This is a genomic window from Roseibium sp., from assembly GCF_048260565.1.
In the GTDB taxonomy this organism is placed as follows: Bacteria; Pseudomonadota; Alphaproteobacteria; order Rhizobiales; family Stappiaceae; genus Roseibium.
The window spans coordinates 571437-627657 of the sequence record NZ_JBLXGP010000002.1; the positions used below are offsets into that span (position 1 = coordinate 571437).

Genomic DNA, 56221 nt, shown 5'->3' on the forward strand with positions numbered 1-56221 from the left:
GCTGCCGTATTTCTCCAGGGCCAGTTCCACGATCTGGATGGCCCGGTCGACACCTGCGCAAAAGCCGCGCGGCGCGCACAGAAGCACGGTCAATTCTGGCTTTGCGGCAGTTTGTTCGCTCATCATGTCCTGGCCCGGTTTCTCACACAATATGGGTCCATACCCTAAGGCCTGCATTCCGGTTCGGCGAGCCGGTATCGGATGACAGACCCGTAGAGCATAGCCGCCGCAATGGTCAAGCGGCTTTCGCCCCCGGTCAATGACAGAACCACGGGCCTTCTAGCGGTCTGAAACCGGTGTGGCCCATGGGGCCTGTACCGGCCTGTTGGCGGTGCGCAACAGGAAGCGGAACCCGAATCGAACGCCGCATGCACGCCTCAGTCTCGCCAATGTTTCACTCTCCTGCTATGAAGCAACGCCAAAAGGCAGCTAATTAGACAGGTGATCAATGAAAATGGGCGTCAATGCCTCCTGGCTCAAAGCCGTAATGGCCGGCACGCTATGCGCCGGTGTCCTGAGTGGGTGCATGGGTGGCGGTTCGGACGAACTCGCCGGCAGCGGTGCCGCAGGGCAGGCGCAAACCGGCAAGACACGCGGAACCTTCGCGACGATCGTGGCCGGCGGTCAGCAGCCGATCCAGGTCGATCCGGACTCGTTCGCGACGCAGATCTATTGTCCGCCGATCCAGCTCAAGCCCGACACTTACCTCATCTCGAAATATGCCCGCGGCAAGGAGAACGAGCCGGAAGGCCTGCTCTATCAGGCGGCAATCGAGGAATGGGCCAGAAGCTGCACCCGGGAGGGAACCGACCAGACGCGCATCAAGATCGGCTTTTCCGGTCACGTGACGCCCGGACCGGCCTGGAAGGGCGGAGAGGTCGGCCTGCCGATCCGTGTCGCGATTCTTCCGCCCGAAGAGGGCGAAGCGCCGATCGTCTCGGATCTGCTGGCCGTCCCGGTCACGATCGGGGAGGGGCAGCCGAGCGAAGCCTGGACCCTGGTCGAGAACAAGTTCCTTGTCCCGCAGAACAAGCAAATGAAGATTGTCTTCGGCTTCGATGAAGGCCGCAAGAAAGGCCGGTAAAACCCGGACATAGTCCGAATGTATAAGGTCGGGTTATTGACAATAAGCAGGCCTCAGTGAACAATCCCGGCACTGGCTCGGGTCGTTAGCGAGCCGCCGGAACGGGCTGAGGTATACCTTCAGGAGGGAAACTCGCCAGCCGTTTCAAAAGCCCAAGCGGGAGAGACCGGGTGAAACAGACCGGAGCCGAAGGAGCAACCGCCCCGGAAACTCTCAGGCAAAAGGACCGCTTGGACATCGACGCTCTGGAAAGCAGTTTTCCGCCCCGTGTCAAAAAGGGACGGAACGGCTCACCGAAGGAGTAACCGTTTTTGCCGGCGGACAGGCCGGCAGGGCGCGGGAAATCTCTCAGGTACTCGGACAGAGGGGGTGCAGAAGACGATGGCAATCGTCATTTGCGCACTCTTGAACCCGAGGAGTTCACATGGCTGAACCGGACGTCCCAGGCGATTTGAAAAAAACGCCGCTTTACGATCTTCACATAGAACTCGGTGCGCGCATGGTGCCTTTCGCCGGCTACGAAATGCCGGTGCAGTACCCGAGCGGCATCATGAACGAGCATCTGCATACCCGTGCGGAGGCCGGCCTGTTCGATGTGTCCCACATGGGCCAGGCGATCCTGCACGGTCCGGATCACGAGACCACGGCGCGCGCGCTGGAAGCGCTGGTGCCTTCCAACATGCTGGAACTCGGCCGCGGCAGGCAACGTTACACGGTTCTGCTCAACGGCGAAGGCGGCATCGTCGACGATTTGATGGTCACCCGGCCCCTCGCCGAGGCGCGTGACGGCCAACTGCTGCTCGTGGTCAACGCCTCCCGCAAGGACATCGATTATCCGTTATTAAAGGCCGGGCTACCGGAGAACGTCCGTCTGGAGATCCTGGAGGACAGGGCCCTGATCGCGGTGCAGGGGCCGTCGGCCGTGGAGGTCGTTGCGGCCCATGCGCCCGCTGCTGCGGATCTCGCCTTCATGACCGGCGATTTCATGGAATTCGACGGCATTTCCTGCCACATCGCCCGCGCCGGTTACACCGGCGAGGACGGAGTGGAGATGTCCGTGCCGGCCGGCGCGGCCGAGCCGATTGCCCGCGCGCTGCTGGCCGATGAGCGGGTGAAGCCGATCGGTCTTGGTGCCCGCGACAGCCTGCGCCTGGAAGCCGGTCTCTGTCTCTACGGCCACGACCTCGATGAAACCACGTCGCCGGTCGAAGGAGCAATCACCTTCGCCATGCAGAAACGCCGGCGCGAGGAAGGCGGCTTTCCTGGCGCCGAGCGCATCCAGGCGGAGCTGCGCGACGGACCGGGGCGCCTGCGCATCGGCCTCAAGCTGGAAGGCAGGGCGCCGGCCCGCGAGGGCGCGGAAATCCGCCTGCCCGATGGCCCGACCGTTGGCACCGTCACCTCGGGCGGTTTTGCCCCGAGCCTCGGTGCGCCGATTGCCATGGGCTATGTGGCCGCCGAGCATGCCGCCGTTGGAACGAAGCTTAATCTGGTGGTACGCGGCAAGGACTTGCCGGCGGAAGTCGTCGACATGCCCTTCGTGCCGCACCGCTATTACCGCAAACCGAAAACCTCATAATCCACTTCCAGAACTCCGGGACAAAACATGACCACCTATTACTCCAAAGACCACGAATGGATTTCCGTCGACGGCGACACCGCCACCATCGGCATCACCGGCTATGCCCAGGAACAGCTTGGCGACGTCGTCTACGTAGAACTTCCCGAAGTCGGCAAGTCCCTGTCGAAGGGCGACGAAGCCGCCGTCGTGGAATCGGTCAAGGCCGCCAGTGAAGTCTATGCCGCCGTCGGAGGCGATGTCGTCGAGGCGAACGACGCCCTGGTCGACGAGCCGGCCAAGGTCAACGACGACCCGGAAGGCGCCGCCTGGTTCATCAAGGTGAAGCTCGCCGATGCCGGCGAACTGGAAGGCCTGATGGATGCTGCCGCCTACAAGGCCTACGTGGACACGCTCTGATCATGGCAGGACACCTCTACACCGCTGAAGTGGTCTGGCGCTGCGAGGGAGACTTCGCCAAGGGACAATATTCCCGCGGTCACCTGTGGCGTTTCGACGGCGGGGTGGAGGTGCCAGCCTCGGCATCGCCCTCCGTGGTACCGCTGCCCTATTCGAAGGAAGCCGCCGTCGATCCGGAAGAGGCCTTCGTGGCCGCGCTTTCGTCCTGCCACATGATGACCTTCATCGACCTGGCCCGCCACGCCAAATACGTCATCGAGAGCTACACGGACAAGGCGGAAGGCGTCATGACCCGGATCGGCCGAGGCCAAATGGCGGTCACCAAGGTGACGCTCCGGCCCCAGGTCACCCTTCGGGCCGATAAGATGCCCGATCCGACCTGGTTCGAAGACCTCCACGAAAAGGCGCATGAAATCTGTTTCATCGCCAATTCCGTCAAGACGGAGATCGTGATCGCGCCCGAACCCCTGCGTCTCGTTTCTCCCTAACTCAAAGAGCTGCACCATGCGCTATCTGCCCCTGAGCGATACGGACCGCGGCGACATGCTGGCACGTATCGGCGTCGACACCATCGACGACCTGTTTGCCGATGTTCCCGAAAAGGCCCGCCTGAACGGACTTCTCGACCTGCCGCGCCGTGCCGGCGAGCTTCAGGTCGAACGGCAACTGTCGGCCCTGGCGGCGAAAAACGTCGCCGCCGGATCGGTCCCCTTCTTCGTCGGTGCAGGTGCCTACAAGCACCACGTTCCGGCAACCGTCGATCACCTGATCCAGCGGTCCGAGTTCCTGACCTCCTACACGCCGTACCAGCCGGAGATCACCCAAGGCACGCTGCAATACCTGTTCGAGTTCCAGACCCAGGTCGCGCGGCTGACGGGCATGGATGTGGCCAATGCCTCCATGTACGACGGCTCGACCGGCACCGGCGAGGCGGTGCTGATGGCCCACCGGGTGACGAGGCGCAACAAGGCGGTGCTGTCCGGCGGACTGCATCCGCAATATCGCGACGTGGTCGAGGACATCTCCGGCATGGCCGACGATAAGGTCGTGTCCCTTCCGGCGGACCCGACCGGCACGGAGGATATTCTGAGCCAAATCGACGACGAGACCTCCTGCGTCGTCGTCCAGTCGCCGTCCTTCTACGGCCAGTTGATCGATCTGAAGCCGATTGCCGAAAAGGCCCATGCTCATGGGGCCTTGCTGATCGCCGTCTTCACCGAGGTCGTGTCCCTCGGCCTGATCGAACCGCCGGGCGCGCAAGGAGCCGATATCGTCGTCGGCGAAGGCCAGTCCATCGGCAACGGGCTCAACTTCGGCGGGCCTTACGTGGGTCTCTTCGCCACCAACCAGAAATTCATCCGCCAGATGCCCGGACGCCTGTGCGGCGAGACGGTCGATGCGGAAGGCCGGCGCGGGTTCGTGCTGACGCTTTCGACCCGCGAGCAGCATATCCGCCGCGAAAAGGCGACGTCGAACATCTGCACCAACTCCGGCCTCTGCTGTCTCGCCTTCACCATCCACATGTCGCTGCTCGGCGGCGGGGGGCTGAAGAAGCTGGCGCGGATCAACCACGCCAATGCGGTGAAGCTGAAGAAGGACCTGTCGGCGGTGCCGGGCGTGGAGGTTCTGAACACCGCCTATTTCAACGAGTTCACCGTCAGGCTGTCCAAACCGGCCCACGGCGTGGTCGAGGCGCTCGCCGAAAAGGGCATTCTCGGCGGCGTGCCGGTGTCGCGGCTCGAGCCGGGCAAGCCGGAGCTTGAAAACCTGCTGGTGGTCGCTTCCACGGAGGTGAACACTGACGAGGACCGCGCAGCCTTTGCAGACGCGCTCAAGGAGGTGCTGGCATGAGCATGAACACGCAAGGACGTCCGACGGCTCCGGGCGAAGCGGAAAGCGGCTACCGCCCGAAGACCTTCACCGGCAACCGCGGTCTCGACATGGAAGAGCCGCTGATCTTCGAATTCGGCCATTTCGAAACCATGGGTGTCGATCTGGATGAACCGGAAGACTTCGCGCCCGAGCTTGGGCACCATGCCCGCGCGGCGGAGCTGGAATTGCCCGGTCTCGCCGAGCCGGAAGCCATGCGCCATTACGTGCGCCTGTCGCGCAACAACTACGCGATCGACAGCGGGCTTTATCCGCTCGGCTCCTGCACCATGAAGCACAATCCGCGCCTCAACGAAAAGATGGCGCGGCTGCCCGGTTTCGGCGACATCCATCCGCTGCAGCCGCTATCCACGGTCAAGGGCGCGGTCGAACTGATCGACGAGCTGGCCCGCTGGCTGATGGTCTCCACCGGCACATCGGCTGTCGCCATGAGCCCCAAGGCCGGCGCCCACGGCGAGCTGTGCGGGATGATGGCGATCAAGGCGGCGCACAAGGCGGCCGGCCGCGATCCTAAGATGGTGCTGGTGCCCGAAAGCGCCCATGGCACCAACCCGGCAACGGCGGCGCTGCTGGGCTACAAGGTCGTCTCCATCGATGCACAGGACGACGGCACGGTGGATCTGGCCGCCCTCAAGGCGACCATTGCCGAACATGAAGGCAACGTGGCGGCGATCATGCTGACCAACCCGAACACCTGCGGGCTGTTCGAGCGCGAGATCATCGAGATCGCAGAGGAAATCCACAAGGCGGACGCTTACTTTTATTGCGACGGCGCCAACTTCAACGCCATCGTCGGCAAGGCGCGCCCCGGCGATCTCGGCGTCGACGCCATGCACATCAACCTGCACAAGACCTTTTCCACGCCCCACGGCGGCGGCGGTCCGGGCTCCGGCCCGGTGGTCCTGTCGGACCGCCTGGCTCCCTTCGCGCCGCTGCCCTTCATCCGCCAGACGGACAACGGGCCGGTGCTGGTCGAAACCGAAGCGGACACGCTCGAAGGCGAACAGCCCTTCGGCCGCATGACCGCCTTCCACGGCCAGATGGGCATGTTCGTGCGTGCGCTTGCCTACATGATGAGCCATGGCTCCGACGGGCTGAAACAGGCTTCCGAGGATGCGGTGCTCAATGCGAATTACGTCCGCGTCGGCCTGCAGGACCTGATGAGCCTGCCCTTCGGCGAACGGCCCTGCATGCACGAGGTCCTGTTCGACGACAGCTTCCTCAAGGACACCGGCGTCACCACTCTCGACTTCGCCAAGGCGATGATCGACGAGGGCTACCACCCGATGACCATGTACTTCCCGCTGGTCGTCCATGGCGCCATGCTGATCGAGCCGACGGAATCGGAAAGCCGGGCGGCCCTCGACCTCTTCATCGCCACCATGCGCGATCTGGTCATGAGTGCGCAGCGCAAGGAAACCAACCGCTTCTCCGGCGCCCCCTACCTGGCGCCGCGCCGCCGTCTCGACGAAACGACGGCAGCCCGCAAGCCGGTCCTCAAATGGACCCCGCCCGCCCCGGCGGAGGTCACCCCGGCCGCTGCGGAGTAGGGACGTCGCGAACGAAAGTGAGAAAGCCCGGTCAGCCGACCGGGCTTTTTTGTTGCGAAGAAGCCAACACCACCCTCTCGAAGTCATCCCGGAAAAGCCGTCAGGCTTTATCCGGGACCGGCGAGCCCCTGCGCTATCGGTCTGGTTCCGATCTCAAAGGACAGACCTCGGCTCCCCGGTCCCGGCTCTCCGCTTACGCTCCGGCCGGGATGACGATGGAAGGGGCAGGTATTGTCTGCAGTTTGTAGGCTTGTGGTCAGTCGACCTGGCTTTCTATTGTGTCCTGTCAAAGTCTGCCGATACGTTGACCGTTTTTGGCAACGAAAGGGTTTTCGGAGCCGACGGCATTGTACCAATCAACATGGACATCCCGGCATGGATGGTTTTCATCCAGCGCTCTGAACAGTTGGTCCGACTTTTTCCGATAACGTTCCACCATTTTGGCAATCGCGGCATCCGGATCATCCAGATCGCGTTTCTTCAGGGAGGACGGCGGCGTCCCCCAGAGCCATACTCCGCCCAGACTGAGGTTGTATATGTCACAAGGGTATCTGAATACGGCATCTGTCCAGTCTCCCGCATCGCATCCGGACTTTAAAAGAGTTACCAATTCCGGGGTGCTTCTGGATCTCTTTACATTGAAGAAAAAAGTCCTTCTGTGGGGCCAGTAGGAGATATCGAACTGGTCGACGTACTTCGACGTATCCTCGCGGATGAGGTGTTTAATATGCCACTGGTTATTAGGGTCCCAGCCGGTCTTATAGATCGGATGGTTCACAAAGCCTCGCGATGCTTCCATCTCAGCGATCTGTTCGGCGACACCCTGGAAGACCTGCTTATGCGGGCTTTTTCTTTTCTTCGATTGCGACATGCGTGTCGGTTCGGCCTTTTATTTGCCTGAGTCTGGCACCTTGGTCGGAGCAGTTGTATATCGCCTGGAGCTCTCGTATTCCGCATTTCTAACAAGCCATTCGTTCGTTGGAAACAAAGGAACTCCGTCCGCGTGAGCATATTTTCATGAGGCGGGCGATCAGACGGTCAGACCCCACCAGAAAGTCCTTGCATTCAGGCCGCCTCCCGGACAATAGTTTACAAGGAAAGTAAATCGAGGCGCGCCGGGGGGAGCCGGAGCGTCCGGGAGGAGAATTAAATGAGCACCTGGTCCGGAAGGCGGGGCGAACCTTTGTTCGCGCCGCCAAGTGTCGTGAAATCCGTTCAAGCCTCGGGCGCGATCCTGCTGGAAAGCAGCATTCCGCTGCCGGCCTACGAACGCTGCGTCGGAGAATGGCTGGTGCGCTGGGCGGAGGAGCGCCCCGACACCACCTTCCTGGCCGAACGGGATGCGGACGGTGGCTGGCGCAAGGTCAGCTATTCTGAGGCTCTCACCCGCGTGCTCGGGCTGGCCGGCTGGCTGCTGTCCACCAGCGCCTCGCCGGAGCACCCGGTTTTGGTCTTGTCCGAAAACACCGTCGACCATGCGCTGCTGGCACTGTCCGCCATGCATGTCGGCGTGCCCGTCGCCACCGTTTCGACCGCCTATTCCCTGCTGTCGCAGGATCACGCCAAGCTGAAGGCCATGGTCGAGCTGATCGATCCGTCCGTCATCCACGTCTCCGATCCGGATGCCTATGCGGGCGCCCTGGATGCGATCGACGATCTGCACGACGCGGTTATTCTGGCCGGTAAGGCGCCTGAAAAGACAGGCCGCAAGGTCCAGCTTCTGGACGAGGCCGATCTGCCGGAAGCCTCTTCCGCCGTTTCCTCCGCATTCCATGCCATCGGTCCCGATACGGTCGCCAGGCTGCTGTTCACTTCCGGCTCGACGGGAACGCCGAAGGCGGTGATCAATACCCACCGGATGCTGACGTCGAACCAGGCGGCAAACGCGGCCGTCTGGACCTTTCTGGAAAAGAACCCGCCCGTGATCGTGGACTGGCTGCCGTGGTCGCATACCTTCGGCGCCAATTTCACCTCCAACACGGTTCTGAGGAACGGCGGCTCGCTCTATATCGATACGGGCAAGCCGGCGCCGGGCCTGATCGAGCGGACCATCGCCAATTTGAAGGACGTGAAGCCGACCATCAGCTTCAACGTTCCGCGCGGCTACGATCTTCTGGCGCAGGCGCTGGAAAAGGATGCGGAGTTGCGCGGGGTCTTTTTCGACATGGACCTCGTCATGAACGCGGCCGCCGCCCTGCCGACCACAGTCTGGGAAAATCTCAAGCGGCTCAGCCGGGAAACAATTGGGCGCGAGATCCCGATCGTCGGCTCCTGGGGCTCCACGGAGACTGCGCCGCTTGCCACCCATTGCCATTTCCAGGTGGAAAACATCGCCAATATCGGCCTGCCCGTGCCCGGCGTGGTCCTGAAGCTGATCCCGAACGGCGACAAGTTGGAGGTCCGCGTCAAGGGGCCGGGCGTGACGCCCGGCTATTACCGGCATCCCGAACTCACCGCCTCGGCCTTCGACGCGGAGGGCTTCTACATCATCGGCGACGCGGTGCGCTTTGCCGATCCGGACGACCCGTCCAAAGGCCTCTTCTTCGACGGCCGGGTGAGCGAGGACTTCAAGCTCGCGTCGGGAACCTGGGTCAGCGTCGGCGAACTGCGCGTCGCCGGCATCGATGCCCTCGTTCCCCTCGCGCAGGACGTTGTCGTCTCCGGCCATGGCCGGGACGAAATCGGCTTCCTGCTCATTCCCAACGAAGCGGCGTGCCGCGCCTGTGCGGGCCTGCCCGACGATGCGCCCCTGGCCGAGGTTCTGGCGTCCGGTGCGGTCCGGGACAAGATCGCGGCAGGCCTGCGAAGCCTCAAGGCCCAGGGCGGCGGCTCGTCCCGGTATGCCACGCGGGCAAGGTTCCTGCTGGCCCCGCCCAACCCGGATGCCGGGGAAATCACCGACAAGGCCTATCTGAACCAGCGCCAGATGATTGCCAACCGCGCCAGTGACGTGGAGGCGTTGTTCGGCGACCGGCCGGAAGACTTCATCGACCTCAAGCAGGCCGAGGTGCCCGCCTGATGAATGCCTACATTCCCTATGGCGCTTACTGGAGCACGCCCTTTGCCCGCTGGCAGGGCGAGTTCGCCCATCTGCATTCCATGGAATTCGCCGCCCATGTGGCGCGCGAGGAACTGGAAAAGCGCAAGCTGCCCCTGAGCGCGTTCGACTTTGCCGCCTATGGCATCACCGTGATGCAGAACCGCAGCTTCTACGGTCTGCCGTGGTTCACCGGGCTATTAGGCGCCGAACACCTGCCCGGTCCGACCGTAAACCAGGCCTGCGCCACCGGCGCCCGTCTGGTGGCAACGGCCGCCGGCGAATTCGCCATGGGAACGGCGTCGACCGCCCTCCTGGTGTCCGGCGACCGGACTTCCAACGGGCCCCATGTCTATTATCCGGCACCCGAAGCGCCCGGCGGAACGGGCATCAGTGAAAACGTGGTGCTCGACAGTTTCAACGTCGATCCCTTCGCCCGCTGCGCCATGGTGGACACGGCCGACAACGTCGCCCGGCGTGAAGGCATCGACACCGCCGAACAGCACGAGCTGACGCTTTATCGCAATACCCAATATGCCGAAGCACTGAAGGACGGCCGGGCTTTCCAGACGCGCTACATGCCGGCGGAATTTGCCGTACCGGACGCCCGCTTCCGCAAGACGGTGAAGACCGTGACCGGCGACTGCGGCGTCTATCCGGCATCGGCAGAAAAAATGGCCGCCCTGAAACCGGTGCGCGACGGCGGCAGTGTCACCTTCGCCGCCCAGACCCATCCGGCGGACGGCAACGCCGGCCTCGTCATGACAGCCGATCCGGGTCGTGCCCGCGAGCTGTCACCGGTTTCCGGCGGTCCGCAAGTGCAAGTGATTGCCGTCGGACAGGCGCGGGTGGAAAAGGCCCATATGCCGGCCGCCCCCGTCGATGCCGCCCGCAAGGCGCTGGAATTCGCCGGACTGACGATCGCCGACATGACGGCGGTCAAGTCGCACAATCCCTTCGCGGTCAACGACATCGCCTTCGCCCGCGCCTTCGGCATCGACTGGAAGACCATGAACAACTACGGCTGTTCCCTGATCTGGGGCCACCCGCAAGGCCCGACCGGCCTGCGGGCGATGATCGAGATGATCGAGGAACTGGAGATCAAAGGCGGCGGCTACGGCCTCTTCCAGGGCTGCGCCGCCGGCGATTCCGCCATGGCCGTCATCCTGCGGGTGGGGTGAGATGGACCGGATAGGGCGAAGTACACCGTTTCTGCTTTAGCCTAAAATTCCGAGTTCCGGCGTTTTCCTCCCATTTACCTCTCCCATGGGGAGAGGTCGGGCCAACGGCCCGGGTGAGGGGATCCAGCCTATCGTATCCCTGAGAGTTTTGTTCCCCTCACCCCAACCCTCTCCCCATGGGAGAGGGGGCGAACTCGGCAAAATCTAAACATAAAAAAGGGCGGCCGTCGTAACGGCCGCCCTTGTTGTTTTGATCGGTCTGTCAAAGTCCGTAAGTCGAATAGTCGACCTTCGACCAGACTTCTTCCTGGACCTTGGCCGCGATGGCTTCGGCATCGGGACCGGTTTCGGCGACGATCCCGTTCCACTTGTCGACGAGTGTCAGGAACCGCTTCACCATGGCGTCGGCTTCCTCGATGCCGTCACGCTCGGCGTAGAGTTTGGCGACGGCTTCCGCATCCTTGGCGGCATAGGCCTTGACGGCCTCGGCCATGTCTGCCGGCGGGTCGATAAACTTGATTCCGGCCTTTTCCGCAGCGGCCGTTGCGGCTGCCGTCAGTTCATGCGCCCAGCGAAGCGTCGTATCCGCATTCGCCCTGTTCGCCGCCCGTGCCAGGGCCGCGCGGTCTTCCGGTTTCAGGCCAGCCCAGGTCTGGCCGTTCACCGTGAAATAGGACGTGGCGTGATAGGTGCCCAGGTTGATCGTGTTGATGTCCTTGGTGACTTCGACCAGCCGGAACGACAACAGGTCGCCGTAGGATGTGGCGGTGCCGTCGATGGCCCCCTGTGACATGGCCTCGAACGTTTCGCCTACAGGCATGCTTACCGGCACCGCGCCGAAGGCTTCCGCAAATCGGGACCAGGGCGCTCCGCCCGAGCGCAGCCGAAGGCCCTTCAGGTCCTCCAGGCTCGTGACCGGCTTGGTCGTCAGCAGGTGATAGATATCCGTCGATCCCGATCCCAGGAATACGGCGCCGAAGGCCTTCAATTCCTTCTGGCAGGGTTCGCAGGTCACGACGAACTCGGTCATTGCCGCCCCCATCGCGTCCGGAGAGGTTCCGACCAGCGCAACTTCCGACGGAATGCTCAGGTAAGGGAAATCCGCCGGGAAATAGAGCGGCAGCAGCAGCCCGACCTGGGTGACGCCGGCCTGCAGCGCTTCCTTCATCTGGCCGAGGCTGACGACTTCCGGTCCGATCAGGGTCGCGGTCAGCGCGCCGTTCGATTCTTCCGGCAGATATTTGAGCAGATGTGCGTAGCCGTGGCTGTAGGCGGGGTGTGCGGACGGAACGCCCGGCGATACCCGAAGATCTTCCGCTTGAGCCGAGACCGCAAGACAAGCAGCGGCGACGGCGCCGATCATTAGCCGTTTCATATGTTTCCTCCCTGTTTTCGTCTCTGGCCGCAAGGTTGGTTTCTGATGAATGCGGTCGCAAAGTCCATGGGAGCGTAATCTTAAAAACTTCACACGTAAACTTAATTCGATGCTAGAAAGCTATCCTGGTGAACTAAATAACCGGCCGGTGTTGCTCGGCACGGACAGGGGCGGTAGACACTAACGAATAGCGGCTTCAAGGTCGCGGATTGAGGAACCGGTCCGGCATCGGCTCCGGATACGCGGTCAGTCTCGTGCGTCCGTCAGTTGACCTTCGGCCGGGACGGTAATCGAGACGGAGAGCATGCAAGACAATCTCAAATCCGACGCGCCCTGCGAAGACCGGTCCTATGGCGGACTGGAGAACATGTCCGGTTTCCTGATCTCGCTGGCCCAGGCCCATGTGTATAACCATTTCGGCGAGGAATTGACGCCGAAAGGTATGCGTCCCGCCCAGATTTCCGCCCTGATCCTGATCCGCGAAAACCCCGGCATCCGCCATGGCGAGCTGGCGGAGATGCTGAAGCTCAAGCTGGCCTATACCACCAAGCTGATCAAGTCGTTCGAGGCCGACGGCTGGGTCCGCAGGGAGCAGTCGGAGGAAGACCGGCGCGCGATCCAGCTTTACCTGACCCCGGAAGGGGCCGCCTTCGTCGATGCGATGAAGCCAGTGCTGACGGAAAGCGACGCGGCGCGTCCGAGCGGTCTGACTGCACGCGAGACCCAGCAGCTCATGCGTCTTCTGAGGAAATATCTCGGAATGGACATTGCCGGATCTTCCGCTGAGTGAGACGGTCGTTTTTCGGACCGTTCTGATATAATCTGAGTGTCCCGGTATCGAGGGTGGGTGTGGCTCAATCGGCGACGCGCCCTAGGTAGTCTTTCGAGAGAGAAGATCCGGACACAATCCGCCCGGAGGCGGAGAACACCATGAACGAAAAAGCAGTCAGCCCGGCGGAAGGCCCGTCAGATCTGTCCATGCGGACCGGTCTGCCGGACGAATGGCTTTATCTCCTGAAATCCCATCCGCGCGAGGGCTGGCAGGCGCATCACAACCTCGGGCCGCTGACCGAGTTCTGGCTGGCCCGCCACAACGGCTTTCGCGAGATGGGCGGCGTCCTGGATGTTGCATTGACGAAGTTTCGGGAAGGCGAGGTGGAGGCAAAGCCCTTCGCCCACCATTTCACCAGCAACCTGCAGCACTTCCTCACCGGGCTTCACCATCATCATATCATTGAGGACAATCACTATTTTCCGGTGTTCGCGGAAGCCGAAACGCGGCTTCTGCCCGGGTTCCAGCTTCTGGAAAACGACCACGAATGGCTGGATCACCGCATCGGGAACATGGTCGAGAGCGCGAACGCCTTTTTCAAGGCGCTGGGCGACGGCGATCGGGATGAGATCCTGAGAGCGGCGGACATATTCGGCATGGCCAGCGACCGTCTGCTCGGCGGCCTGATGCGCCACCTGGACGACGAGGAAGACCTCGTCGTGCCACTAATTTTGGACCGGGGTGAGGAAGAGCTCGGTATTTCCTAGATCAGTTCGGAGATCCACGAATTCCGCCGTTTCAGGAAGCCGGTCAGGTTCGCCGGATAGTCTACCGTGACCGCCTCCTTGACTGACGTCCGCGTCGCCAGATTTTCGCGCCAGCGCCCGACCTTCTCCAGTCCGTCCAGAATTCCGAACCGGCCCAGCCGGTCGAAGACGTCGAAATACCGGAACACGGGCCCGAAGGTCGCGTCAACGAGACTGAAATCGGGCCCGCTGAAGAAAGGCCCATCCGCATCGAGCTCCCGCTCCAGGTGGAGAAACTTCTCGCACAGGGCGGCTGCCTTTTCTTCGAAACCCTGCCGGTCCGCGGCATTATAGAGCGCGCCGATGCCGTTGAGCACCTGCGAGCCGAATTCGATATGTGCCCGGTGGCGGGCGCGTTCGACCGGGTCGCGCGGATGAAGCGGCATAGGCTGGCTGTCCTCCAGATATTCCAGGATCGGCGCGGATTCGAACAGATAGGTGTCGCCGGTCTTGAGAAGCGGAACCTTGCCGAGCGGCGACACCTTCCGGAACCAGTCCGGCTTGTCCGACAGGTCGATCGTGACCCGTTCGAAGGCAACGCCCTTTTCGGCAAGCGCAATGGCGGCCCTTTGCACATAGGGGCAAAGCGAATGGCTGACGAGGGTGAGATCGGATGTCATCGGAAACTCCATTTGAATGCAACTGCATGAAAATATATGCAAGTGCATTTAAAAATCAAGATTGATGCATCTGCATGAAAATGGTAGCGGGAAGCATGTCCGGAAAACCGAATGAAACCGAGACCGCCGCCTGGGCGCGTTTGATCCGCGCCAGCACCCATGTGCTTGCGGCGGTAGAGGCAGACCTGAAGACGCAAGGGTTCCCGCCCCTTGGCTGGTACGACGTTCTTCTGGAACTGAAACGGGAACGGGACGGGGCTCTGAGCCCGTCGGACATCGAGAACCGGACCCTGCTTGCCCAGTACAACATCTCCCGCCTGCTGGCGCGGCTGGAGACCGCCGGCTACGTGTCAAAGGAGAAATCCGAGACCGACGGCCGCTCGGTGCTCGTGCGGCTGACCGGGGAGGGAGCGGATCTTCTGAAGCGCATGTGGCCGGCCTATGCGGCCGCGATCCACCGTCATTTTGCCTCGCGGCTGGAAAAGGGCGAGGCGGAGCAACTGGGGTCCATCCTTGCGCGGCTCCTGCCGGACAGGGCCGCCGACTGACGCTCAGATAGAATGTCCGCTTGACTTATGCGCCGCCGTCGCGCATCTAACTTCCATGAGCAACGAGATCTTCGCCCTCACCGGATTTTATTACTACGTCTCCGACATATCGGCGGCTGCGTAGGATCTTGTCTCACTGAACGAACCCGAAAAAGCCGCCGCGTCAGGCGGCTTTTTGGTTTGAAAAAGGCACCTGGCGGGCCGATCCCCAGGAAGCCGAACATGACCACTCACATGATTGAAGCCGGAAAGCCGGCAACGAAGCTCAAGTCGGAAGCAGCCCAGGTGCTCTTCGAACGCGGCCTGATCAACCAGTGCACCGACCTGGAGGCGCTGGACGAGGCCCTCGCTCTTGGGCCCGTGACCGCCTACGCCGGTTTCGACGCCACGGCGGCAAGCCTTCACGTCGGCCATCTGATGCCGCTCATGACCCTGCGCTGGCTGCAGAAACTCGGCCACCGGCCGATCATCGTTCTTGGCGGCGGCACCAGCCAGGTCGGCGATCCGAGCTTTCGCAACGACGCCCGCCCGCTCCTGGACCGGGACCAGATCGGCGCCAACATCGCCGGCATCCGCCGCTCGGTAGAACGCCTCGTCGACATGCGCGGGCCCGACGGCGCGCTTCTGGTCGACAACGCGGAATGGCTCACCGAATTCCGCTTCCTGGAGTTCCTGCGCGACTACGGCAGCCAGTTCACCGTCAACCGCATGCTCACCTTCGACAGCGTGAAGTCCCGCATCGAGGCCCAGCAGCCGCTGACTGTGCTGGAATTCTGCTACATGATGCTGCAGGCGGTGGATTTCCTGGAACTGGCCCGCCGCCACGACTGCACGCTCCAGATCGGCGGCTCCGACCAGTGGGGCAACATCGTCAACGGCATCGAGCTCGGCCGCCGTTGCGACGCCCGCCGCCTGTTCGGCCTGACCGTGCCGCTCTTGACGACGGCGGCCGGCACCAAGATGGGCAAGACCGCTGACGGCGCTGTCTGGCTTCATCCCGAGCACCTGTCGTCCTTCGGTTTCTGGCAGTTCTGGCGCAACACGGCGGACGCCGACGTGCCCCGCTTCCTGCGCCTCTTCACCGAACTGCCGATCAGCGAGGTGATCCGCCTGTCGGAACTGGAAGGCGCGGAACTCAACGAGGCCAAGAAGATCCTGGCGACCCAGGTCACTGCCATCGTCCATGGGGCCGACGCGGCCCGTGCGGCCCTGGAACAGGGGGATGCGCTGTTCTCCGGAACCGGAGACATTGCCGAGCCGACCCACCGGATGGATTTGCAAAGGGTCGCCGACGGCCTCGGTCTCCTTGAACTGATCGTCGGTGTCGGCTTCGCCACCTCCAACGGCGAGGCCCGCCGCCTGGTCGAAGCCGGCGGCGTCCGTCTCAACGGTCAGATCGCCGACGATCCCCGCCGCCGGATTTCAAGTGGGGATCTGGGCAGCGGTGAGCGATTGTCCCTGGCCGTTGGCAAGAGGCGCAAGGCGCTGGTGGCATTCGAATAGATGCCGCGCGGCCGCACTCGGAATATCCGCGGGCGGCCGGTTGGAAAGGCGTTAAATGCAGACGCCGCCTAGAGTTTACGGAACAGAACCCCGGCGGCCAGCACCGCATAAGCGATGATGAGAATCATGAACGACGAAATCCCGACATGGGGAACCGCCACGCCAAGGAGGGGGAGGATCGCGAAGACGGCGAGAGCGAGGGAGATGATAAAGACAAGGGTTGTCGGGGGGGAGAGTCTCATGACGTCCTCATAGGTTGTGGGCTTGCGAAAAGCGGGTGACTTAGAGCATCGGGCGATAACTTTGAACCATTTGATGTCTGAAAGCAGTTCACTCGGCCAGGCGCGTCGCGAAGCGCGATGCGGTGCATCGTGCAAGCGGCGCAACGCAGCCGATGGGCTGCTTTCTGACACCCAAAGGGCCGGGCTCTTTTGCCCGCTGACCGCGTTGGCTCGCGCTTGTGGTGGGAAACACCACCGCGCGCAATCCGCCTTGTCACCAGACAAAAGCGCTCCGGTCAAATGGTACAAAGTTATCGCCCGATGCTCTGATCTCATTGGCACGGTGGCCGGAAGGAAAATGTGATCCCTGTCACACTACATGTTGTTCGCCGCTTTGAGTGAACAGTTTTCGACAAGTATCTGGTGCCAAGCAGCTTGCGGCATTGCCCGGCCTTCAAGGCCGCGTGTTCACTGTGGTTATATTTAACCCGGACCACCGTCCGATACGGTCTTGCTCGGCATCAGCCGACCCTCGTATTCCAGAACCGTGCCGATCAACGGGAAATTCACTTTGACGGAAAAACTGTATTTGCCGTCGATCACCCGCTCGCGTCCGTATGCCTTCGGTGCAAGGAAACCGGGAAGCCGAAGAGGCCCCAAGTGGATACTCTCCGGATCCAGGTCCAATCCGTCGGGGTGGACAGTCACGCGCATCTTGAACAGGAAGGGACCCAGTCGCTCGCGCATACAGGGATAAGGTTCCTCCGTGCCGGCGATCATGTCAGTCTGAAAAGGATCTTCGGCAAACCGTCGCGTCCAGCGTTCGCCATTCTCAAGCGGAGCAAAACTGGTGCGTACCGGAACAGCGACCGCGGTTTCGGGAAGGGCGGCAAGTGTACCGATGAGCCTCGCCGCCCAGGAGGTTCCGCGTCTGACATTCGCCGTCCCCGTGGCTTCCCGCGCATAGGTGTGCATGTAGCGGATTTCCTCGGGGAGCTGAGCGAAGGCGTCGCCCAGAATTGATTGATACAATTTCCGCTGCATTTCTGTCGAACGCCTTATTGGGAAATCTTCAGATCATCAAACGTGTAGCTGCCCTTGCCGAATGCGCCCAAACCGACGCCGTCAAGTTTACCCTTCCAGTTTTTCATCGGAACCTGAATGATTTCGACGTCGTTTGCCAAAAAAACAATTTTATCTTCCTGACGTTCAAGGGCTACACGGTTCGCCTTGTCGGGATGAATGGCTGCATGAGATCCGCTGAAAGCGGTCTTCACTTTTCGCCCGGATTTATTCAGCACAAAATAATGACCGTTTCCGTCGATGCAGAACATCCAGTACCGGCCACGCTGACCGGAGCCGACAAAAACGCCTGCTCCACCTCGTCCTCGATCATCCGAAGTGACAGTCACCGAAATGTTTGCGAGATTGGTCGATACAAGGTTATCCGAACCGTCATATCGCACCCACTCGATGTCCTTGTAGAATGCGCTTTTGGGAGCGGATCTGTTCTCCAGCACAAACCTTCCGTCGGAAACGGAAAAATCCCATTCTAATGCTTCCTTGACCGCCAAATCGACTGGGCCGGCAAGGATGAGGTCCGGGTCGTCGCCGTCAAAGGTCTCGGTAACGGTCTGCCTGAAAGAGAAAAGGGATTCTCGGTCCCAGATGAGGACACATGCGGATAAGATAATGGTGAAAAGGATGAGTTTCGAAGCGGGTGTCCAGCCGTTCATTCAAATATTCCTCAGGCATGCAATCAAAACGTGTATATGCAGGAAGACTTGCAATGAGTAGTGGGACTTGAAAACAGAGTTAACCCCGATGACGCTCTGGCCTGTCGGCAGCACGGCAGGGCCCCTAAAAACAAAAACGCCCTCGGCCGGAGCCGGAGGCGCTGGTGCGGTTCATATAGAGGTGTCGGCTCGGGAACCCTGGTCGTTCAGCAGACCGGGAAAGATCGTCGCTTCAGGACTTACCCTTGCGGCCGGCGGCTTCCCGGTTCTTGATTGCTTCAACCTGAGAACCGAAGGCGACGGGCGCTGCCTCGACCTTTTTCGGTTGCTTGGGTTTTCTCTTTTCGCGGTTTCCGCGTAGCTGGCTCTTGGCCATGGGATAGTTCCTTCAGGAGTTATCGCGCGGTTTTCCAGAACGACGCTGCGTCCGCGTTTTCAAGATTGTCTTCGGTCGTGACCCGTTCGTGGCGCTCGTTGTCGCTGCGAATACGGTACTGAAGCAGGTCGTTGCGCTCAGGCAGGGTCGCCACGACGCGGAAGGTTTCGGCCGAATCGGCCGATTGCCGTTGCCAGCCGGTCATTCGGACATTTTGTCCGATCGAGAATCGATGAAGTGCCATTTTAGATTTTCCTTTGCGGGATGAAGCCGCGGCCTCGGCAGACCATGCAGCGCACAATTGGGGTATGCGCTAGGTATGCGGCCCGAAGGCCCGCAGCGACGGTCGCTGCGATGGGGTGTACCGGGCGGCGGCGCAGTGTCGCTGCCTGCCGCCCGATAAGATCGTGGATTGGATCCTGTCACGCCTCTTGCGGGGCGTGCCGGAGATCGGCCGGTTGGGTCAGGCAGCCTGGACGCCGACCGCGTTGAAGCGACCGCGGGCATCCTGCTCGACATTGAAAGCCAGCTGCTGGCCTTCGACCACTGTCTCGATGCCGGCGCTCTGCAGGGCGCTGATGTGGACGAACACGTCCTTTGCACCGTCGTCAGGCGTGATGAAACCAAAGCCGCGCTGGCTGTCGAAGAATTTTACTGTTCCGTTTTTCATGATATTTTCCGAATTAACGCACTTGCGGAGAAAAGGTTTTCCCCGCTTCCATTGCGATAAATTTTATGGAGTTGTACAGATAATTCGATATTTTACGTCGAAGTAAACGTCCGTCCAAAATAATTTATAAAGAATACATAGGCGCTCTCAGATAAATAATCCATCTTTATTTTTCAAAGAAAAAGTAATTTTGAGATTTTTTACGCGAAAGCGCTTTGATTTCAGTGCTGTGGCGGTCGGAAAATAAAAAAAGAATTTGGAAATAAAGACGCCTCCGGCTTTCACCGGAGGCGTGAGGTTCGCGGGGAAGTCGCGAAAGCCGTCGTGCTTATGCCTGCAGACGGGATCTGATTTGCTTGCGCAGTTCGTCGATCGGCGAACGCGCGCGGCCTTTCTTCACGTGCCAGAAGGTCCAGCCGTTGCAGGCTTCCTGACCCTGCACCAGCGCGCCCACCTTGTGGATCGAGCCGGTGTGGTCGCCGGACTTCAATGAACCGTCGGCGCGCACGATCGCCAGATGCCGGCCCTTGGCGCAGGTGAGTTCGGTACCCGGTTCCAGAAGACCGGATTCGAGCAGGGTGCCGAAGGGAATGCGCTTTTCCGCGCGCTTGCCCTTCTGCATTTCCAGCGACACGCCGGAGCCGGCCTCGATGGCCGTAATCCGCGCGGTGGCGGCATCTATATACGCCTGCTCCCGCTCCACACCGACGAAATGCCGGCCGAGTTTCTTGGCAACGGCCCCGGTGGTGCCGGTGCCGAAGAACGGGTCGAGCACGATATCGCCCGGCTGGGAGGAGGCGGTCAGCACCCGGTAGAGCAGGGATTCCGGCTTCTGGGTCGGGTGGACCTTCTGGCCTTCCTCGTCCTTCAGCCGTTCGGAACCGGTGCACAGCGGCAGGTGCCAGTCGGAACGCATTTGCAGATCGTCGTTGAACACCTTCAGCGCGTCATAGTTGAAGGTCGGCTTGGACTCTTTCGACTTCGTCGCCCAGATGATCGTCTCATGGGCGTTGGTGAAGCGCTTGCCGCGGAAGTTCGGCATCGGGTTCGACTTCAGCCAGACGATGTCGTTCATGATCCAGAAGCCGAGATCCTGCAGGATCGCGCCGACGCGGAAGATGTTGTGATAGGAGCCGATCACATAGATCGAGCCGTCGTCCTTCATCACGCGGCGCACGGCAAGCAGCCAGGCGCGGGTGAAGGCGTCATAGGCCTCGAAGCTTTCGAACTGATCCCAGTGATCGTCGCAGGCGTCGACCTTGGACTGGTCGGGCCGGTGCAGATCGCCGCCGAGCTGAAGATTGTAGGGCGGATCGGCAAAGACCAGGTCCACCGACTTCGCAGGCAGCTTCTCAAGGGCGGCAACGCAGTCGCCCTTCAGGATCGTGTCGAGCCAGGCGGCTTCGCCGGCCGGCCGATGGGATGGGTGGGGTGCCACGGAGGACACCCCGGTACGCAGTACTCTCATTGCGACGCAATACCTCACGCAATTTCGAGTGTCATGGTTACCGGGTTTGGTAAATCAGCGGTTAAACTGTGAAAAAGAAAAATGCCTAAATTTCAATAGTTTGTTTACACTGGTAAAAGCTTTACGAGAAGTTAATCGACTGTCCCGACCGAAAAGGCCAGAATTCGGCTGATTTCGTTCAGGTTGTAGCCGGAAGCGGCTTTCCATTCGTTAAATGCAGTCTGGATCGCGGCCAGATTTTTTTTCGACAAGGCCTCGTTTTCGATCACGCCTTCGCGGATCAGGGCATTAACCACGTCCTTCGACAGGATGAAACTCTCCTTGCCCATGAAGCGGAGCGCATATTGGCCGGTGTTGCCGCCGAGCCGGCTGCCGCGTTTTTTCAACAGCTCCATCAGCCCGGTCTGGTCGGTCACGGGATAATCGGCGAAGAAGGCGGCCGCACTGCCGTGCTCCTTGGCAAGGTCGCAGATGAACCGGGCGTTCTCCGCAACGGAGCGGATCTTGCCGCCGTTGCGCACGATGCGGGTGTCCGCCGTCAGCTGTTCGTAGAACTCGTCCGGCTGGAAGGCGAGGAAGGCCGGGTCGAAGTTATGGAAGGCTTCCTCGAACCCGACCCACTTGGCATCGATCACCTTCCAGTTGAACCCCGCCTGGAAGATGCAGCGGGTGAACATGGACAGCCAGCGGTCGTCGCCGGTCTTGCGCAACTCGTCCGGTGTTTTCGGCTGATGACCGGAAAGCAACTCGGCAAGACCCTCGGCGCCGCCCTTGCGGGCGCTGGCGAGTTCCTCGATCCGGCTGAATGAACGCATGTGACCCCTCCCTGAAAAGATAAGAATAGCAGCCTGCGAGGTTTATCATCCAGAGGGTTTCCGGGTGGCGACGTGGATTGGATCACCCGGACTTCGCCGTGTGATGACGCCGGGCAGTGTGGGAAGGCCGTGCCACTCCTCCGCTTGTCATCCCGGTTTGACGCGCCAGCGGCAAGGCCGGGTTCCGGTACTCCGTGTCGCCTGTGATTGGAAAAGCAGGCTGGCGCACCAGATTACTGGACCCCAGCCTTCGCAGGGATGACAACGAAAAGTGTGGCAAGGCAGCGCCGCAAGTCACCTCTCCCATTGGGAGAGGTCGGGCCGAATGGCCCGGGTGAGGGGATCTGGCCTATCCGTATCCCTGAGAGTTTTGTTCCCCTCACCCCAACCCTCTCCCGATGGGAGAGGGAGTGAGACTGAAAGCTTGGCAAAAGCAGTGGACACCAATCGCAGCTCGTACCGAATTTCAAAAAATCTTCCCCTCGTGAAAAATTTTTCAAAATTCCCTGACAGGGTCATTGACGGGACAAGCGAACATGCGATCCTGATCTTATAAAGAGAACAACAAGGAGACGGTCTTGTCCGACACATCCGGCTATTTCAGGGCTCCGGTGACGCGGCCGGTGGAACTGGCTCCCGCCCATGCCTTCGAGGCCTTCACCGATGAGGGCAGGGCGGTCGAGCGCCTGATCGAGATCTTCGAGGCCAACACCGAATTCCTGCGTGCGGCTTTCTATCGCCATCTGGAAGGCGAACCGCTGGAGGGCCGGGTGAGGGCGTTTTATCCGCAGGTGCAGATCACCACGGAAAGCCATGCCCGGCTGGACAGCCGCCTGTCCTACGGCTTCGTCTCCCGGCCCGGCGTTCATGCCACGAGCGTGACCCGCCCGGACCTGTTCCGCTCCTATCTGGAAGCCCAGATCGCCCTGCTGTTGCGCAACCACGACCGGCCGGTGATGATCGGCGATTCGGACATCCCGATCCCGCTGCATTTCGCCTTTTACGACGGCACCCATGTGGAAGGCGGGGCTGCTGCCGCCAATCTCACAATGCCGCTGGCCGACGTCTTCGACCTGCCCGACCTGTCGCGGATGGACGATGCGATCGCCAACGGCACCTACGAGCCGGTGGACGGCGTCCTGCCGCTCGCCTCGTTCACGGCCCCGCGGGTGGATTACTCCCTGCACCGGCTGCAGCACTATACGGCAACAGCGGCCGAGCATTTCCAGAATTACGTGCTCTTCACCAACTACCAGTTCTATATCGACGAATTCTGCCGCATGTCCCGCCAGCTGCTGGACGATCCCGACAGCGGCTATGAGGCCTTTGTCGAGCCGGGCAACCTGATCACGCGTGCCGGTGATCGGGAGCCCTCGTCCGGTGAGGCGGTTTCGAAGCTGCCGCAAATGCCCGCCTATCACCTGAAGCGCAAGGGCAGTGCCGGCATCACCATGGTCAACATCGGTGTCGGCCCGTCCAACGCCAAGACCATCACCGACCATATCGCGGTCTTGAGGCCCCACGCCTGGCTGATGCTCGGCCATTGCGCGGGTCTCAGAAACAGCCAGACGCTGGGCGACTACGTGCTCGCCCACGGTTATGTGCGCGAGGACAACGTGCTCAACCAGGACCTGCCCGTCTGGGTGCCGATCCCGCCGCTGGCGGAAGTGCAGGTGGCGCTGGAGGACGCGGTGGCGGAAATCACCGGCTACGACGGCTACGAGCTGAAAAGCGTGATGCGTACCGGCACCGTCGCCTCCATCGACAACCGCAACTGGGAACTTTGGAACCAGAGCGAGCTGGTCAGGCGCTTCTCCCAGTCGCGCGCGATCGCGCTCGACATGGAATCGGCGACCATCGCCGCCAACGGCTTCCGCTTCCGCGTGCCCTACGGCACCCTGCTGTGCGTCTCCGACAAGCCGCTCCACGGCGAACTCAAGCTGCCCGGCATGGCGACGGATTTCTACAAGCGCCAGGTCGCCCAGCACCTGGAAATCGGCATCCGCGCGCTGGAAAAACTCCGCGGCATGCCGAGCGACCGCCTGCATTCGCGCAAACTCAGAAGTTTCGCCGAGACGGCATTCCAGTAGGCGCCGCAAAAAGCAGGCCGCCCGGACCGGTTTGCGATCCGGGCGCCAGGCCTTGCGAAATCGGCCCTGCCTTTAGTGCATGATGTAATAGAGGATCGCCGTCTCGCAGTGGCTGTCGGCATAGATGTCGACCACCGACAGGCGCTGCGACCAGCGGTCGATGATCTCGGCCGCGCATTCGTTGCGCATGCCCTCGATCGCCATGCGATAGGTCAGGTTGTCGTTGGTAGTGTTGGTCGCCGCATGGATCTCCCCGAACCTCTGGTACATGGTCTCCATCTTGGCGAGCACCGTGTCGCGCACGTCAAAGGCATAGTCGCGGTTGTCGATCACGTCCTGGCGGGTGCCGAGGATGGAGATATGGCCGGGCAGCAGCAGGTCGAAGTCATACGCCATCAGCGTGTCGAACACCGTCAGATAGCGTCCGAAGTCGGCCGTCGCGCCGAAGTTCATGAACGGCACCTCGCCCGGCGTGATCGTGTCGATCGCCATCAGGAATTTCAGTTGCGGCAGGTAGGCGATCACGTCCTCGTCTTCGGAATGATAGGCCGCGGTGTCGAGCCGGATGTCGACGCCGCCGGGCGAAAGCTCGAGGCTGCCTTCGAAGGTGCGCGTCGGCGCCATCACGCCGGGATAGCCGTCATCCTTCAGGCTGTCGGCGACGGAGGCCGAGGTGATCACCTCAAGCCCCGGCACCTCGGCGAAGACGCCCGCGCCGCCGATGTGGTCGGCGTGGTCGTGGCTGTAGATCAGCGTGGTGATCTTTTTGCCCGACGCGTTCTGCGCGATTGCCGCGGGCAGCCGGTCGGCGAAGCTCTTCGGCGCGTCGAAGACGACGATGCCTGCGTCCGTCACCAGGAACGCCGACTGGTAGATGCCGTCGGTGACGTAGAACAGCCCCGGCTTGACCTCCTGCACGGCAAGGCCGGTCTCTTGATCGAGCGCCGGCTTGCGCGCCACCGTCTTTTCCAGCTCGGGTGCGAAATTGCCGAAATAGCTCGGGCTTGTCGGGTCCATGCTGACCGTATCGGCCGTATGGCCCTTGATGGCGTTATTGGGTTCTGCAGCGGCGCTGATGGTCAGGCCGGAAACGATCGCCGCGATCGTCCAGGCGGCAAGCCGTGTGGGGATGAGTTGCATTGGTCTTGGTCCTCTTCGAAATCCGGTGTCGCAACCTCTCTGCGACCCGGCGCCAAGATGACTGCAGACCCTCTTTCCGGCCATGTCCGGCAGTTCCAAAAGCATTTGTGATCGTCTAATCTCGCCCCATGAGTGCGATTTTGAATATGCTCGAAGAGACCAGGGCGCGCGATGCGTTTGCGCTGAGGGCGGTCATGTCCGCGCCGTGGTCGATCCTCGTTGCGCCGGAATCGCCCCTGACCCTGCTTGCCGGCGTGAAGTCGTCGTTCTGGCTCCTCTCCGACGACCACGCACCCGTCGAGATCCGCCCCGGCGACATCGCTATCGCCCGCGCCGACACCCGCTTCGCCATCGCCGACATGGCCGAACGCGCGCCCACGGTGACGATCTTCCGCGACCAGGACTGCCGCGACACCGACGGCAATTCGGTCAGCGAAAGCATGCTCCACGGCGTGCGCACCTGGGGCAATGATCCCAAAGGCGACACCGTCTTCGCGGTGGCGGCCTACGAGAACCTCAGCCGCACCAGCGACCGGCTCAACGCCGCGCTGCCGCCGATCCTGGTGATCACCCGCGAGGAGTGGCGCTCGCCGCTGGTGGACCTCCTGTGCGAGGAAATGGTCCGCGACGAGGACGGCCAGGCCGCCGTCCTCGACCGGCTGGTCGATCTGCTGCTGACATCGGCGCTGAAGGCCTGGGCCACCCGGCCCGACACCGCGTCTGCGCCCGACTGGAAATCCGACGGCGATCCCGTCGTCACCCGCGCGCTCAAGCTCCTCTACGCCGAGCCGGCCCGGCCCTGGACCATCGATAGCCTGTCGGACCGCTGCCACGTCTCCCGCGCCACGCTCGCCCGCCGCTTCCGCGAGGTCGTCGGCGAACCGCCGATCACCTTCCTCACCAACCACCGCATGGCGCTCGCCGCCGACCTCCTCCAGCACCGCGGCCAGACCCTCGCCACCATCGCCGCCCAGGTCGGCTACACCGACCCGTTTGCCTTCAGCGTGGCGTTCAAGCGGAACCGGGGGACGTGCCCGAGCGATTTCCGGGCCGCGGCGGCGGGGGGAGTTGGGGGGTGAGAGAGAAAGGAAGCTTGGACGCGCTGCGGAGACGGCATTTCAGTAAGTCGCAGAGTTTCGTAGCTGTTAGTTGGCGCGCATGAGTGGGCAACGGACACTCATTACGTTCTCGAAGTATGTCTAAATTGGGTGGTGCCCTGACATCCAAGTATCGGATGCCAAACACGCGAAAACGGCCATCTGTCGAGCCTTGGACGGCAATGTCGGTCCCAAGGTTGTATGCAAACTGAATGGTCAGCGTAGAGCCAGTGCTCGCCGGGCTAGTAGGACCGGGGGCTGTTTTGGCCGCATTGGTGCTCATCATTTGCTGGTTGCGTAACAATCTGTTCCATGGCCTGAAATGGTCATTAGGCCAGCGCCCGAATATTAAAACGGCAAACTTGTCCTTATAGTTGCTGTAGACTTGCATTACCTGTTTGTGGTTGTTTGAGCATTCGACATTAAACGACGTGTTTCTGCGTAATAAGTGTCATCGCTACCTATCGCGAATGACCACGCAGCCTTTTCGGTATTGAACCTAAGAGCGGTACTTGCCGATTTTTTTTCAGCGGGCACAGCCGCAGCGTCCAAAAAAAGGCGTCGGCGGCAGAAATAATCAGTAGTCAGGTTAGCCGAAGCCGGTGGCATCGCGAAGAAGAGGAAGCATATGTCGAAACAGAACGAACTGTTGAAGCTCCATGGCCAGCTTCTCGCTGGTGACATGCGGGCGAGCTCAAAGATCGTCGAACTTACCGTCGCGCAGCTTGTCGCGATTGTGGCACGCGATGTGGCAGGTCTCCATGACAAGCAGGACGTCGAGCAAGCCTGTTTCGATGCGCTCTTCAAATATCTCGCAGCTCCAGACAAATACGATCCGAATCGTGCTGAGCTGATGACCTATTTGGCTGCGATAGCCAAGGGCAAAGCCATGACCCTGCGCCGATCCCAGGGACGCCGTATGAAATACGAGAGCGAATATGCGGCAACTGAAGATCTTTCTCAGAGCCCTCTGGCCGAACCCGAGGACGAGAATACCATGGTGAGTACCATCGACTGGATGCAATTCGGTGATGTTCTCATCAAGGACGACGGTGACGCTGAAGTCGTGGCTTTGATGAAACTTGGCGCAGCTTCGGCGGATGCAGTAGCGAGCTCACTGGGACTGAAACAAGACGCCGATGGCCTTGCTGAAGCCGATCGGCGTATCGAACGCATCCGGGGACGGGCGCGGCGTTTGAAAGGAAGGATGGAAGCATGAGCAAATTGAACACTGTGGCAGGCGGTGACGAAACTGAGCGGCTTGGCCGCGCTATGGCGCTTTCCGCACAGAATCGACCCGATTTTATCGGAAGCGCACTGGCGCTATGGGACCGGGCGAACCCGGGTCGACTTGCACAAGCTGAACTGTGCTGTGACGAAGGTCAGCTTTGGCGCCTCGCGGTTACCCCACGACCGAATAGTGACAACCTTGCGCAGGCGGCGATGAGTCTAGGCACGTCACTTGGTGTTAATCCCCTTGCGCTCGTCAACATCTTGCGTTTCGCCGAAAGCACTGAAGCTTTCGCTGGAACAAACGATGATGGCGAAATGTTGATGGCTGCGCTCGATGCTGGCGGGGAGGAGCGCGACGACTGATGGCGTTCGACGCCGCCGTCATTGCAGCAAGAATTACTGCTGGAGCTGACCTCGTCGGCTCCGGCTTTCCGCGTGAACTTTCTCAGATTGCTCCTCTTACCTTACCTATTTCTATCACGATGTTTCCAAACCTGACGACAGATGATGTTGCTCAGGCGCTGGCGAAAGCATCGGTGAAAGCTGGTCGGCCAATACGCAATCGACGTCTGCGCGGTTGCCTTGTAGCACATCATGGCCGCGGCATAATCTTTCTGGACGAGGACGACCCAGCTCTTCAACGCTTCGCATTGGCTCACGAGCTTTCTCATTTTGTTGGCCACTATCTTGCGCGTCGCGAGCTTGCAATCGCGAGGATGGGTTTGGGCATCGTCGAAGTTCTCGATGGTCTTCGCCCTTCGACGCCACAAGAGCGACTTGCAGGTATCTTGTCAGGGTGTCCGCTGGGAGCTTTTGCCGACCTGATGGAGCGCGAGGGTGGCATACCCCTTTCTGCCGAAGCGGAGATAATGGAATACGAAGCTGACGAGGCTGCCTTTCTCGCCCTCGCGCCGATCGGTATCGTAATTGCTGAAACAACTGAACGTTTTGGACGGATAGATCGTTCGACGGTCACCCAAGCACTTACCGAAGTCTTCGGCCTATCCGACAGCGACGCCAACCGCCATGCCCCGCGGATTGTGAATGCCGCCGCTCGCAATAAGCCATCTTTCATCTCGCAACTTCGCAAAGCAGCGTCCGATATCAAAGACGAGCGGCATAGGTAATTCGGAAAGGGATTTGCCATGGCTTACCGGACAACTGATCAAGGAGAAGAGGCTGCACGAAACCAAGCCTCAGGCTCTGCGGCCGGCAAAAGCTACCAAGATGCGACGGGTGAGCGCATCGAGGACACGCTCGACATCGACCGCTGGGATCCTGCCAATCGCATGGCCGAGCAATTCGAGCGGCTACAGGACGAAATAGTTGAGGCGCAGGTCCGCGAAATGGAAGCCCGGCGAGATATCCGGGAGCAGGCGTTCCCATTGCTCGAGCGACGCGAGGGGGCCCCACGGCAGGCTGGCGTCCATGAGATCGAACTGGGCGAGCTTCGGGCAGTCCAGCAGCACCTGCATTTCAGTGGCCATGTGCAGGCCGTGGATGGCGCTTCGGTTGTTCACCACACATTGCCCATGACCATCTTCCAGACCGCAATCGCGCTGGCAACTTATCTTGGCGACAACGGTACATGGGGCCATCGCGTTTTTCAGAAGGACGTCAAAGTCTCCGGCAAGACGCCACTTGATCGGACTCTGGCTTTGCTCGCGCAACGCAAGGCAACCGAAGATGCCGAAGAGGCTGGTGTATCCGACATGCTTCGCCGTGGTCTGATGGCCAACGCTGAGCTGGCCGTAATGGCCCGCAAGGCTGAAGCCCCATGGCGGATGGGACATGGCCATCCACTACCGAAGGAACTTCTCACCGGTGCCGGGATGCCTGAACTGATCGAACTTTCTATTCCTTTGTTCCGTGAGCTCCTGCTGCAGCACAAACGTTTCGTTTATGTTCCACGGGGGTCAAATGACCGCCTGCTTCAAACAATCGGCGGCGCACTGCTGCCTCTCGAGTATGCGATCATCGACGATCTCGACGCTTACATGCACGGCGTGATTACACAGGGCCACTACGGCACGGGCAGGTTTCAGAAAGCAAAACAGATGCTCGAAGAGTTCCAGGCGGATGCGAGCGGTAAACTTGTGGCAGGAGTGTTTCGCGTATCCCCTCACTCCAGTAGTCAGATTTTCTACGCTCATGCCGACCATGCGAGCGAAGCAGCCATTGTCGCGATGGCTGATGCTGTGCTGATTGAGGCGCGCGGATACCCGATGCTCCTGGATCTAGCAAGCAGCATTTGCCGCGAGATGTTCCCGTCAGATGCGATTTTCAAGCCTGCCGCCGCGGTGATGACGCAATACGGCCAGTAACGCACGCAGATACTGTTAGGAGACCGATATGGCAGATGATCCCAGATCAAATGGGTCCGACAACGTTACCGCGGTTGATCGCTCCACGAGGAGCCGTGAAGCCGTGAAAGTCCTTCTCGAGGACTCCGAGCGCGCCGGTGGCACAAAATCGCTACCACCGATCTATGAAGGCTCCTTCGGGCGGACGCTCTATGACTCACCGGGCTCATCAGATGGTACAGTTACGGTTGTAATGCCCGGCGAGAAGATTCTCGATGTTACATCCCAGGCATTGTTGAGGATCGAGAGCCATCCGGATGGACGCCGATACGTTGGGACTGTCTCCGCCGGCCCTTTCTATGATCCCGATGGTATCAGCGCTGATTCCACGGCGATGGTGATTTCCGCAGTGAATGGGGCCATCGGCATGCCCGGCCATCACGGCCGCATGCAGGTTCAGCTACTTGGAGAGGAAAAGGGCGGCCGGATAGGCCCGGCCAACAGACGGCCGATTCCCAACTCGCCCGTCTTTCTCGTAGATGATGCCGAAATGGCCTCGATCCTTGGACTGGAAGGCGACTTCGCGATAGGACGAGTTATGGGACATGAAACCGTCGAAGTGCCAATTCCTGTACACAAGAAGTCAGTGCTCTATCGTCACACAGGCGTGCTCGGCACGACCGGTGGCGGCAAATCCACGACGATCACCAACTACGCTGCGGGCATAGCCGCAGAAGGCGCCGCCGTCATCCTCCTCGACACGGAGGGAGAGTATACCACGATGCATGAGGTAACGACGGACGCAGATATGTTGGCGCTTGCTAGGGCCCAAGGCCTCGCAATCCAGGGCGTGCGCGATACACACGTCCTGACGCTCGTCGGTCGTGAGCCTAGCAATCCGGCTCATCCCTCACACGCTGAGTTCACACTCGACTTTAGCGTTCTGTCACCTTGGACGGCGATCGAGATTCTCGGAATGAACGATGCGCAACAGGGCCGCTTTCTGGCGGCTTATGATATCGGCCGTCGTCTTCTGGCTGATTTGAGCATTTTCCCGATCAAGAAGGACGTTCAGTCCGAACAGAAAGCCCTCGATTGGGATGAGATGGAGTGCGGCTATCCGCATCTGACGCTCGCCATGTTAATCGATGTCGTATCGGTCTGCATTGCAACTTTGAAAAAGGGAGATACCACCTTCTGGGCAAGCGATCTCTTACGGAAGGATCACCGGGCTCAAACCAAGCTCAAAGAGATTGTCGAACAGACCGATCTGGAGAAGGTTCCGTCGAGCTGGATGAAGGTCTCAAGCTTGCTCTGGCGAATGCACCGGTTAAAGATCTTTGATCGTAGCGACGCCAAACAACTCGACGTCTCGGCGATGCTTAAGCCCGGCCGCATCAACATCATCGACCTCTCAGATCTCGACAGCCCGGTTCTTCGCAACCTGGCGATCGCGCAGGTTCTGCGGCAGCTGCAAACCGAACAGGAGCGAGCCTATGAAGCAGCGAGTGCTAAGGAGCAGATCCCTACGCCTGTCAATCTGATCATCGAGGAAGCACACGAATTTCTGTCGACCGCACGCATTCGGCAGATGCCAACGCTGTACGAGCAGGTTGCGCGTATCGCGAAACGCGGGCGTAAGCGCTGGCTCGGCCTGACTTTCGTCACACAGCTGCCGCAGAACTTGCCCGACGAAGTTTTGGCGCTCATCAATAACTGGATTCTCCATAAGATCCAGGATGAAAGCGTTGTCGGCCGCCTGCGCCGCACGATTCCTGCTATCGACCAGAGCATGTGGCGTTCACTGGCATCGCTCCAGCCCGGGCAATCCGTCGTTAGCCTCGCACATATGCGGCGCCCCATCATGACGCAGATCCACCCGTCCACTGCCAAGCTTCGGCTGGAAAGCTGATCCATGGCTAAACATGCCGCGCCTACCTCGACACGGGTTTATTACATGCTTGCAGTCATCCGCGCGCTGTTGTCGCAAGGGGCTAAGGCGCGTCCGAAGGAAGTATATGCCTGGATTGAGGAGCGAGGGTTGCGAAAGCAGCAGATTTCTCCGGCTGGGATCGACGCGGACGGTCATTATAGGCGTGAGGTGCGGTTTGCCCGCCAGGAACTGGCCGATGGCGGAATAGTAAGGACGAGCGATGGGCAATGGAGAATCATCGACTCAGAGGTCGCGAACCAACTAACTATGGAGATCGCTCGCGAGATCATTAGGAACAACAGACGGCGTCGCGAAGCGCGCAGGTCCAGGAACAACGACAGTTTGCCGCCAGCGGTGCCCTTGGAAACTAATGCACTCCTTACTGGGGCGCGAGCGACAACCGGTCCGGTGCCTGCGCACTGGGAAGGGATAGTCACGCGGGAATCGGGGCCAGCCACAACTTATGTGTTCCGGTTCGGCGCATCCGATGTGTGGAAGGTTGGCTTCGCTGCGGATGTAGAGAAGCGCCTGTGGCAGATCAACCAGCATGTACCTATCGAATTGTTGAGCGAAGAATGGAAGGTCGCGAAGCGCATCTCGTGGTCCAGCGCGGATCTCGCTTATGCCATGGAGCAGCAGGTTCTCCTGCGCTTGGCAAGATACCGGACGATGTTCGAGCGCGTGCGTTGCTGCGACGAAATACTTGACAGTGCCTGGGAAGAAGCCGTCGTTAAAATGCGCCAAACAGAAGCGGTCTCTGCGGGTCTTGAAGTCTCGGGGCGAGCGACGGGCTTGGGTTAAGTGCGAGCGAAGGTGAGAATAGTTTCGGTGCGCATGCGTTTGCCCAGCTGTTCGCTGGTCATCGGAAGGTAGCGGCTTCTTACTGGCAAGAGACGTTCGGTCTCGCTTACTAGCGACAGTCCAGCATGCTCCGCCGCCGTGGTAACAGCAGCCGAGTTGCGGATGAATATGTCGCGAAGACAGGAATTGCCCATGACGAACGTGGCATGGGCATCGTCCTTAAGAACGCGGGCGATTTCGCAGATCATCCGGCGGATATCTTGAATGTAACGGTTGATCATCGATTGATATTTGTTGGGCAGCTCGTCGATCGCTCCCATCGCCTGTCGCATCTCGGTGATCACCGCAGCATCCTCCAAGCTGTCGGGTGCACGCTCAGCTCCAATGCTAGAGGAACGGATTGTTCGTAGGTCGCCAAGGCGATGACCAAGCCAGACTAGCGAGAGCCGATGCCCTCGCATGTAATCAATTGCATTGAGATAGGGAGGAGAAGTCAATACCGCGTCGATGCTGCCGTCCCCTAGCGAAGAAAGGTCGCGCGCATCACCTAGACTAATGTCGGCAGAGCCTCTAGGCGGTGCTTCTCTCAGTCGTTTTTGAACCGCTTTTATCGAACGGGCGAACATCGGAAAAACGTCGAAGCTATTGTGGTCAGCTACTTTGTGAGGTCGGCTGTGCGAGACGTCACGGGCCAGAGAGGCGCCCTTGTCCTTGGTGATGATGAGGCGGCTGAGCGCAATGCGTAGCAGATCGATTGCAACATTTTCCTCAGGGGCGGTGGTCTCCCGGCCGAGCTCGTCGAGGGCGAACGCTATCCTACGAAGGTCGCCTTTTTGGGGTTCGGTAAACCAGAAATCGACGAAGTTCGATGTTTCCACATCCTCGTCCATCCAAGGCAATCTGACCTCTTTGGGGTGGATCTCCCCAATCCGCTTGGTGATGCGCTCAGCTAGCGTATCGACCAATTTTTCGCCTACTGGAGTGGTCCAGACGCGGGTCATGAGGACTGCGAGCGGATCCATGTCAAAGCCAATCGCCTGATGTCCGAGATCGGTTGCCTGTCGAAGCACGGTTCCCGACCCGGTCATAGGGTCAAGTACTAGTCCTGGTTGCTTAAGAGCCTGAAGTTTCTCGAGCGCGAGTTCTGGTGCCATGCGCGCGGGGAAAGGATGAATGGAGCGGATCACGTCCAACCTCCCTGACAAGAATTTAACCCATACCTACTGCGTTTCGCTGTCATCGTAAAGCAGTAGGACATCCTGCAATGCGCATTGTTTTAGTCAAATACCGACTCCAGGAACTAATCTGTTTCGGGCAGGCTTTAATCTCCCTGATTCCAGGATTAACCCAGAGCAAGGTCAAACGTCCGATATTGGTCGCTGGGAAAATTCCGATGAACGACCGAGATGCGCGCCAAGAGATCACTAATTCAATGCCTCGCAAATGACCATCCCCCCTCATTCATGCCTCAACGCCTCAATCGGATCCAACCTCGCCGCCCGCCGTGCCGGGAAGAAGCCGAACAGGATGCCGACGGCGGCTGAAAAGGCGAAGGCGATGATGACGATTTTCCAGTCGAGCATGAAGGGGATGTTCATGGTGCTGGAGGCGAGCAGGGCCAGGCCGAGGCCGCCTAGAATGCCGACGATGCCGCCGAACATGGACAGCACCACCGCCTCCACCGGGAACTGCATCAGCACCTGGGACGCCTGGGCGACCGGGGAGACTGCCTTGACCCCGCGCAACTGGGCTTTCAGTGCCGCGACGTTCCAGGCGGCGTTCAGGCTTTCAGAATAGATATGGCGGACATTCGACGCGATCGCACCGATTGACCTGACGGGCTCTGCCAGGGTGCCCGGTCAGGCTTCTGGACCTGGCGCTTTCGGCGACGGCCTCAACTGATCGACCTGAAAACAAATTTTTTGAGTCCGTGCCCTGGAAAACTTTTTCCCAAATAATACGCTCAGATAAGTAGTCGAAATTTTCAAGAAAATTCGTTTATTCCCACTATTCAATACATTATAGAACTTTCTGAACAGATCCGTTTTCGACTATCTTCGGAATTTTATTAAAAAAATGAATAGGGAATTCCTTAAAAGATCTATATATTGACTTGTATAAAAATGATTTTAGGCGATTCACGGCGAGTTAAGCACTTGATGGTATAGATCGTCTATCGTCGCAACTGGACTGGACCGGGGCAAATCACACTGGCGAAAAGGTCGCCCGTGAAGAAGAGGGGGATCGTTGTTCGCCCAGCCCTGGCTGTATGGATTTGGCCATACAGCGGATAGAGAGACCAGTCATGAACGAATTTGCCACGCATAAAGGTGCCAAGCGGTCGAAGTCTCGGCCATTGGACGCGCTTCCGGTTTTACCCAACACCTCGGGCGATCTGTTCTGGGAGATGAATAAGCCCCGAACCCCGTTCGAACAAATAACGGTCGGCATCGTCGTTGTCCGGGCCGACGGTACCATTGCTTACATCAACCCATATTTCGCTGGACTGATTGGTGTTTTGCCGGCGGATCTGGTCGGCAAGCCGATTCTCGATTTCGCTGCGGAGCAAGACAAGGCGAGGATCGCCGAAGTCGTGAAAGACTGCATCTCCGGCAAGCGCCGTTTCCTCCAGTTCGAGTCTACGGTAACCCACAAGAGCGGAAACACTGTCGACATTTTCATCGACGCGTCGACAGCCGTCTTCGAGGGAGAACCCGCCGCGATCGGCGTGGTGATCGACATCAGCGCCCGAAAGCAGGCGGAAATCGCCCTCCGCACCAGCGAGACCAAATACGCGAACGCGCTCAAGATTTTGGGCGCAGCTGACTGGGAATACGACGTCCAGGCGGATCGTTTCACCTTCAACGACAACTTCTATCGCATCTACCGCACCACCGCCGAGGCGGTCGGTGGCTACACCATGAGTTCCGCTGACTATGCCCGCCGGTTCGTGCATCCGGATGACAGAGAGATTGTGGGGAGCGAGGTAAAGGCGGCAATCGAGACAAATGACCCCGACTTCTCCCGTACGCTCGAACATCGCATACTCTATGGTGACGGAACATCTGGCTACACCGCGGTGCGCTTCGTCATCGTCAAAGACGGGGCAGCACGGACCATAAAGTCCTATGGCGTCAATCAGGACATCACCAAACGCAAGCAAATGGAAATGGCGCTTGCCGCCTCCGAGATGAAATTGCAGAGCGCATTGGCGAACATGTCGCACGGCCTCCTGATGCTCGATTCAGAGGGCGGGCTGGTGCTGTCCAATCGTCGCTTCGCCGAGATTTTTCTGCTGCCTCCTGAGCAGCTCAGGGTGGGTATGACCACGCCCGAACTGATGGAACTCTCATTGGCCGCCTCGGGAGTCGGGGATGCCGACCCGGAGGCCACTCTCGCTCGACAGGAGGAAATCCTCAGCAACCCCGAGGGCGGAAAATATATCCAGCTCTTGACCGACGGCAGAAGCCTGGCCGCTTCATTTCAGCCGATGCCGGACGGCGGGAACATCGTGATGTTCGAGGACATCACCCAGAAGATGGAGGAGGATCAGGCGCTCGCCGACTCCGAGCTGAAACTTCAGACCGCACTGGCGAACATGTCACACGGCCTCGTGATGCTCGATGCAGAAGGCAGGTTGCTGTTGTCCAATCGTCGCTTTGCCGAGATTTTCGGGTTGCCACCCGACCGGACCCTGCAGGGCATGAAGGTACAGGAGCTTATGGCTCACTCGGTTTCAAGCTCGGGCGTTCGGGATTTGGACCAGGAGGGCACACTTGCCCGGGTGCGGAAAATCCTCCGAGGAACCGATGAAGGATCATTTACCATACTCCTGAGCGACGGCCGGAGCATTTCCGAGACCTATCGGCCGATGCCGGGCGGCGGGGTCGTCGTGACGTTCGAGGACATCACCGAGAAGCTTCTGGCCGAGGAGAAAATCAGGCACCTGGCGCAATATGACGCGCTGACCAATCTGCCAAACCGCGTGACGTTCTACGATCAGATGGACGTTATCTTGACCCACCAGAGGCCAGGCGAATCCATCGGGGTGCTGAGTCTCGATCTCGACCACTTCAAGACCGTCAATGACACGCTCGGGCACCCCATCGGCGACCTGTTGCTGCAGGCGGTCGCCCAGCGCATGCAAAGCTGCCTGCGCGGCGGAGACATAGCGGCCCGGCTGGGCGGAGATGAATTCGCCATTCTCCTGATTCCGGTCGAAAAACCCGCGGATATCACCGCGCTCGCCACCCGCCTCATCGAGGTCGTCGGGGCACCTTTCAACCTCGACAACCGCCAGGTGATCGTGGGGGTAAGCGTCGGTATTGCGATGGCACCCGACGACGGAGACGAGCCCGATACCCTCATGAAGAACGCCGATCTGGCACTCTATCGCGCCAAGGCCGATGGAGGCGGGGCGTACCGCTTCTTTGAAGCCGAAATGGACGCGCAAATGCAGGCGCGCCGCGTCATCGAACTCGAACTGCGCGCGGCGATCAACAACGGCAATGAGTTCGAGCTGTATTACCAGCCCATAATCGACATCAAAACCGGGAAGGTCACCAGCTGTGAGGCGCTGTTGCGCTGGCGCCACCCCGAACGCGGCCTGGTCATGCCAATGGAATTCATTCCGGTGGCGGAGGCGACGGGGCTGATCGTGCCGTTGGGTGAATGGGTGTTGCAGCAGGCCTGCAAAGAAGCCATGTCGTGGCCGGAAGACATAACGATTGCGATCAATCTCTCTCCGGCTCAGTTCAAAAGCAAGAACGTCGTTTTGGCCGTCAAAAATGCGCTTGCAGCGTCGGGACTTCCCGCCAGCCGGCTCGAACTCGAGATCACCGAACTGGTACTGCTGGAAGAAACCGATGGCGCCTTCGGTATTTTGCATCAGCTCCGCGATCTCGGGATCAAGATCGCGATGGACGATTTCGGCACCGGCTATTCCTCCCTTGGCTATCTGCGCAGTTTCCCTTTCAGCACGATCAAGATCGATCAATCCTTCATTCGCGACCTGCCCGGCAAGGAAGACAGCCTCGCGATCATTCGTGCGGTGGTCGGACTGAGCAGCAGCCTGGGTATCAAGACCATAGCCGAGGGTGTGGAGACCGAGGAGCAACTTGCCAGCCTCGCCGCAGAAGGTTGCAACCAATCCCAGGGGTTCCTCTTCAGCAAGCCCCGCCCGAACAACGAGGTTCGGCAGATTCTCCGCGACCAAGCCGCATCCGTCGATGCGGCAGTTTGAACGGCAGCAGGACCCGGCCAGCGACACCTGAACGTCCCTCTTTCAGGACAAGGGAAAGCTACCCTCAAAAGCCGACAGGGGCGCAAAGCGGTCGTTTGAACAAAATCCACCCGCAGGCCGCTCAGGGCCGAACGGAGTTCCAGGCGCAATCGCCCCCCCCTCACTCATGCCGCAACGCCTCGATCGGATCGAGCCTTGCCGCCCGCCGTGCCGGGAAGAAGCCAAACAGGATGCCGACGGCGGCTGAAAAGGCGAAGGCGATGATGACGATTTTCCAGTCGAGCATGAAGGGGATGTTCATGGTGCTGGAGGCAAGCAGGGCGAGGCCCAGGCCTCCGAGAATGCCGACGATGCCGCCGAACATGGACAAGACCACCGCCTCCACCAGGAACTGCATCAGCACCTGGGACGCCTGGGCGCCGATGGCGAGACGGATGCCGATCTCCCGTGTGCGCTCTGTCACCGACACCAGCATAATATTCATAATGCCGATGCCGCCGACCAGCAGGCTGACGCCGGCGACCGCGCCCAGAAGCGCGGTCATCATGGCGGTGGTGGAGGTCAGCGTCTGGGCGATCTGCTTCATGTCGCGCACGCTGAAATCGTCGTCCTCGTTGCCGGTGATGCCGCGCCGCTCGCGCAAGAGGCGCTCGATATTGCCCTGGACCTTGGAGGTCTCCACGTCGTCCCTGGCCGAGACGTAGATGGTGGAGATGTTGGTGTTGCCGGCGATGCGGCGCTGAAAGGTGCGCAGCGGCATCAGGATGACGTCGTCCTGGTCGGTGCCGAAACTCGACTGGCCCTTGGCCTGCAGGGTGCCGATCACCTCGCAAGAGACCTTGTTCACCCGCACCCGCTGGCCCAGGGGGAAGATCGGGCCGAAGAGTTCCTCGCGCACCGTCTCGCCGATGAGGCAGACCGCGCGGCCGCCGCGGATCTCGCCGCCCAGGAACTGCCGTCCCGAGGCGATCGTCCAGTCCTGGGCGATGAAGAAGTCGTTGTCGCTGCCGATGACGCTGGTCGAGCGGCTTTCCGTGCCGACGATGGCCGTGCCGGAGGTCTGGGCGACCGGGGCGACGGCCTTGACCCCGCGCAGTTGGGCGCGAAGGGCCGCGACGTCCCTTGCGTTGAAGGCCTTGGCCTCGGCGCTGGAGCGCCCCGGTCCGAACTGGCCGGGGCGGACGAACAGGAGGTTGCTGCCGAGCTTGGAGAGATCCGCGGCGACCTTGACCGTGGTGCCGTTGCCGATGGTGACCATGGCGATCACCGCGCCGACGCCGATGACGATGCCGAGCACGGTCAGGAACGATCTGAGCGCGTTGCGCCGGAGCGCCTGCAGGGCGAGGCGGAAGGTTTCCCAAAGCATCAGGCGGGCTCCGCTTGCCGGCCGTCGGACATGATCCGGCCGTCCTGGAACCGGACGATCCGGTGGGCGTAGGCCGCCATTTCCGGCTCGTGGGTCACCATGATGACGGTGATGCCTTCCTCCTCGTTGAGCGTCTTCAGAAGCTCCATGATTTCCAGGCTGGTCTTCGTGTCGAGGTTGCCGGTCGGTTCGTCCGCCAGGAGCACCTTGGGCGAGGTGACGATGGCGCGGGCAACCGCGACGCGCTGCTGCTGGCCGCCGGAAAGTTCGCTGGGGAAATGATGCTCGCGGCCCTTGAGCCCCACATGGGCCAGCGCGCGCATGGCAAGCCGGCGCCGCTCGGCCGACTTGGTGCCGCGATAGATCAGCGGCAGTTCCACATTCTCCACCGCGGAGGATCGCGCCAGCAGGTTGAACCCTTGAAAGACGAAGCCGAGATAATGCCGGCGCAGCAGGGCGCGCTGGTCGCGGCTGAGACGGCCGACGTCCACGGTCTTGAACAGATAGGTGCCGCTGGTCGGCGTATCGAGACAGCCGAGGATGTTCATCGCCGTCGACTTGCCCGAGCCGGACGAGCCCATGATGGCGACGAATTCGCCCTCGGTGATCGTCAGGTCGATGCCGTCAAGCGCACGCACCTCCGCCATGCCCGTGCCGTAGATCTTGGCGACAGTCTTCAGCCGCATCACCGGCTGGGCAGGGGGAGGAGGGACGGCCGCGTTCATGAGTTAGCCGGCCGTCTGGGCGTCTACGATGATCTGGTCGCCGGCGGCAATGTCGCCCTTCACGATCCGGGTGCGGCTGCCGTCCGTAATGCCGATGGTGACCATGACCGGCACCGCCTTGCCGTCGCGCAGCACCCAGATCTCGCGCTCGTCGCCGGTCGGTTCCGGCCGGCTCGCCTGAGAGAAGCGGGGCGGGTGCGGCATCAGCTTTTGCAGGAAGCTGCGGTTGTCCTTCTTGGCATTGGCCTGCGGCGGGATGTAACGCAGGGCCTCGTTGGAAACGGTCAGGACGCCGTCTTCCTCCCGCACCTTGATTTCCGCCGTCGCGGTCATGCCGGGCCGAAGCAGCAGTTCGGAATTGTCGGTGGTCAACACCGCCTTGTAGGTGACCACCCCCTGGACGATCTCCGAGCCGAAGCGCAACTCGCGGATCACCGCGTTAAAATGCCGGTCCGGATAGGCGTCGACGGTAAAGACGGCGGTCTGGCCTTGCCTAACCTTGCCCACATCCGCCTCGTCCACATCGACCTGCACTTCCATCTTCTTCAGGTCTTCCGCGATTGTGAACAGCACAGGCGCTTGCAGGGAAGCGGCGACCACTTGTCCCGGATCCACGTCGCGGCTCAGGACCACGCCGTCGATGGGCGAGCAGATGCAGGATTTCTTCAGGTCGGTTTCGTGGAGCCTCAGTTCCGCGCGGGCGGCGGTCACGTCCGCCTTGGCGCTTTCGAGAGCGGCGAGCGCCCGGTCCTGGGCGGCGCGCGCGGTCTGGAGTTCGAGCATGGAAATGATCTTGCGGTCTTCGAGCGAGACCTTGCGCTTGTAGTCCTCTTCCTTCTCCACCACGGTCGCTTCCGCTTCCGTCACCCGGGCAAGCGCCGCGTTCAGCCTGGCCTTGGAGCTTTCCACGGTGGCTTTAAGTTTATCCGTGTCCAGTTCGGCAAGCTGCTGCCCGACCTTGACTTGCGAATTGTAATCCACATCGACGGAGCGGATGATGCCCGACAGCTCGCTGGAAATCTCCACCTTGTTGGTCGGCTCGACCGTGCCGGTCGCCGTCACCAGGACGATGATGTCGCCCTGGGCTGCCGCATCGGTGGTGTAGGTCAGCCCGTCGGACTTGGTGTCCGTTCCAAGATAGCGGTAGCCGCCGAAGCCGATCCCGGCCACGATTGCGGCCAGCACGGTCCATTTGACGACCCGCTTTGCCCGGCTTCCGGCCGTCGGCCGCACGCCGAGGACGGTTTCGATGTCCTCGTCCGAACCGGTTTGCGTATTCTTGTCGAGCATGGCGCCGTCCGCTTTTGGTGTTAGCCAAGGATATAATGGCCGGGGTTTGCCGCGGCCATGAGTTTAATCAATTTTATTGCAGTGCGAAGGAACCGGCGCGAAAGGGGCACACGGTCGCGGGCGCAACACTGGCTATGGTGCTTGCCTCACTCTCCGTTGTCATCCCGGCCGGAGCGTAAGCGGAGAGCCGGGACCCAGTAATCCGTGAGGCGGGTTGCTTGAGCCGGGAGGACACGGCGTACTGGCTCCCCGATCGCGCTTCGCTTGCCGGGGATGACAACTGAGAAGGAGGCAACGCCGTGCCATTCTCTGCTGCCACACCGAAATTAAAAAAAACGCGGCCGCCGGGGCAGCCGCGTTGAAATGCGTCGTTAAGTGCCGGTCTCTTCCGCTCACTCGGCTTCGTCGGCCGGCGCTGCCTGGAGCAGGCCGTAGCGTTCGATGCCGATCTTTTCCAGGAGTTCCAGCTGGGTTTCCAGGAAGTCGATGTGGCCTTCCTCGTCGGAGAGCAGTTGTTCGAACAGCTGCATGGAGACGTAGTCGCCTTCCTCGCGGCAGATTTCGCGCGACTTGGCGTAGGATTCGCGGGCGTCGTATTCGCCGGCGAGATCGCATTCCAGGACTTCCTTGATGTTCTGGCCGATGCGCAGCGGCGAAACCTTCTGCAGGTTCGGGTGACCTTCCAGGAAGATGATGCGGTCGACCAGCTTGTCCGCGTGTTCCATCTCCTCGATGGATTCGGCGCGTTCCTTCTTGGCCAGGCGGGCGTAGCCCCAGTCGGCCAGAAGGCGGTAATGCAGCCAGTACTGGTTGATAGCCCCCAGTTCCAGGAACAGGGCTTCGTTCAGTCGGTCGATAACTTTCTGATTGCCTTTCATGGCGATGGCCTCTCCGGTCGTTAGGTCTTTGATGCCTGTGTCTGGAATAACCCAGACTTGCGCGTCCAGTTCAGACAGACCCTAACAAGGTGCCCGCCGCTTTGAAATCGGAAAATAACCTGTTCGTTCCGCGATGCGAAAACGTGAGCGTTTCCGGACGTGCCTCAACGGAAATGCGGCCCGTGGCTCCAGCAGGTCAGGGAATAGCGGGTTCCCTTTTTGACCGGTACGACCCGATGCAGCATGAAGCTGGCGAACAGGGTGGCCGAGCCGAGGTCCCGTGACGAGGCCATGGCCGTGCCGCCGAAGGAAATCTCCAGCTCTCCGCCCTCGTAGGTCTCCGGTTCCGACAACTGGGTCACGATGGTCAGCTTGCGGTATTGGGCGATCGGGCCGTCGCCGATATCCGAATGCCAGTCGTAGTGGCCTTCGTCGGTCTCGTCATAGGCGGCGACCTGGAGCCGCTCCTTGAACTCGGTGAGGTCGAACCGGAAGGTTTCCCGGTTGGCGCGCGCGACCGCATCGACGATCCGGTCCATGACCCAGCTCGCATTGCCCTGGTCGTCGAGCCAGGAAATTTCGGCGCGGCGGATGTTGTCATGGCGCGTACCGCCGACCAGTCCGCCCCGTTTCTGGCGGCCGTCCTCGCTCAGGCGGATGATTTCCGTCGCTTCGGATTTCGAAAACAGATCTGCAATCGAATGCGTGAACATTGCGGTCCTTGAAAGAGGGTGCTCGAAGATCGCAAGAACGCCCAAACGCATAGGTTTGCAATGCCTAAGTCGCCGTGACTTTCGCTTTCCCGGCAAAACATCGGAACGGATTTGTTCCGCCGAAGCTAAAGTCCGGCGGCAATCGCCTTGCGCATCACCGTCGGCAGGGCCTCGCCGTCCAGGTTCGAAGGCGGCGACCACCAGCAATTCTGCGGGATCGGGCGGTCCGCCGGGTGCGTGGCGCGGTAGACGGTCAGCTCCAGATGGAAGTGGGTGAACGTGTGCCGGACGATACCCGGCCGAACCTTCCAGTCTCCGGAAAAGGGGACGTGATCGAGACCGTTCGAAGCTGCGAAATCCTCGCTCCATTCCGATCCCGGCACCTCGCTCATGCCGCCGAGCAGCCCCTTCGGCGGGCGCCGGCGCAGGAGAACCGCGCCGTCATTGCTCCTGACCGCGACGAAGGCGGCGCCCCGCCGGGTCGGTTTCTGCTTTTTCGGCGCCTTCACCGGCAGTGTTTCCGCCAGTCCCGATTTCCGCGCCGCACAGGGGTCGGTCCACGGACACAGGCTGCAGGTCGGGCGCTTCGGGCTGCACAGGGTCGCGCCCAGGTCCATGACCGCCTGGGCGAAGTCTCCGGGCCGCTCCTCCGGCGTCAGCTCCGCCATCGCCGCCCGGATCGCCGGCTTCGAACCGGGCAGGGGCTCGGTGATCTCGTAAAGGCGGCTGACGACCCGTTCGACGTTGCCGTCCACAACGGCGGCTTTCCTGTCGAACGCGATGGTGGAAATCGCGGCCGCCGTATAGGGGCCGATGCCGGGCAGGGTGACGAGCGCATCCTCGTCCTCGGGAAACCGGCCGCCATGTTCGCGCGAAACCGTTTCGGCGCATTTCTTCAGGTTGCGGGCGCGCGAATAATAGCCGAGCCCGGCCCAGGCCTTCATCACGTCCTCGTCGTCCGCATCCGCCAGCGCATGCACATCGGGCCAAAGACGGATAAACTTCAGGAAATACTCCTTGACGGCCTGCACGGTGGTCTGCTGCAGCATGATTTCCGACAGCCAGACCTGGTAGGGATCGGGCACGATGCCGGCCCGCCGGTCTTCCGGCGCCACCCGCCAGGGGAGTTTCCGGGCATGGCGGTCGTACCAGTCAAGAAGTGTTTGCGATCTTGTGCTAGGTTTCATGGCTCAAAGGTGCGCTTGTCCCAACTGTTTGCAAGAGACGACTTGGAAAGTCTGGGGAAAACGAAGGGATAACACTGTGCGCTTTGTATAGAATCCCCGAAATGTCTTTGTTTTGTCGCAATCCCGCGTGAGTATAATGACGTAAGGGCAGGTAATGGGTCGCCCCCGTGTCTCGTCCAGGTGTTGAGGAGTAAAACCATTTCGACCGTGTCCGCCAGGGAAAAGGCCAAAGGACGAAATGTGGCCAAACCGCTTGCCGACCTGGTCGGCAAGGCGATGACCCCTGCGTGCCGGAAACGCGGTTTTGCTTCCGTTGATATCCTTGCCTCCTGGCCCGACATCGTCGGCGAACGCTATGGTGAACGGGTGCAGCCGGAGCGGCTGATCTGGCCACGCCAGCCCGAAGAGGCGGTTCTGGCCGATGACACCGGGCCCAAGCCGGCAACCCTGGTTGTTCATACCGACGGCCCGACCGCCCTGATGCTCTCCCACGAGATGCCGCAGATCATCGAGCGGATCAACGCGTTTTACGGCTGGGCCGCCGTGGGGCGCATCAGGATCGTTCAGCGACCGGTCGCCGTGCGCCCGCCCTCGCGTCGAAAGACCCTGCGCCCCCTCACCGGAGAGGAGGAGCGGAATCTGGAAGCCCGTCTCTCAGGATTCGAACATGACGGCCTTCGAAAAGCGCTGAAGAAACTCGGCTCCCAGGTCATCGCCCGGGAAAAGGCGTCCCAATAGGTCTGCTCGGCCAAATCGGCCCACGAAGGGTCCGGCTGTCACTTCCTCGTGATCGTGACGGAGCCGCTTCCCCCTTGTGTCCTCCCCCTTGCTGCCACAATTGACCGTTTCAGTTGACTGCGCCCGCGTGAGCGGGCACATGAATGGGCAATCCGGAAGACTTCCGGCTTTGCGATCGAACACTGGACGGGACCACGAACGTGACTTTTTCTCGCAGAAATTTTCTCCAGGCCGCTTCGGGCCTAGCCTTGACCATTGGCGTTTGGGGCGTGCCGTCTCTGGCATGGGCGGCCGATACCGTCGATATCGAAGAACTGTTGAAGCCGGGCCCCTTGGGTGACAAGACGCTGGGCTCGGAGGATGCGCCGGTCACGATCGTCGAATACGCCTCCATGACCTGCGGTCACTGCGCTAATTTCGATGAGGTCACCTTCCCGGAACTGAAGTCCCGGTATATCGATACCGGCAAGGTACGCTTCATTTTCCGGGAATATCCCCTCAACAATCCGGCTTATGCCATGTCCATGCTGGCGCGCTGCATGCCGGCCGACAAATATTTCGACGGTGTCGAGATCATGTTCGAGCAGCTCCGTTCGGGCGCCCTGAGCGGCAGTTTCCTGCCGGCGCTGACGAAATTGTCGAAGCAGATCGGATTTACACAGGAGTCCTTCGAGCAGTGCTTGACAAACCAGAAGCTGATGGACGCACTGAAGGAAGAGCGGGACCGGGCGACCACCAAATTCGGTGTCGAGGCGACGCCGACGTTCTTTATCAACGGCGAAAAGCATTCAGGAGCGCTGTCGATTGAGGAAATGGGAAAGATCATCGACGAGAAAATGTAACGCGCGGGACACCGTCCGGCGGTCGTTGATCGCATGCCTGTTTTCTGAACCCAAAGCATCGGCGCAACGCTTGAGAGAGCGGGTGCGCCGATGAAGTTTTCCAAGCTCCGCGTCGTCGGCTTCAAATCCTTTGTCGAACCGATGGACTTCATCATCGGGGACGGCCTGACAGGCGTGGTCGGGCCCAACGGTTGCGGCAAGTCCAACCTCGTCGAGGCCCTGCGCTGGGTCATGGGCGAGAACTCCTACAAGAACATGCGCGCATCCGGCATGGATGACGTGATCTTTTCCGGCAGCCTGAACCGCCCGGCCCGCAACACGGCGGAAGTCACCCTTTACCTGGAAAATCAGGAGCGCACGGCGCCGGCAGCCTTCAACGACGCCGACACGCTGGAAGTCAGCCGCCGGATCGAGCGCGAGGCCGGCTCCAATTACAAGATCAACGCCAAGGAAGTCCGCGCGCGCGACGTCCAGTTGCTCTTTGCCGACGCCTCCACCGGCGCCCGCTCCCCGGCCATGGTGCGCCAGGGCCAGATCGGCGAGCTGATCTCCGCAAAGCCCACCTCCAGGCGTATGATCCTGGAAGAGGCCGCGGGGATTTCCGGTCTGCACAGCCGCCGCCACGAGGCCGAAATCCGCCTGCGCGCGGCGGAACAGAACCTGGAGCGTCTGGAAGACGTTCTCGTCCAGATCGACGCCCAGCTCGACAATCTCAGGCGCCAGTCCCGTCAGGCGTCGCGCTACCGCAACCTGTCGTCGGAAATCCGGGCCGCCGAGGCCTCGATCCTTTATCTGCGCTGGACGGAGGCTCGCGACGCGTTGGCCGAGGCCGAGCGCCATTTCGCCGAGGCGCAGCGTGAGGTGCGCGAAGTCACGGCCGTCCAGGCGGAAAGCGCCCGGGTTCAGGCGATCGCCGCCCACAAGCTGCCGGAACTGCGCGATGCCTCCGCCAAGGCGGGCGCGGTCCTGCAACGGCTGATCATCGCCCGCAACGATCTCGACGCCGAGGAGCGCCGGGTCAAGGAACGTCTGCAGGACCTGGAGCGGCGGCTGGCGCAACTGGCCGAAGACGTCGTCCGCGAGGAGCGGATGGTCTCGGAGAACGACGAGGTCCTGGAGCGCCTGACCGAGGAGCGCGCCGAACTTCTGGAAGAAAACGAGACGGTCCAGGAACGCAGCGAACTCGCCCGCGAAAAGGTGGCGGAAGCGGAAGAACGTGTTCAGGAGAAAGAGGCCGCTTTGGCGGAACTCACCTCCGCCTCCGCGCAGGCCTCCGCCGAGCGCCAGCAGCTGGAACGCCGCGTGGCGGAATCGCGCCAGCGGGCCGATCGGCTTGCCGCCCAGGCGGCCGAAGCGCAGCAGGCCCTTGCCGCGGTCAATTCGGAAATGGCCAATGTCGACGGCATTTCCGAGCGCCGCGAAGCCGTCGAACTGGCCGAGGAAACCCTGCTCCAGGCCGAAGCCACGGTCGAGGAAGCCGAGGTCCGGACGGCAGCGGCCCGCGAAGCGGAACAGGAAGCGCGAAGGCCCTTGAACGAGGCGCAGCAGACGCTTTCCAGTTACGAGACCGAAGCGCGGACCCTGGAGAAGATCGTCAATGTTTCCTTCGGCGACGACTGGCCCCCGGTGGTGGAGGACCTGAAGGTCGCGCCCGGTTTCGAAACGGCGCTGGGCGCCGCCCTGGGCGAAGACCTGGATGCGCCCGTTTCGGCGGACGCACCGGTCCATTGGGGCGAGGCGCCCGACGGTTCCGGCGATCCGGCCTTGCCGGCCGGCGCTCGCCCGCTGATCGATCAGGTCGAGGCGCCAAAGGCCCTGGCCCGGCGGCTTGCCCAGATCGGCCTTGTCGACAAGGCCGATGGTCCACGCCTGCAAAAGGAGTTGAAGCCCGGCCAGCGGCTGGTCTCCAAAGAAGGCGATCTCTGGCGCTGGGACGGGTTCGTCGTCGGCGCCGATGCGCCCACGCCGGCGGCACAGCGCCTTGCCCAGAAAAACCGCCTCGCCGAACTGGCCGACAAGATCGAAACGGCCGAACGCGTTGTCGAGGATCGCAAGGCGGCCCTTGAACAGGCATGCGGATCCGCCCGGCAGGCGGCGGAAGCCGAACAGGCGGCGCGCGGACGGGTGCGGGAAACGCAACGGGAGCTGAGTGCTGCCCGTGACGGACTGGCCGCCGCAGAGCGTGCCCTGTCTCAGCTCGCCGCCCGCAAGGCGGCCGCCGAGGAACGCTGTGAACGCCTGGGTGAGGAAGCGGTAGAGGCGCGCGAAATCCTCACTGAATGCGAGGAACGGCTTGCCGAAGCACCCTCCGTGGACGGTTTCCAGGAACAGATCCTGAAGCTGCAGGGCGAGGTGGCAACGGCCCGGGCGGCTCTGGCGGAGGCCCGCGCCGTTTCCGAAGGCCTCACGCGCGACCAGCAGATGCGCGACCGTCGGCTGGAGGCGATCGCCCGTGAATACGACAGCTGGAAAACCCGTGCAGCCAACGCTGCCCGGCAGATCACCGTCCTGAAGGAGCGCCGTCAGGAGGCGGAGGACGAGCGAACGGAACTGATCGAGGCGCCGGAGGAAATCGAACACAAGCGCCGCGAGATATTTTCAGCTATTGCGAAGGCGGAAGAAGACAAGAAAGCCCGCGACGACGAATTGCAGCGCGCCGAATCCGATCTGGCGGAAGTGGATCGCCTGGCCAAGTCCGCCCTGGAAGGCCTGTCGTCTGCCCGCGAAGCCCAGGCCCGCGCGGAGGAACGGCTGCAGGCGGCCCGCGAGCGCAAGGCCAACCTGGAGCAGCGGATCGACGAGGATCTGGAAGTTCCGGTTTCCGCCCTGCCTGAAATTGCCGGATTGAAGGACGGCGCGCCGTTGCCCGATCCGGAGGCGATGGAGCGCAAGCACGAACGGCTCAAGGCGGAACGGGAACGGCTCGGTGGCGTCAACCTGCGCGCGGAAGAGGAACTCACCGAAATCGATGAGCAGAAGACGACGCTGACCAACGAACGCGATGACCTGGTCGAGGCGATTCGCCGCCTGAGAACCGGCATCTCCAACCTGAACCGGGAAGCGCGTGAGCGCCTATTGGCGTCCTTCGAGGTGGTCAACGACCACTTCCAGCGTCTTTTCACACATCTCTTCGGCGGTGGTACAGCGGAATTGCAACTGGTCGATTCCGACGATCCGCTTGATGCGGGCCTTGAAATCATCGCCCGCCCGCCGGGCAAGAAACCGCAGACCATGACGCTCCTGTCCGGCGGCGAACAGGCACTGACCGCAATGGCGCTGATCTTTGCGGTGTTCCTGACCAACCCCGCGCCGATCTGCGTTCTGGACGAGGTCGATGCGCCGCTCGACGACGCGAATGTGGAGCGTTACTGCGACCTTCTGGACGAGATGTCGCGTCGGACGGAGACCCGGTTTGTGGTCATTACCCACAATCCGATCACCATGGCGCGGATGAACCGGCTGTTCGGCGTGACCATGGCCGAAAGGGGCGTTTCCCAGTTGGTCTCGGTGGACCTTGAAACCGCCGAACGATTCCGCGAAGCGGGCTGAGACGGCTTAAACGGTGTGCATTGCGCAACGAGCCTATGCGACTAAGGTTTGGTCAAAACGCCCCATGGCGAAGAATATTGTTATAATTCAATCATTTAATCCTTTCTTAGGCCTTCTTGACACGGCATTGGGCGCCGATTATGGTGCGCGCGGCTTTAGGGGGCTTTCAGCCTAACGGATCTAAACCGTCGAGGGGGTCGGAGACTGTAATGAACGGCTCTTCGCATGACGACGATGGAAAGGATCCGCTGGAGGGTGTCTCCGAGCCGGGTCTGTCGAAGCGGCGGGCTCAACTGGACCGCAAGCTGATGGACTTGCATGTGGCCGAGCAGGCCTCCGTGCAAAAGTCTCACAGCAGTGCCACCGGTTACGCGCAGGCAGTGAAGATTTCTTCGGAATTCATTGCTGGCGTTCTGGTCGGGGCAGGGATCGGTTGGGTGGCTGACGAGTGGTTGGGGACATCGCCGTTCGGGTTGATCGTCTTTCTCCTCCTCGGTTTCGCGGCAGGGGTCCTGAATATCATGCGCTCGGCCGGTTTGGTCGCGAGCCAGGATGCACGGATCTCGAAGCGGAATGCGCGCGACGACGGTTCCAAATGAATTCACCGCGCTTCATGCGCGCCCCGAAGTGAACAGATGAAGAAGGCTGACCGGTGTCGAACGATCCGATCCACCAGTTCCAGATCCAGAAGATTTTCCCGATCGAAGTCGGGGGCATGGATTTCTCATTCACCAATTCTTCGCTGTTCATGGGTTTGACCGTGGCAGCGGCGTCCGCATTCCTGATCTTCTCGACCAGCGGCCGCGGTCTGGTGCCGACGCGGATGCAGTCGGTTGCGGAAATGGCCTACGAATTCGTGGCCAGTATGTTGAGGGACGCAGCGGGTACGGATGGCATGCGCTTCTTCCCGATGGTGTTCTCGATCTTCATGTTCGTGCTTTTCGGGAACCTGTTCGGGATGTTCCCGTACTTCTTCACCATCACGAGCCACATCATCGTGACCTTTGCGCTGGCCATGCTGGTGATCCTGACAGTGGTCATCTACGGTTTCATGCGCAACGGAATGAAGTTCCTGAAGCTGTTCGTGCCGGACGGCGTGCCGGGCGCGCTGATCCCTCTGGTGACCGCGATCGAGGTGATCTCGTTCCTGTCCCGTCCGATCAGCCTGTCCGTTCGTCTTTTCGCCAACATGCTGGCCGGACACATCACACTTAAGGTTTTCTCGGGCTTCGTCGTAAGCCTGGGTGCATTGGGAGCTGCCGGCGTCGCCGGTGCCATTCTCCCGCTCGGAATGACTGTTGCCCTGACGGCGCTGGAATTCCTTGTTGCGTTCCTGCAGGCCTACGTCTTCACGGTCCTGACCTGCATGTATCTCAACGACGCACTTCATCCATCCCACTAAGTTCAAGAATCACGCGGCCAGGCGGCCACAAGTGAAACTGACAAACGCTATTAGGAGCATATGTCATGGAAGCAGAAGCAGCAAAGTACATCGGCGCAGGTATCGCATGTCTCGGCATGGGCGGAGCCGGTGTCGGCCTTGGCCAGATCTTCGGTAACTACCTCGCAGGCGCCCTGCGCAACCCGTCCGCAGCTGACGGCCAGTTCGGCCGCCTGATCTTCGGCTTCGCCGTGACGGAAGCTCTGGGCATCTTCTCCCTCCTCGTTGCTCTGATGCTTCTCTTCGTCGTCTAATCGACTTTCGATAGACAACGACATTTGACGAGAAACCGGTGGTGGCGCATTTGCGCCGCCAGTCCGGCATCTGGAGACAAAGATGGCAGGCGAAACCAATTCGGCCACAGAAGCCACGCACACGGGCACCGAGGTGTCGATTGAGCATCACGACAGCAGCGGAGTGTTTCCTCCGTTCGACAGTGCGACGTTCGCTTCGCAGCTCCTTTGGCTGGCAATTACCTTTGGCCTGTTCTACTGGATCATCAAGAATGTGGCCGTGCCGCGGATTTCCGGCATCCTTGAAGACCGCAAGGATCGCATTGCCGGCGATCTTTCCGAAGCCAACAGGCTGAAGGAAGAAACCGACGAAGCGATTGCAGCTTACGAACAGGCTCTTGCCGAAGCCCGTGCCAAGGCACACGGCATCGCGCATGACACCCGTGCGAAGCTGAAGGCCGACAACGAGGCCCGCCGCGAAAAAGCCGAGGCGGAACTTGCCAAGAAGCTCGCCGCAGCGGAAAGCCAGATCGCCGAAGTGAAGAGCCAGGCCATGGAACAGATCGGCGATATCGCCGGTGAAACCACGTCGGCTCTCGTGGAAGCGCTGATGGGCAAGGCTCCGACGAAGACCGATCTGAGCAAGGCGCTCAAATCGGCAATGGATTGAGGAGACGACGATGGACGCAACATTTTTCGCCCTTGTCGGCCTTGTCCTCTTCTTTGCCGTGATCATCTGGGTCAAGGTGCCCGGCAAGATCGGTGGCGCGCTCGACAACCGTGCAAATGAGATCCGCAAGGAACTCGATGAAGCCCGCAAGCTCCGCGAAGAAGCCCAGGCGCTTTTGTCCGAGTATCAGCGCAAGCGTCACGATGCCGAGGCCGAAGCCGAAGCGATCATCGCCGAAGCCAATTCGGAAGCCGAGCGTCTGACCGTGGAAACCAATCAGGCTCTCGAAGAGATGATTGCCCGCCGGTCGAAGGCTGCCGAGAACAAGATCGCTCAGGCCGAATCCCAGGCGATTGCCGAGGTTCGTGCCAAGGCCGCCGATATCGCGGTCGCTGCCGCCGAAGAGATCCTCGCCGCCAAGGTGAAGGACAAGGTGGCCGACGGCATTCTGGCCCAGAGCATCGATCAGGTGAAAGCGAAGCTGAACTGATCGGCGTCAGTCGGATAAAATTCCTGAAAAGCGGCCCCTGTGGCCGCTTTTTTGTTTGGAAGTGCCTGTTATCATCTTCGTCATTCCAGACAGTGTGGCGCGTGAGCGCCATCACGTGATCTGGACTCTAGCTGACAGAGTGAGCGCGAGCGAACGCCGCCTTTAATCGGGTATTGGACGCGCTTGCGCGCGGCTGATGTCTGGATTCCGGATCGGCGTTCGGCTTCGCCTTACTTGTCCGGAATGACGGGTTGGCCTCGACTCGCCTCCGCCGCTTCCCGAACCGGCTTGAACGACATGCGGTGATGAGGCGAGGGGCCGAGCTTTAAGAGTGCTTCCTGGTGGGCCGGGACGCCGTAGCCCTTGTGGGCGGCAAAGCCGTAGCCCGGGGCAAGCGCGTCGAGGCGCACCATCATCCGGTCCCGCAGCACCTTGGCGACGATCGAGGCAGCGGCAATGGCCAGACAGCGGCCGTCACCCTTGATCAGGCTCTGCCCCGGCTGGCTCAGCCCTGGCGGCACGTCCCGCCCATCAACCAGCACCATTTCCGGCGCGACGGCTAGTCCGTTTACGGCGCGTCGCATCGCGGTGAGGGTTGCTGCCCGGATGTTGAGCCGGTCGACCATCGCAGGGCTGGCGGTCGCGGCGCATACATGGGCAGACGCACAGATCTCGTCGAAAAGCTGTTCCCGCTTCGCTTCGGTCAGCTTTTTGGAGTCGTTCAGTCCCGCCGGCAGGTTGTCGTAATCGAGTATGACGGCGGCCGTCGCCACCGGCCCGGCCCATGGCCCGCGTCCCGCCTCGTCGACGCCGGCCAAAAGGTAATTGAAGCCGGCAGCGTAGGATTTCTCGAGACTTTCGTCAGGACTGTCCGGAAAAGGCAGGTCGAAAAGACTGGGAGGCTTGCTCATGGACCGACCATGCCAATGGCTCTGTTCCAAGACAAGATAGCCATTTAAAACAGGTCCAGTTGCACCCCGCCTTTTTGTGGCGAGACGAAACTCTCCGTGTCGAGTTTCTTCCGCCGCGCATTCAGGCCGAGCCGTTTCGAGGCCAGGGAAAACCGCTTGGCGATCTGGTCCGCGTAGGGACCCTTGCCCTTCATGCGCTCGCCCCACTTGGCGTCGTAGTCCTTGCCGTTGCGCATGGAGCGGATCAGGTTCATCACATGCCGGTAGCGGTCCGGGCGTTCGCGCAGGAGCCAGTCGCGGAAGAGCTCGGAAACCTCCAGCGGAAGACGTAGCAGGATGAAGCCGGCCGAGGTGGCGCCGTGCTCGCAGGAGGCCTCCAGGATCGCCTCGATCTCGCTGTCGTTCAGGGCCGGGATCACCGGCGCGATCATGGCCGCCGCCGGAATGCCGGCCTCAGACAGCTTCCGGATCGCCTGCAGGCGCTTGTGCGGGGCGGAGGCCCGCGGTTCCATGGCCCTGGACAGCTTGTGGTCCAGGGTGGTGACGGAAAGCGCCACCTTGACCAGGTTCCGCTCCGCCATGCGCGACAGGATATCGATGTCGCGGGTCACCAGAGCGGATTTGGTGACGATGCCGACCGGATGATTGCACCGGTCCAGCACCTCTAGCACCTCGCGCATGATCCCGTATTGCCGTTCCAGCGGCTGGTAGGGATCGGTGTTGGTGCCGATGGCAATGGTGCGCGGCTGGTAATTCGGCCGGGAAAGTTCCCGTTCCAGCAGCTCCGCCGCGTTCGGCTTGGCGAACAGCCGGGTTTCGAAATCGAGCCCCGGCGACAGGCCCATGAAGGCATGGGTCGGCCGGGCGAAACAGTAGATGCAGCCGTGCTCGCAGCCCCGGTAGGGATTGATGGAGCGGTCGAAGGAAATATCGGGCGAGGTGTTTCGGGTGATGATGGAACGCGCCCGTTCCTCCTGGACCGTGGTCTTCAGGGGCGGCAGTTCCTCCCCGCTGTCCCAGCCGTCGTCGAAGGCGACGGTTGCCAGCGGCTCGAACCGGCCGGACATGTTGAGGCCGGCGCCGCGGCCGCGACGAAGGTCCGGGCGGACGCCGGACCCGGCATCCGAAGGGGCAGCTTCGCCCTGACTGTCGAATTCTTCCGTTACGGCATGGAGTTGCATTTTCGAATCCGAAGCAGATTGCATGAGAACATAATGAGAACATTAATCAGAAAATGCCGAAACTCAAGGGGGTCGTCTCGCGCTTTGCGCGAAAACGCGCTAGAAGAAAGGCATGATCAGCGTCATCATACCGACATTGAATTCCGAGATTGTGCTCGCCCACACTTTGGCGGCTCTCGTTCCGGCCACGGCCGAAGGCGTCGTGCGCGAAGTGATCGTGGTCGATGGCGGGTCTTCCGACAACACCCATGTGATCGCCGATGCCGCCGGATGCGAGTGGTGCCCGGAAAAGGGGCCGCGCAGCCGGTTGCTCGAAGCCGGCGCGACCCGCGCCCAGCGGGGCGAGTGGCTGTTGTTCCTCTCCGCGGACACTGTTCTGGAACCGGGCTGGTTTCACGAGGTTCAGGCCTTTATCGAGCGGGCCGAGCGCTCCGGCAGCGCCGATCGTACGGCTGCGGCCTTCAAACTGAAATTCGAGGCCTTCGGTTTGGGCGCGCGCCTGTCGGAAATTCTGGCGTCGCTTCGGTCGCATCTGCTTGGTATGCCATACGGCAACCAGGGCCTGATCATTTCCAGGCGGTTCTATGCAAAGCTTGGTGGATACAGCCCCTTGCCGGAAATGGAAGATCTCGATCTGGTCAAGCGGATCGGACGGCGGCGCCTCGTCTGTCTGCGGGCGGCGGCGATTTCCTCCGGGCGTTTGGACGAACCGGGTTTCCTGTCGTCCATGCGCCGCTCGATCGCCCGTTTCTGTGTCGGCACCCTGCGTGTGCCGCCCAAGCTCGTGCTGCGCATTCACGGCTAAGCGTCTTTCCCCGAATTGAAACCGAAGGCCGGCTGCCAAGGGCGGTGTCGGACAAATCCGGCTTGTTGTGTTCCTCTGCCGGTGATTAGGTATGCCTTTCTTTCGAGGCAGGAGAAGCAGTGTGAGCACGGTCAATGCCGGGGTGGATAGCAAGGCGACCGCGGGCATCGTGTTCATGTGTGTCGCCATCGCCTTGCTGTGTGTCAGCGACGCCATCGCCAAGACGCTGACCGCACACTATCCGCCGCTGCAGATCCTGTTCCTGCGCAACATCATCGCCCTGCCGTTCTCCGTTCTGATCGCCTGGAAGGCCGGCGGACCCGCCGCCTTGCGCTCTCACCGGCCGGCCATGCATCTCTTCCGTGGCCTGATCTGGATCGGCGCTGCCGGAAGCTTCTTTACCGGTCTCAAGTATCTCGGCCTGGCGGAGGCAACGGTGCTGGCCTTCGCGGCCCCGGTGTTCATCACGGCACTTGCGGCCCTTGTCCTGAAAGACCCGGTGGGTTGGCGGCGCTGGTCGGCGGTCCTGGTCGGCTTCGTCGGCGTTCTGGTCGTCGTTCGCCCGGGTATGGACGCGTTCCAGATGGTGTCCCTGTTTCCGGTCGCGACCGCCGTTCTCTATGCGGTGCTGATGCTGTCGGCCCGTTTCGTCGATCCGCGCGAAAGCGTGTGGACGCTGATGCTTTATCTGGTGGGGGCCGGCGCCGTGTTCAGCGCCCTGACGATGCCCTTCGTCTGGGTGCCTGTCCGGACCGAAGACCTCTGGCTGTTTTTAGGGATCGCCTTCTTCGGCACCATCGGCGTCACCATGCTGACCCAGGCCTTCCGACTTGCTCCAGCGGCAACCGTCGCGCCCCTGGACTACACGGCCCTGATCTGGGCGACCCTGATCGGCTGGCTCGTCTGGGGCGAAATCCCCGACCTCGCAACCTACCTCGGCGCTGCGATCATCATCGCCAGCGGCATCTTCATCATCTGGCGCGAGCGGAAACTGGAGGGGTAGGGGCTTCCTGCCCCCCCCACCTTCCTGCAGGATACCGATCCCGGCATCCGCCCTTATCATCACACCCGACGCCGTATCGGCTCCGCCAGGCTCATGCCGCAAGATCCCTGACCGGTTCGTCCTGCCATGTCCCGTTCCGCTTGTATCGTGCGCTGACCCGGCCGTCTTCCAGGGCGAACAGGTGCAGCCAGCCATTGTCGAAAAGCGCCTGTACCTCCGGATGAGCACCCAGGATGGCGGAAATGGCCTCCTTTGGTGCTTCGATCAAAACCGAAAGCCGCAGCGGGGTGTAAACGAGACCGTCACCGTCATGAAGTGCCTGCCACGGCAGACCGGGGCGCAGGCGGCCGCCATTGCCCTCCAGCACGCCGATGCCGCCGACCACATTGTGGATGAGCTTGTTTCCGCCGCCGAAAACGTCCGGAGCAACGGCGGAGCCGTAATATTGCAGGCTGATCCAGCTGGCCACGACGACCGGGGCGGTCAGGATGAGTTCGAGTGTCTTGAACCCGCTGTCGGTCCTCCAGTCGTAGCTGTGCAGAAAGGCACGCCCTTCGAGATCCGCCGAGGAGGTCACGTTTCTCGGAGCGGCGATAAAGGTCGCGCAGCCGGCCAATCCCCATTCCGGCCGGATTTCCGACCAGTTGTGCGCCCTGAAAGAGATGGACGCCGCGTCCACGCCCGGCAAATGGACGGCCCGTTCGGCCCGTGCCTGCTGACCGGTCCGCTC

54 protein-coding genes, 1 pseudogene and 1 riboswitch (2 of these 56 only partly in view) are annotated in these 56221 nt (G+C 61.1%); of the genes and pseudogenes, 31 read left to right on the forward strand and 24 right to left on the reverse strand.

Annotation, left to right across the window (positions count from 1 at the left end; genetic code table 11):
* Positions 1 to 126, reverse strand: partial view of a 4-hydroxy-3-methylbut-2-enyl diphosphate reductase gene (ispH, locus tag ACN0SO_RS07040; protein WP_417675952.1) — the 5' portion only. 876 nt of this gene lie to the left of the window's left edge; 126 of the gene's 1002 nt are visible here — the first part of the coding sequence; its start codon is at positions 124 to 126; its stop codon lies off the left edge, out of view.
* Between the two features lie 322 nt (positions 127 to 448).
* Between ispH and ACN0SO_RS07045 the strand changes: the two genes are divergently transcribed.
* The 6 genes from ACN0SO_RS07045 (at position 449) to gcvPB (ending at position 6502) form a co-directional block, all read left to right on the forward strand.
* Entirely contained in the window at positions 449 to 1084 is a 636-nt protein-coding gene (locus tag ACN0SO_RS07045; RefSeq protein WP_417675954.1) for a hypothetical protein, read from the forward strand.
* Between the two features lie 147 nt (positions 1085 to 1231).
* Positions 1232 to 1323: riboswitch (glycine riboswitch) on the forward strand.
* Between the two features lie 185 nt (positions 1324 to 1508).
* Complete coding sequence (gene gcvT, locus ACN0SO_RS07050; protein WP_417675956.1) at positions 1509 to 2663, forward strand: glycine cleavage system aminomethyltransferase GcvT; 1155 nt, start codon at positions 1509 to 1511, stop codon at positions 2661 to 2663.
* A gap of 27 nt (positions 2664 to 2690) precedes the next feature.
* Positions 2691 to 3062, forward strand: coding sequence for a glycine cleavage system protein GcvH (gcvH, locus tag ACN0SO_RS07055; RefSeq protein ID WP_417675958.1), 372 nt, complete (start codon positions 2691 to 2693; stop codon positions 3060 to 3062).
* 2 nt (positions 3063 to 3064) lie between these two features.
* A complete protein-coding gene (locus ACN0SO_RS07060) occupies positions 3065 to 3550 on the forward strand; it encodes an OsmC family protein (protein WP_417675960.1) in 486 nt (161 codons plus the stop codon).
* Positions 3551 to 3566: 16 nt separating this feature from the next.
* Positions 3567 to 4913 carry an aminomethyl-transferring glycine dehydrogenase subunit GcvPA gene (gene gcvPA / locus ACN0SO_RS07065; RefSeq protein ID WP_417675962.1) on the forward strand — a complete coding sequence of 449 codons (1347 nt, stop codon included), beginning with the start codon at positions 3567 to 3569 and terminating at the stop codon, positions 4911 to 4913.
* Positions 4910 to 6502, forward strand: coding sequence for an aminomethyl-transferring glycine dehydrogenase subunit GcvPB (gene gcvPB, locus ACN0SO_RS07070; protein ID WP_417675964.1), 1593 nt, complete (start codon positions 4910 to 4912; stop codon positions 6500 to 6502). The genes gcvPA and gcvPB overlap by 4 nt, the downstream gene beginning before the upstream one ends.
* A gap of 286 nt (positions 6503 to 6788) precedes the next feature.
* Here gcvPB and ACN0SO_RS07075 read toward each other — a convergent pair whose 3' ends face one another.
* Entirely contained in the window at positions 6789 to 7373 is a 585-nt protein-coding gene (locus ACN0SO_RS07075) for a hypothetical protein (RefSeq protein WP_417675966.1), read from the reverse strand.
* 279 nt (positions 7374 to 7652) lie between these two features.
* Between ACN0SO_RS07075 and ACN0SO_RS07080 the strand changes: the two genes are divergently transcribed.
* Both ACN0SO_RS07080 and ACN0SO_RS07085 read left to right on the forward strand, forming a co-directional pair.
* On the forward strand, positions 7653 to 9521 hold the full coding sequence (locus ACN0SO_RS07080; RefSeq protein ID WP_417675968.1) for a feruloyl-CoA synthase: 1869 nt from the start codon (positions 7653 to 7655) through the stop codon (positions 9519 to 9521).
* Positions 9521 to 10720 carry a thiolase family protein gene (locus tag ACN0SO_RS07085; RefSeq protein WP_417675970.1) on the forward strand — a complete coding sequence of 400 codons (1200 nt, stop codon included), beginning with the start codon at positions 9521 to 9523 and terminating at the stop codon, positions 10718 to 10720. Before ACN0SO_RS07080 ends, ACN0SO_RS07085 begins: the two co-directional genes overlap by 1 nt.
* A gap of 262 nt (positions 10721 to 10982) precedes the next feature.
* On the opposite strand, the gene ACN0SO_RS07090 is transcribed toward ACN0SO_RS07085, so the two are convergent.
* Positions 10983 to 12095 (reverse strand): C4-dicarboxylate TRAP transporter substrate-binding protein, encoded by a 1113-nt coding sequence (locus tag ACN0SO_RS07090; protein WP_417675972.1) that lies wholly within the window; start codon positions 12093 to 12095, stop codon positions 10983 to 10985.
* Between the two features lie 304 nt (positions 12096 to 12399).
* Between ACN0SO_RS07090 and ACN0SO_RS07095 the strand changes: the two genes are divergently transcribed.
* Both ACN0SO_RS07095 and ACN0SO_RS07100 read left to right on the forward strand, forming a co-directional pair.
* The gene (locus ACN0SO_RS07095) at positions 12400 to 12885 is read left to right on the forward strand and encodes a MarR family winged helix-turn-helix transcriptional regulator (RefSeq protein ID WP_417675974.1); all 486 of its coding nucleotides are present in this window, start codon (positions 12400 to 12402) and stop codon (positions 12883 to 12885) included.
* Positions 12886 to 13025: 140 nt separating this feature from the next.
* Positions 13026 to 13634, forward strand: coding sequence for a hemerythrin domain-containing protein (locus tag ACN0SO_RS07100; RefSeq protein ID WP_417675976.1), 609 nt, complete (start codon positions 13026 to 13028; stop codon positions 13632 to 13634).
* Here the strand turns inward: ACN0SO_RS07100 and ACN0SO_RS07105 are convergent.
* Positions 13631 to 14293 carry a glutathione S-transferase family protein gene (locus ACN0SO_RS07105; protein ID WP_417675978.1) on the reverse strand — a complete coding sequence of 221 codons (663 nt, stop codon included), beginning with the start codon at positions 14291 to 14293 and terminating at the stop codon, positions 13631 to 13633. The genes ACN0SO_RS07100 and ACN0SO_RS07105 overlap by 4 nt on opposite strands.
* 95 nt (positions 14294 to 14388) lie before the next feature.
* On the opposite strand from ACN0SO_RS07105, the gene ACN0SO_RS07110 reads away from it, so the two are divergent.
* Entirely contained in the window at positions 14389 to 14841 is a 453-nt protein-coding gene (locus ACN0SO_RS07110) for a MarR family winged helix-turn-helix transcriptional regulator (RefSeq protein ID WP_417675980.1), read from the forward strand.
* Positions 14842 to 15063: 222 nt separating this feature from the next.
* Complete coding sequence (gene tyrS, locus ACN0SO_RS07115) at positions 15064 to 16344, forward strand: tyrosine--tRNA ligase (protein ID WP_417675982.1); 1281 nt, start codon at positions 15064 to 15066, stop codon at positions 16342 to 16344.
* A gap of 68 nt (positions 16345 to 16412) precedes the next feature.
* On the opposite strand, the gene ACN0SO_RS07120 is transcribed toward tyrS, so the two are convergent.
* The 8 genes from ACN0SO_RS07120 to ACN0SO_RS07155 form a co-directional block, all read right to left on the reverse strand.
* A complete protein-coding gene (locus ACN0SO_RS07120; RefSeq protein ID WP_417675984.1) occupies positions 16413 to 16586 on the reverse strand; it encodes a hypothetical protein in 174 nt (57 codons plus the stop codon).
* A gap of 462 nt (positions 16587 to 17048) precedes the next feature.
* Complete coding sequence (locus ACN0SO_RS07125) at positions 17049 to 17609, reverse strand: DUF4166 domain-containing protein (RefSeq protein WP_417675986.1); 561 nt, start codon at positions 17607 to 17609, stop codon at positions 17049 to 17051.
* A 14-nt stretch (positions 17610 to 17623) separates the two neighbouring features.
* Positions 17624 to 18301 (reverse strand): hypothetical protein, encoded by a 678-nt coding sequence (locus tag ACN0SO_RS07130; RefSeq protein ID WP_417675988.1) that lies wholly within the window; start codon positions 18299 to 18301, stop codon positions 17624 to 17626.
* A gap of 232 nt (positions 18302 to 18533) precedes the next feature.
* Positions 18534 to 18677 (reverse strand): hypothetical protein, encoded by a 144-nt coding sequence (locus tag ACN0SO_RS07135; RefSeq protein WP_417675990.1) that lies wholly within the window; start codon positions 18675 to 18677, stop codon positions 18534 to 18536.
* A gap of 19 nt (positions 18678 to 18696) precedes the next feature.
* Positions 18697 to 18921, reverse strand: coding sequence for a hypothetical protein (locus ACN0SO_RS07140; RefSeq protein ID WP_417675992.1), 225 nt, complete (start codon positions 18919 to 18921; stop codon positions 18697 to 18699).
* A gap of 219 nt (positions 18922 to 19140) precedes the next feature.
* Complete coding sequence (locus tag ACN0SO_RS07145) at positions 19141 to 19350, reverse strand: cold-shock protein (RefSeq protein WP_346900774.1); 210 nt, start codon at positions 19348 to 19350, stop codon at positions 19141 to 19143.
* A 325-nt stretch (positions 19351 to 19675) separates the two neighbouring features.
* Positions 19676 to 20815: a site-specific DNA-methyltransferase gene (locus ACN0SO_RS07150; protein WP_417675994.1), complete on the reverse strand. Its 1140-nt coding sequence runs from the start codon at positions 20813 to 20815 to the stop codon at positions 19676 to 19678.
* 131 nt (positions 20816 to 20946) lie between these two features.
* On the reverse strand, positions 20947 to 21630 hold the full coding sequence (locus ACN0SO_RS07155) for a DNA-3-methyladenine glycosylase I (RefSeq protein WP_417675996.1): 684 nt from the start codon (positions 21628 to 21630) through the stop codon (positions 20947 to 20949).
* Positions 21631 to 22208: 578 nt separating this feature from the next.
* Here ACN0SO_RS07155 and ACN0SO_RS07160 point away from each other — a divergent pair.
* A complete protein-coding gene (locus tag ACN0SO_RS07160) occupies positions 22209 to 23720 on the forward strand; it encodes an AMP nucleosidase (protein WP_417675998.1) in 1512 nt (503 codons plus the stop codon).
* 72 nt (positions 23721 to 23792) lie between these two features.
* Here the strand turns inward: ACN0SO_RS07160 and ACN0SO_RS07165 are convergent, their stop codons facing one another.
* A complete protein-coding gene (locus ACN0SO_RS07165; protein WP_417676000.1) occupies positions 23793 to 24860 on the reverse strand; it encodes an MBL fold metallo-hydrolase in 1068 nt (355 codons plus the stop codon).
* Positions 24861 to 25006: 146 nt separating this feature from the next.
* On the opposite strand from ACN0SO_RS07165, the gene ACN0SO_RS07170 reads away from it, so the two are divergent.
* The 7 genes from ACN0SO_RS07170 to ACN0SO_RS07200 all read left to right on the forward strand — a co-directional run bounded on the left by ACN0SO_RS07170 (position 25007) and on the right by ACN0SO_RS07200 (position 32227).
* Positions 25007 to 25939 carry an AraC family transcriptional regulator gene (locus tag ACN0SO_RS07170; RefSeq protein ID WP_417676002.1) on the forward strand — a complete coding sequence of 311 codons (933 nt, stop codon included), beginning with the start codon at positions 25007 to 25009 and terminating at the stop codon, positions 25937 to 25939.
* A 646-nt stretch (positions 25940 to 26585) separates the two neighbouring features.
* On the forward strand, positions 26586 to 27176 hold the full coding sequence (locus ACN0SO_RS07175) for a sigma factor (protein WP_417676004.1): 591 nt from the start codon (positions 26586 to 26588) through the stop codon (positions 27174 to 27176).
* Positions 27173 to 27553, forward strand: coding sequence for a hypothetical protein (locus ACN0SO_RS07180; RefSeq protein WP_417676006.1), 381 nt, complete (start codon positions 27173 to 27175; stop codon positions 27551 to 27553). The genes ACN0SO_RS07175 and ACN0SO_RS07180 overlap by 4 nt, the downstream gene beginning before the upstream one ends.
* Positions 27553 to 28317: a hypothetical protein gene (locus ACN0SO_RS07185; RefSeq protein ID WP_417676008.1), complete on the forward strand. Its 765-nt coding sequence runs from the start codon at positions 27553 to 27555 to the stop codon at positions 28315 to 28317. The genes ACN0SO_RS07180 and ACN0SO_RS07185 overlap by 1 nt, the downstream gene beginning before the upstream one ends.
* 18 nt (positions 28318 to 28335) lie before the next feature.
* Entirely contained in the window at positions 28336 to 29514 is a 1179-nt protein-coding gene (locus ACN0SO_RS07190) for a hypothetical protein (protein ID WP_417676010.1), read from the forward strand.
* A gap of 28 nt (positions 29515 to 29542) precedes the next feature.
* Positions 29543 to 31405, forward strand: coding sequence for an ATP-binding protein (locus ACN0SO_RS07195; protein WP_417676012.1), 1863 nt, complete (start codon positions 29543 to 29545; stop codon positions 31403 to 31405).
* A gap of 3 nt (positions 31406 to 31408) precedes the next feature.
* The gene (locus ACN0SO_RS07200) at positions 31409 to 32227 is read left to right on the forward strand and encodes a hypothetical protein (protein WP_417676014.1); all 819 of its coding nucleotides are present in this window, start codon (positions 31409 to 31411) and stop codon (positions 32225 to 32227) included.
* Here ACN0SO_RS07200 and ACN0SO_RS07205 read toward each other — a convergent pair.
* The gene (locus ACN0SO_RS07205; RefSeq protein ID WP_417676016.1) at positions 32224 to 33414 is read right to left on the reverse strand and encodes a hypothetical protein; all 1191 of its coding nucleotides are present in this window, start codon (positions 33412 to 33414) and stop codon (positions 32224 to 32226) included. The two genes, ACN0SO_RS07200 and ACN0SO_RS07205, sit on opposite strands and share 4 nt — an antisense overlap.
* 270 nt (positions 33415 to 33684) lie before the next feature.
* Positions 33685 to 33942, reverse strand: a pseudogene (locus tag ACN0SO_RS07210) (ABC transporter permease); the annotation flags it as partial.
* A gap of 590 nt (positions 33943 to 34532) precedes the next feature.
* On the opposite strand from ACN0SO_RS07210, the gene ACN0SO_RS07215 reads away from it, so the two are divergent.
* Positions 34533 to 37469, forward strand: a complete 2937-nt coding sequence (locus ACN0SO_RS07215; RefSeq protein WP_417676018.1) for an EAL and GGDEF domain-containing protein — start codon at positions 34533 to 34535, stop codon at positions 37467 to 37469.
* A 160-nt stretch (positions 37470 to 37629) separates the two neighbouring features.
* Here ACN0SO_RS07215 and ACN0SO_RS07220 read toward each other — a convergent pair whose 3' ends face one another.
* The 6 genes from ACN0SO_RS07220 to mutY all read right to left on the reverse strand — a co-directional run bounded on the left by ACN0SO_RS07220 (position 37630) and on the right by mutY (position 43628).
* Positions 37630 to 38835 carry an ABC transporter permease gene (locus ACN0SO_RS07220; RefSeq protein ID WP_417676020.1) on the reverse strand — a complete coding sequence of 402 codons (1206 nt, stop codon included), beginning with the start codon at positions 38833 to 38835 and terminating at the stop codon, positions 37630 to 37632.
* Positions 38835 to 39560: an ABC transporter ATP-binding protein gene (locus ACN0SO_RS07225; RefSeq protein ID WP_417676022.1), complete on the reverse strand. Its 726-nt coding sequence runs from the start codon at positions 39558 to 39560 to the stop codon at positions 38835 to 38837. The genes ACN0SO_RS07220 and ACN0SO_RS07225 overlap by 1 nt, the downstream gene beginning before the upstream one ends.
* A gap of 3 nt (positions 39561 to 39563) precedes the next feature.
* Positions 39564 to 40850, reverse strand: a complete 1287-nt coding sequence (locus ACN0SO_RS07230) for an efflux RND transporter periplasmic adaptor subunit (protein WP_417676024.1) — start codon at positions 40848 to 40850, stop codon at positions 39564 to 39566.
* Between the two features lie 392 nt (positions 40851 to 41242).
* The gene (bfr, locus tag ACN0SO_RS07235; RefSeq protein WP_417676026.1) at positions 41243 to 41728 is read right to left on the reverse strand and encodes a bacterioferritin; all 486 of its coding nucleotides are present in this window, start codon (positions 41726 to 41728) and stop codon (positions 41243 to 41245) included.
* Between the two features lie 164 nt (positions 41729 to 41892).
* A complete protein-coding gene (locus tag ACN0SO_RS07240; RefSeq protein WP_417676028.1) occupies positions 41893 to 42441 on the reverse strand; it encodes a 2OG-Fe(II) oxygenase in 549 nt (182 codons plus the stop codon).
* 125 nt (positions 42442 to 42566) lie between these two features.
* Positions 42567 to 43628, reverse strand: a complete 1062-nt coding sequence (gene mutY / locus ACN0SO_RS07245; RefSeq protein WP_417676030.1) for an A/G-specific adenine glycosylase — start codon at positions 43626 to 43628, stop codon at positions 42567 to 42569.
* 240 nt (positions 43629 to 43868) lie between these two features.
* Here mutY and ACN0SO_RS07250 point away from each other — a divergent pair, with 240 nt between their 5' ends.
* From ACN0SO_RS07250 to ACN0SO_RS07285, 8 genes are all read left to right on the forward strand, one after another.
* Positions 43869 to 44366 carry a DUF721 domain-containing protein gene (locus ACN0SO_RS07250; RefSeq protein WP_417676032.1) on the forward strand — a complete coding sequence of 166 codons (498 nt, stop codon included), beginning with the start codon at positions 43869 to 43871 and terminating at the stop codon, positions 44364 to 44366.
* Between the two features lie 248 nt (positions 44367 to 44614).
* Positions 44615 to 45208: a DsbA family protein gene (locus ACN0SO_RS07255; protein ID WP_417676034.1), complete on the forward strand. Its 594-nt coding sequence runs from the start codon at positions 44615 to 44617 to the stop codon at positions 45206 to 45208.
* Between the two features lie 90 nt (positions 45209 to 45298).
* Positions 45299 to 48757 (forward strand): chromosome segregation SMC family protein, encoded by a 3459-nt coding sequence (locus ACN0SO_RS07260; protein WP_417676036.1) that lies wholly within the window; start codon positions 45299 to 45301, stop codon positions 48755 to 48757.
* A 209-nt stretch (positions 48758 to 48966) separates the two neighbouring features.
* The gene (locus tag ACN0SO_RS07265) at positions 48967 to 49356 is read left to right on the forward strand and encodes an AtpZ/AtpI family protein (protein ID WP_417676038.1); all 390 of its coding nucleotides are present in this window, start codon (positions 48967 to 48969) and stop codon (positions 49354 to 49356) included.
* A gap of 53 nt (positions 49357 to 49409) precedes the next feature.
* Positions 49410 to 50159 (forward strand): F0F1 ATP synthase subunit A, encoded by a 750-nt coding sequence (locus ACN0SO_RS07270; RefSeq protein ID WP_417676040.1) that lies wholly within the window; start codon positions 49410 to 49412, stop codon positions 50157 to 50159.
* Positions 50160 to 50224: 65 nt separating this feature from the next.
* Positions 50225 to 50452 carry a F0F1 ATP synthase subunit C gene (locus ACN0SO_RS07275; RefSeq protein WP_346899663.1) on the forward strand — a complete coding sequence of 76 codons (228 nt, stop codon included), beginning with the start codon at positions 50225 to 50227 and terminating at the stop codon, positions 50450 to 50452.
* An 82-nt stretch (positions 50453 to 50534) separates the two neighbouring features.
* Positions 50535 to 51101, forward strand: a complete 567-nt coding sequence (locus tag ACN0SO_RS07280) for a F0F1 ATP synthase subunit B (protein WP_417676042.1) — start codon at positions 50535 to 50537, stop codon at positions 51099 to 51101.
* Positions 51102 to 51111: 10 nt separating this feature from the next.
* Complete coding sequence (locus ACN0SO_RS07285) at positions 51112 to 51591, forward strand: ATP F0F1 synthase subunit B (protein ID WP_417676044.1); 480 nt, start codon at positions 51112 to 51114, stop codon at positions 51589 to 51591.
* A 230-nt stretch (positions 51592 to 51821) separates the two neighbouring features.
* Here the strand turns inward: ACN0SO_RS07285 and ACN0SO_RS07290 are convergent, their stop codons facing one another.
* On the reverse strand, positions 51822 to 52502 hold the full coding sequence (locus ACN0SO_RS07290) for a ribonuclease HII (RefSeq protein ID WP_417676046.1): 681 nt from the start codon (positions 52500 to 52502) through the stop codon (positions 51822 to 51824).
* Between the two features lie 44 nt (positions 52503 to 52546).
* Positions 52547 to 53683, reverse strand: a complete 1137-nt coding sequence (locus ACN0SO_RS07295; protein ID WP_417676048.1) for a PA0069 family radical SAM protein — start codon at positions 53681 to 53683, stop codon at positions 52547 to 52549.
* A gap of 112 nt (positions 53684 to 53795) precedes the next feature.
* Between ACN0SO_RS07295 and ACN0SO_RS07300 the strand changes: the two genes are divergently transcribed.
* Entirely contained in the window at positions 53796 to 54488 is a 693-nt protein-coding gene (locus tag ACN0SO_RS07300; RefSeq protein ID WP_417676050.1) for a TIGR04283 family arsenosugar biosynthesis glycosyltransferase, read from the forward strand.
* A gap of 121 nt (positions 54489 to 54609) precedes the next feature.
* Entirely contained in the window at positions 54610 to 55491 is an 882-nt protein-coding gene (locus tag ACN0SO_RS07305) for a DMT family transporter (RefSeq protein WP_417676052.1), read from the forward strand.
* 91 nt (positions 55492 to 55582) lie between these two features.
* Here ACN0SO_RS07305 and ACN0SO_RS07310 read toward each other — a convergent pair whose 3' ends face one another.
* Positions 55583 to 56221, reverse strand: partial view of a YbcC family protein gene (locus tag ACN0SO_RS07310; RefSeq protein WP_417676054.1) — the final stretch only. 1737 nt of this gene lie beyond the right edge of the window; the window shows 639 of its 2376 coding nt (coding positions 1738–2376); its start codon lies beyond the right edge, outside the window; its stop codon occupies positions 55583 to 55585.

Excerpts from the sequence above, each read along its gene's own strand:
- ACN0SO_RS07165 (WP_417676000.1), bottom strand. The coding sequence starts at position 24,860 with ATGCAACTCATCCCCACACGGCTTGCCGCCTGGACGATCGCGGCGATC.
- ACN0SO_RS07170 (WP_417676002.1), top strand. The coding sequence starts at position 25,007 with ATGCTCGAAGAGACCAGGGCGCGCGATGCGTTTGCGCTGAGGGCGGTC.
- ACN0SO_RS07200 (WP_417676014.1), top strand. The coding sequence starts at position 31,409 with ATGGCTAAACATGCCGCGCCTACCTCGACACGGGTTTATTACATGCTT.
- ACN0SO_RS07120 (WP_417675984.1), bottom strand. The coding sequence starts at position 16,586 with ATGAGACTCTCCCCCCCGACAACCCTTGTCTTTATCATCTCCCTCGCT.
- ACN0SO_RS07085 (WP_417675970.1), top strand. The coding sequence starts at position 9,521 with ATGAATGCCTACATTCCCTATGGCGCTTACTGGAGCACGCCCTTTGCC.
- bfr (WP_417676026.1), bottom strand. The coding sequence starts at position 41,728 with ATGAAAGGCAATCAGAAAGTTATCGACCGACTGAACGAAGCCCTGTTC.
- ACN0SO_RS07045 (WP_417675954.1), top strand. The coding sequence starts at position 449 with ATGAAAATGGGCGTCAATGCCTCCTGGCTCAAAGCCGTAATGGCCGGC.
- ACN0SO_RS07295 (WP_417676048.1), bottom strand. The coding sequence starts at position 53,683 with ATGCAACTCCATGCCGTAACGGAAGAATTCGACAGTCAGGGCGAAGCT.
- mutY (WP_417676030.1), bottom strand. The coding sequence starts at position 43,628 with ATGAAACCTAGCACAAGATCGCAAACACTTCTTGACTGGTACGACCGC.
- ACN0SO_RS07275 (WP_346899663.1), top strand. The coding sequence starts at position 50,225 with ATGGAAGCAGAAGCAGCAAAGTACATCGGCGCAGGTATCGCATGTCTC.
- ACN0SO_RS07260 (WP_417676036.1), top strand. The coding sequence starts at position 45,299 with ATGAAGTTTTCCAAGCTCCGCGTCGTCGGCTTCAAATCCTTTGTCGAA.
- gcvT (WP_417675956.1), top strand. The coding sequence starts at position 1,509 with ATGGCTGAACCGGACGTCCCAGGCGATTTGAAAAAAACGCCGCTTTAC.
- ACN0SO_RS07300 (WP_417676050.1), top strand. The coding sequence starts at position 53,796 with ATGATCAGCGTCATCATACCGACATTGAATTCCGAGATTGTGCTCGCC.
- ACN0SO_RS07190 (WP_417676010.1), top strand. The coding sequence starts at position 28,336 with ATGGCTTACCGGACAACTGATCAAGGAGAAGAGGCTGCACGAAACCAA.
- ACN0SO_RS07290 (WP_417676046.1), bottom strand. The coding sequence starts at position 52,502 with ATGAGCAAGCCTCCCAGTCTTTTCGACCTGCCTTTTCCGGACAGTCCT.
- ACN0SO_RS07265 (WP_417676038.1), top strand. The coding sequence starts at position 48,967 with ATGAACGGCTCTTCGCATGACGACGATGGAAAGGATCCGCTGGAGGGT.
- ACN0SO_RS07285 (WP_417676044.1), top strand. The coding sequence starts at position 51,112 with ATGGACGCAACATTTTTCGCCCTTGTCGGCCTTGTCCTCTTCTTTGCC.
- ACN0SO_RS07075 (WP_417675966.1), bottom strand. The coding sequence starts at position 7,373 with ATGTCGCAATCGAAGAAAAGAAAAAGCCCGCATAAGCAGGTCTTCCAG.
- ACN0SO_RS07060 (WP_417675960.1), top strand. The coding sequence starts at position 3,065 with ATGGCAGGACACCTCTACACCGCTGAAGTGGTCTGGCGCTGCGAGGGA.
- ACN0SO_RS07080 (WP_417675968.1), top strand. The coding sequence starts at position 7,653 with ATGAGCACCTGGTCCGGAAGGCGGGGCGAACCTTTGTTCGCGCCGCCA.
- ACN0SO_RS07100 (WP_417675976.1), top strand. The coding sequence starts at position 13,026 with ATGAACGAAAAAGCAGTCAGCCCGGCGGAAGGCCCGTCAGATCTGTCC.
- ACN0SO_RS07215 (WP_417676018.1), top strand. The coding sequence starts at position 34,533 with ATGAACGAATTTGCCACGCATAAAGGTGCCAAGCGGTCGAAGTCTCGG.
- ACN0SO_RS07240 (WP_417676028.1), bottom strand. The coding sequence starts at position 42,441 with ATGTTCACGCATTCGATTGCAGATCTGTTTTCGAAATCCGAAGCGACG.
- ACN0SO_RS07150 (WP_417675994.1), bottom strand. The coding sequence starts at position 20,815 with ATGAGAGTACTGCGTACCGGGGTGTCCTCCGTGGCACCCCACCCATCC.
- ACN0SO_RS07280 (WP_417676042.1), top strand. The coding sequence starts at position 50,535 with ATGGCAGGCGAAACCAATTCGGCCACAGAAGCCACGCACACGGGCACC.
- ACN0SO_RS07180 (WP_417676006.1), top strand. The coding sequence starts at position 27,173 with ATGAGCAAATTGAACACTGTGGCAGGCGGTGACGAAACTGAGCGGCTT.
- ACN0SO_RS07220 (WP_417676020.1), bottom strand. The coding sequence starts at position 38,835 with ATGCTTTGGGAAACCTTCCGCCTCGCCCTGCAGGCGCTCCGGCGCAAC.
- gcvPA (WP_417675962.1), top strand. The coding sequence starts at position 3,567 with ATGCGCTATCTGCCCCTGAGCGATACGGACCGCGGCGACATGCTGGCA.
- gcvH (WP_417675958.1), top strand. The coding sequence starts at position 2,691 with ATGACCACCTATTACTCCAAAGACCACGAATGGATTTCCGTCGACGGC.
- ACN0SO_RS07195 (WP_417676012.1), top strand. The coding sequence starts at position 29,543 with ATGGCAGATGATCCCAGATCAAATGGGTCCGACAACGTTACCGCGGTT.
- ACN0SO_RS07185 (WP_417676008.1), top strand. The coding sequence starts at position 27,553 with ATGGCGTTCGACGCCGCCGTCATTGCAGCAAGAATTACTGCTGGAGCT.
- ACN0SO_RS07155 (WP_417675996.1), bottom strand. The coding sequence starts at position 21,630 with ATGCGTTCATTCAGCCGGATCGAGGAACTCGCCAGCGCCCGCAAGGGC.
- ACN0SO_RS07090 (WP_417675972.1), bottom strand. The coding sequence starts at position 12,095 with ATGAAACGGCTAATGATCGGCGCCGTCGCCGCTGCTTGTCTTGCGGTC.
- ACN0SO_RS07125 (WP_417675986.1), bottom strand. The coding sequence starts at position 17,609 with ATGCAGCGGAAATTGTATCAATCAATTCTGGGCGACGCCTTCGCTCAG.
- ACN0SO_RS07130 (WP_417675988.1), bottom strand. The coding sequence starts at position 18,301 with ATGAACGGCTGGACACCCGCTTCGAAACTCATCCTTTTCACCATTATC.
- ACN0SO_RS07135 (WP_417675990.1), bottom strand. The coding sequence starts at position 18,677 with ATGGCCAAGAGCCAGCTACGCGGAAACCGCGAAAAGAGAAAACCCAAG.
- ACN0SO_RS07095 (WP_417675974.1), top strand. The coding sequence starts at position 12,400 with ATGCAAGACAATCTCAAATCCGACGCGCCCTGCGAAGACCGGTCCTAT.
- ACN0SO_RS07110 (WP_417675980.1), top strand. The coding sequence starts at position 14,389 with ATGTCCGGAAAACCGAATGAAACCGAGACCGCCGCCTGGGCGCGTTTG.
- gcvPB (WP_417675964.1), top strand. The coding sequence starts at position 4,910 with ATGAGCATGAACACGCAAGGACGTCCGACGGCTCCGGGCGAAGCGGAA.
- ACN0SO_RS07230 (WP_417676024.1), bottom strand. The coding sequence starts at position 40,850 with ATGCTCGACAAGAATACGCAAACCGGTTCGGACGAGGACATCGAAACC.
- ACN0SO_RS07225 (WP_417676022.1), bottom strand. The coding sequence starts at position 39,560 with ATGAACGCGGCCGTCCCTCCTCCCCCTGCCCAGCCGGTGATGCGGCTG.
- ACN0SO_RS07175 (WP_417676004.1), top strand. The coding sequence starts at position 26,586 with ATGTCGAAACAGAACGAACTGTTGAAGCTCCATGGCCAGCTTCTCGCT.
- tyrS (WP_417675982.1), top strand. The coding sequence starts at position 15,064 with ATGACCACTCACATGATTGAAGCCGGAAAGCCGGCAACGAAGCTCAAG.
- ACN0SO_RS07140 (WP_417675992.1), bottom strand. The coding sequence starts at position 18,921 with ATGGCACTTCATCGATTCTCGATCGGACAAAATGTCCGAATGACCGGC.
- ACN0SO_RS07105 (WP_417675978.1), bottom strand. The coding sequence starts at position 14,293 with ATGACATCCGATCTCACCCTCGTCAGCCATTCGCTTTGCCCCTATGTG.